51 protein-coding genes (1 of these 51 running past the window's edge) are annotated in these 57,097 nt (G+C 66.1%); 21 read left to right on the top strand and 30 right to left on the bottom strand.

Annotation, left to right across the window (positions count from 1 at the left end):
* Window positions 1-140 precede the first annotated feature (140 nt).
* A complete protein-coding gene (locus tag J4O73_RS17660; protein ID WP_426219394.1) occupies window positions 141-1,601 on the top strand; it encodes a DUF2252 domain-containing protein in 1,461 nt (486 codons plus the stop codon).
* A 36-nt stretch (window positions 1,602-1,637) separates the two neighbouring features.
* Here J4O73_RS17660 and J4O73_RS17655 read toward each other — a convergent pair whose 3' ends face one another.
* The 3 genes from J4O73_RS17655 to J4O73_RS17645 all read right to left on the bottom strand — a co-directional run bounded on the left by J4O73_RS17655 (window position 1,638) and on the right by J4O73_RS17645 (window position 8,094).
* A complete protein-coding gene (locus J4O73_RS17655; RefSeq protein ID WP_426219393.1) occupies window positions 1,638-3,323 on the bottom strand; it encodes a methyl-accepting chemotaxis protein in 1,686 nt (561 codons plus the stop codon).
* A gap of 174 nt (window positions 3,324-3,497) precedes the next feature.
* Window positions 3,498-6,365 carry a PAS domain S-box protein gene (locus J4O73_RS17650; protein ID WP_426219391.1) on the bottom strand — a complete coding sequence of 956 codons (2,868 nt, stop codon included), beginning with the start codon at window positions 6,363-6,365 and terminating at the stop codon, window positions 3,498-3,500.
* A gap of 484 nt (window positions 6,366-6,849) precedes the next feature.
* Window positions 6,850-8,094, bottom strand: coding sequence for an MFS transporter (locus J4O73_RS17645; protein ID WP_426219390.1), 1,245 nt, complete (start codon window positions 8,092-8,094; stop codon window positions 6,850-6,852).
* 226 nt (window positions 8,095-8,320) lie between these two features.
* Between J4O73_RS17645 and J4O73_RS17640 the strand changes: the two genes are divergently transcribed.
* The 4 genes from J4O73_RS17640 (at window position 8,321) to J4O73_RS17625 (ending at window position 13,332) form a co-directional block, all read left to right on the top strand.
* Window positions 8,321-8,857: a c-type cytochrome, methanol metabolism-related gene (locus J4O73_RS17640; protein ID WP_426219388.1), complete on the top strand. Its 537-nt coding sequence runs from the start codon at window positions 8,321-8,323 to the stop codon at window positions 8,855-8,857.
* Between the two features lie 184 nt (window positions 8,858-9,041).
* A complete protein-coding gene (locus tag J4O73_RS17635; RefSeq protein WP_426219386.1) occupies window positions 9,042-9,794 on the top strand; it encodes a YfdX family protein in 753 nt (250 codons plus the stop codon).
* A 449-nt stretch (window positions 9,795-10,243) separates the two neighbouring features.
* Window positions 10,244-10,510: a hypothetical protein gene (locus J4O73_RS17630; protein WP_426219384.1), complete on the top strand. Its 267-nt coding sequence runs from the start codon at window positions 10,244-10,246 to the stop codon at window positions 10,508-10,510.
* A gap of 404 nt (window positions 10,511-10,914) precedes the next feature.
* Window positions 10,915-13,332, top strand: coding sequence for a PAS domain S-box protein (locus J4O73_RS17625; RefSeq protein WP_426219383.1), 2,418 nt, complete (start codon window positions 10,915-10,917; stop codon window positions 13,330-13,332).
* Between the two features lie 42 nt (window positions 13,333-13,374).
* Here J4O73_RS17625 and cynS read toward each other — a convergent pair whose 3' ends face one another.
* Complete coding sequence (gene cynS / locus J4O73_RS17620) at window positions 13,375-13,863, bottom strand: cyanase (RefSeq protein ID WP_426219381.1); 489 nt, start codon at window positions 13,861-13,863, stop codon at window positions 13,375-13,377.
* Between the two features lie 162 nt (window positions 13,864-14,025).
* On the opposite strand from cynS, the gene J4O73_RS17615 reads away from it, so the two are divergent.
* The 7 genes from J4O73_RS17615 to mnhG all read left to right on the top strand — a co-directional run bounded on the left by J4O73_RS17615 (window position 14,026) and on the right by mnhG (window position 22,140).
* Window positions 14,026-15,915: a sigma 54-interacting transcriptional regulator gene (locus J4O73_RS17615; protein ID WP_426219380.1), complete on the top strand. Its 1,890-nt coding sequence runs from the start codon at window positions 14,026-14,028 to the stop codon at window positions 15,913-15,915.
* A 206-nt stretch (window positions 15,916-16,121) separates the two neighbouring features.
* Complete coding sequence (locus J4O73_RS17610; protein ID WP_426219421.1) at window positions 16,122-19,061, top strand: monovalent cation/H+ antiporter subunit A; 2,940 nt, start codon at window positions 16,122-16,124, stop codon at window positions 19,059-19,061.
* Complete coding sequence (locus J4O73_RS17605; RefSeq protein ID WP_426219378.1) at window positions 19,061-19,429, top strand: Na+/H+ antiporter subunit C; 369 nt, start codon at window positions 19,061-19,063, stop codon at window positions 19,427-19,429. Before J4O73_RS17610 ends, J4O73_RS17605 begins: the two co-directional genes overlap by 1 nt.
* Window positions 19,426-21,036, top strand: coding sequence for a monovalent cation/H+ antiporter subunit D (locus J4O73_RS17600; protein ID WP_426219376.1), 1,611 nt, complete (start codon window positions 19,426-19,428; stop codon window positions 21,034-21,036). Before J4O73_RS17605 ends, J4O73_RS17600 begins: the two co-directional genes overlap by 4 nt.
* Window positions 21,033-21,521 (top strand): Na+/H+ antiporter subunit E, encoded by a 489-nt coding sequence (locus J4O73_RS17595; protein ID WP_426219375.1) that lies wholly within the window; start codon window positions 21,033-21,035, stop codon window positions 21,519-21,521. Before J4O73_RS17600 ends, J4O73_RS17595 begins: the two co-directional genes overlap by 4 nt.
* Entirely contained in the window at window positions 21,518-21,802 is a 285-nt protein-coding gene (locus tag J4O73_RS17590; RefSeq protein WP_426219374.1) for a K+/H+ antiporter subunit F, read from the top strand. Before J4O73_RS17595 ends, J4O73_RS17590 begins: the two co-directional genes overlap by 4 nt.
* Window positions 21,799-22,140, top strand: coding sequence for a monovalent cation/H(+) antiporter subunit G (gene mnhG / locus J4O73_RS17585; protein WP_426219372.1), 342 nt, complete (start codon window positions 21,799-21,801; stop codon window positions 22,138-22,140). Before J4O73_RS17590 ends, mnhG begins: the two co-directional genes overlap by 4 nt.
* A gap of 5 nt (window positions 22,141-22,145) precedes the next feature.
* Here mnhG and J4O73_RS17580 read toward each other — a convergent pair whose 3' ends face one another.
* The 5 genes from J4O73_RS17580 to J4O73_RS17560 all read right to left on the bottom strand — a co-directional run bounded on the left by J4O73_RS17580 (window position 22,146) and on the right by J4O73_RS17560 (window position 24,931).
* Entirely contained in the window at window positions 22,146-22,406 is a 261-nt protein-coding gene (locus tag J4O73_RS17580) for a hypothetical protein (protein WP_426219371.1), read from the bottom strand.
* 80 nt (window positions 22,407-22,486) lie between these two features.
* Window positions 22,487-22,744 (bottom strand): hypothetical protein, encoded by a 258-nt coding sequence (locus J4O73_RS17575; RefSeq protein ID WP_426219369.1) that lies wholly within the window; start codon window positions 22,742-22,744, stop codon window positions 22,487-22,489.
* 182 nt (window positions 22,745-22,926) lie between these two features.
* Window positions 22,927-23,703, bottom strand: a complete 777-nt coding sequence (locus J4O73_RS17570; protein ID WP_426219367.1) for a pirin family protein — start codon at window positions 23,701-23,703, stop codon at window positions 22,927-22,929.
* 81 nt (window positions 23,704-23,784) lie between these two features.
* Window positions 23,785-24,639, bottom strand: coding sequence for a nickel/cobalt efflux transporter (locus J4O73_RS17565; protein WP_426219365.1), 855 nt, complete (start codon window positions 24,637-24,639; stop codon window positions 23,785-23,787).
* Window positions 24,640-24,652: 13 nt separating this feature from the next.
* Entirely contained in the window at window positions 24,653-24,931 is a 279-nt protein-coding gene (locus tag J4O73_RS17560; RefSeq protein WP_426219364.1) for a metal/formaldehyde-sensitive transcriptional repressor, read from the bottom strand.
* Between the two features lie 28 nt (window positions 24,932-24,959).
* On the opposite strand from J4O73_RS17560, the gene J4O73_RS17555 reads away from it, so the two are divergent.
* Window positions 24,960-25,184 carry a DUF1289 domain-containing protein gene (locus J4O73_RS17555; protein ID WP_426219362.1) on the top strand — a complete coding sequence of 75 codons (225 nt, stop codon included), beginning with the start codon at window positions 24,960-24,962 and terminating at the stop codon, window positions 25,182-25,184.
* Between the two features lie 7 nt (window positions 25,185-25,191).
* Here the strand turns inward: J4O73_RS17555 and J4O73_RS17550 are convergent, their stop codons facing one another.
* On the bottom strand, window positions 25,192-25,977 hold the full coding sequence (locus J4O73_RS17550) for an FCD domain-containing protein (protein ID WP_426219360.1): 786 nt from the start codon (window positions 25,975-25,977) through the stop codon (window positions 25,192-25,194).
* Between the two features lie 225 nt (window positions 25,978-26,202).
* Between J4O73_RS17550 and J4O73_RS17545 the strand changes: the two genes are divergently transcribed.
* Complete coding sequence (locus tag J4O73_RS17545; protein ID WP_426219358.1) at window positions 26,203-27,891, top strand: L-lactate permease; 1,689 nt, start codon at window positions 26,203-26,205, stop codon at window positions 27,889-27,891.
* A 75-nt stretch (window positions 27,892-27,966) separates the two neighbouring features.
* Entirely contained in the window at window positions 27,967-29,112 is a 1,146-nt protein-coding gene (locus tag J4O73_RS17540) for an alpha-hydroxy acid oxidase (RefSeq protein WP_426219356.1), read from the top strand.
* Here the strand turns inward: J4O73_RS17540 and J4O73_RS17535 are convergent.
* The 5 genes from J4O73_RS17535 to murI form a co-directional block, all read right to left on the bottom strand.
* Complete coding sequence (locus tag J4O73_RS17535; RefSeq protein WP_426219354.1) at window positions 29,084-29,545, bottom strand: GNAT family N-acetyltransferase; 462 nt, start codon at window positions 29,543-29,545, stop codon at window positions 29,084-29,086. The genes J4O73_RS17540 and J4O73_RS17535 overlap by 29 nt on opposite strands.
* Window positions 29,542-30,288 carry a WbqC family protein gene (locus tag J4O73_RS17530; RefSeq protein ID WP_426219352.1) on the bottom strand — a complete coding sequence of 249 codons (747 nt, stop codon included), beginning with the start codon at window positions 30,286-30,288 and terminating at the stop codon, window positions 29,542-29,544. The genes J4O73_RS17535 and J4O73_RS17530 overlap by 4 nt, the downstream gene beginning before the upstream one ends.
* Window positions 30,289-30,295: 7 nt before the next feature.
* On the bottom strand, window positions 30,296-31,438 hold the full coding sequence (locus tag J4O73_RS17525; RefSeq protein WP_426219419.1) for a DegT/DnrJ/EryC1/StrS family aminotransferase: 1,143 nt from the start codon (window positions 31,436-31,438) through the stop codon (window positions 30,296-30,298).
* A gap of 131 nt (window positions 31,439-31,569) precedes the next feature.
* Window positions 31,570-33,720 carry a tetratricopeptide repeat protein gene (locus J4O73_RS17520; protein WP_426219350.1) on the bottom strand — a complete coding sequence of 717 codons (2,151 nt, stop codon included), beginning with the start codon at window positions 33,718-33,720 and terminating at the stop codon, window positions 31,570-31,572.
* Between the two features lie 75 nt (window positions 33,721-33,795).
* Window positions 33,796-34,665 carry a glutamate racemase gene (murI, locus tag J4O73_RS17515; RefSeq protein ID WP_426219417.1) on the bottom strand — a complete coding sequence of 290 codons (870 nt, stop codon included), beginning with the start codon at window positions 34,663-34,665 and terminating at the stop codon, window positions 33,796-33,798.
* Window positions 34,666-34,914: 249 nt separating this feature from the next.
* On the opposite strand from murI, the gene egtB reads away from it, so the two are divergent.
* Both egtB and egtD read left to right on the top strand, forming a co-directional pair.
* Window positions 34,915-36,186, top strand: a complete 1,272-nt coding sequence (egtB, locus tag J4O73_RS17510; protein ID WP_426219348.1) for an ergothioneine biosynthesis protein EgtB — start codon at window positions 34,915-34,917, stop codon at window positions 36,184-36,186.
* A gap of 59 nt (window positions 36,187-36,245) precedes the next feature.
* Window positions 36,246-37,205, top strand: coding sequence for an L-histidine N(alpha)-methyltransferase (egtD, locus tag J4O73_RS17505; protein WP_426219347.1), 960 nt, complete (start codon window positions 36,246-36,248; stop codon window positions 37,203-37,205).
* A 2-nt stretch (window positions 37,206-37,207) separates the two neighbouring features.
* On the opposite strand, the gene J4O73_RS17500 is transcribed toward egtD, so the two are convergent.
* The 4 genes from J4O73_RS17500 to clpS all read right to left on the bottom strand — a co-directional run bounded on the left by J4O73_RS17500 (window position 37,208) and on the right by clpS (window position 41,812).
* The gene (locus J4O73_RS17500; protein ID WP_426219345.1) at window positions 37,208-38,503 is read right to left on the bottom strand and encodes a flavin monoamine oxidase family protein; all 1,296 of its coding nucleotides are present in this window, start codon (window positions 38,501-38,503) and stop codon (window positions 37,208-37,210) included.
* Window positions 38,504-38,545: 42 nt separating this feature from the next.
* On the bottom strand, window positions 38,546-38,815 hold the full coding sequence (locus J4O73_RS17495; RefSeq protein WP_426219343.1) for a hypothetical protein: 270 nt from the start codon (window positions 38,813-38,815) through the stop codon (window positions 38,546-38,548).
* 91 nt (window positions 38,816-38,906) lie between these two features.
* A complete protein-coding gene (clpA, locus tag J4O73_RS17490) occupies window positions 38,907-41,387 on the bottom strand; it encodes an ATP-dependent Clp protease ATP-binding subunit ClpA (RefSeq protein WP_426219341.1) in 2,481 nt (826 codons plus the stop codon).
* A gap of 38 nt (window positions 41,388-41,425) precedes the next feature.
* The gene (gene clpS / locus J4O73_RS17485) at window positions 41,426-41,812 is read right to left on the bottom strand and encodes an ATP-dependent Clp protease adapter ClpS (RefSeq protein ID WP_378974750.1); all 387 of its coding nucleotides are present in this window, start codon (window positions 41,810-41,812) and stop codon (window positions 41,426-41,428) included.
* A 536-nt stretch (window positions 41,813-42,348) separates the two neighbouring features.
* Between clpS and J4O73_RS17480 the strand changes: the two genes are divergently transcribed.
* Window positions 42,349-43,827 (top strand): D-alanyl-D-alanine carboxypeptidase, encoded by a 1,479-nt coding sequence (locus J4O73_RS17480; protein ID WP_426219339.1) that lies wholly within the window; start codon window positions 42,349-42,351, stop codon window positions 43,825-43,827.
* Between the two features lie 143 nt (window positions 43,828-43,970).
* Here J4O73_RS17480 and J4O73_RS17475 read toward each other — a convergent pair whose 3' ends face one another.
* Genes J4O73_RS17475 through J4O73_RS17465 form a run of 3 tightly spaced genes read right to left on the bottom strand, consistent with a single transcriptional unit; the run spans window position 43,971 to window position 46,062 of the window.
* Window positions 43,971-44,681: a DnaJ domain-containing protein gene (locus tag J4O73_RS17475; protein ID WP_426219337.1), complete on the bottom strand. Its 711-nt coding sequence runs from the start codon at window positions 44,679-44,681 to the stop codon at window positions 43,971-43,973.
* The gene (locus tag J4O73_RS17470; RefSeq protein ID WP_426219335.1) at window positions 44,681-44,926 is read right to left on the bottom strand and encodes a hypothetical protein; all 246 of its coding nucleotides are present in this window, start codon (window positions 44,924-44,926) and stop codon (window positions 44,681-44,683) included. Before J4O73_RS17470 ends, J4O73_RS17475 begins: the two co-directional genes overlap by 1 nt.
* Window positions 44,923-46,062, bottom strand: coding sequence for a S1C family serine protease (locus J4O73_RS17465; protein ID WP_426219333.1), 1,140 nt, complete (start codon window positions 46,060-46,062; stop codon window positions 44,923-44,925). Before J4O73_RS17465 ends, J4O73_RS17470 begins: the two co-directional genes overlap by 4 nt.
* A 398-nt stretch (window positions 46,063-46,460) precedes the next feature.
* On the opposite strand from J4O73_RS17465, the gene J4O73_RS17460 reads away from it, so the two are divergent.
* A complete protein-coding gene (locus tag J4O73_RS17460; RefSeq protein ID WP_147909957.1) occupies window positions 46,461-46,676 on the top strand; it encodes a hypothetical protein in 216 nt (71 codons plus the stop codon).
* 50 nt (window positions 46,677-46,726) lie between these two features.
* On the opposite strand, the gene J4O73_RS17455 is transcribed toward J4O73_RS17460, so the two are convergent.
* The 4 genes from J4O73_RS17455 to J4O73_RS17440 all read right to left on the bottom strand — a co-directional run bounded on the left by J4O73_RS17455 (window position 46,727) and on the right by J4O73_RS17440 (window position 52,782).
* On the bottom strand, window positions 46,727-50,164 hold the full coding sequence (locus tag J4O73_RS17455; protein ID WP_426219330.1) for an SbcC/MukB-like Walker B domain-containing protein: 3,438 nt from the start codon (window positions 50,162-50,164) through the stop codon (window positions 46,727-46,729).
* A 149-nt stretch (window positions 50,165-50,313) separates the two neighbouring features.
* On the bottom strand, window positions 50,314-50,937 hold the full coding sequence (locus J4O73_RS17450) for a DUF4194 domain-containing protein (RefSeq protein WP_378974733.1): 624 nt from the start codon (window positions 50,935-50,937) through the stop codon (window positions 50,314-50,316).
* On the bottom strand, window positions 50,930-52,312 hold the full coding sequence (locus J4O73_RS17445) for a Wadjet anti-phage system protein JetA family protein (RefSeq protein WP_426219328.1): 1,383 nt from the start codon (window positions 52,310-52,312) through the stop codon (window positions 50,930-50,932). Before J4O73_RS17445 ends, J4O73_RS17450 begins: the two co-directional genes overlap by 8 nt.
* 50 nt (window positions 52,313-52,362) lie before the next feature.
* Window positions 52,363-52,782, bottom strand: coding sequence for an FKBP-type peptidyl-prolyl cis-trans isomerase (locus J4O73_RS17440; RefSeq protein ID WP_426219326.1), 420 nt, complete (start codon window positions 52,780-52,782; stop codon window positions 52,363-52,365).
* A gap of 223 nt (window positions 52,783-53,005) precedes the next feature.
* Between J4O73_RS17440 and J4O73_RS17435 the strand changes: the two genes are divergently transcribed.
* The gene (locus tag J4O73_RS17435; protein WP_426219324.1) at window positions 53,006-53,230 is read left to right on the top strand and encodes a hypothetical protein; all 225 of its coding nucleotides are present in this window, start codon (window positions 53,006-53,008) and stop codon (window positions 53,228-53,230) included.
* 50 nt (window positions 53,231-53,280) lie between these two features.
* Here J4O73_RS17435 and coaBC read toward each other — a convergent pair whose 3' ends face one another.
* The 4 genes from coaBC to J4O73_RS17415 form a co-directional block, all read right to left on the bottom strand.
* Window positions 53,281-54,555, bottom strand: coding sequence for a bifunctional phosphopantothenoylcysteine decarboxylase/phosphopantothenate--cysteine ligase CoaBC (gene coaBC, locus J4O73_RS17430; protein ID WP_426219323.1), 1,275 nt, complete (start codon window positions 54,553-54,555; stop codon window positions 53,281-53,283).
* Between the two features lie 46 nt (window positions 54,556-54,601).
* The gene (locus J4O73_RS17425; RefSeq protein ID WP_426219321.1) at window positions 54,602-55,324 is read right to left on the bottom strand and encodes a di-trans,poly-cis-decaprenylcistransferase; all 723 of its coding nucleotides are present in this window, start codon (window positions 55,322-55,324) and stop codon (window positions 54,602-54,604) included.
* A gap of 77 nt (window positions 55,325-55,401) precedes the next feature.
* On the bottom strand, window positions 55,402-55,794 hold the full coding sequence (locus tag J4O73_RS17420) for a transcriptional regulator (protein ID WP_426219320.1): 393 nt from the start codon (window positions 55,792-55,794) through the stop codon (window positions 55,402-55,404).
* Complete coding sequence (locus tag J4O73_RS17415) at window positions 55,781-56,398, bottom strand: hypothetical protein (protein WP_426219318.1); 618 nt, start codon at window positions 56,396-56,398, stop codon at window positions 55,781-55,783. The genes J4O73_RS17420 and J4O73_RS17415 overlap by 14 nt, the downstream gene beginning before the upstream one ends.
* Before the next feature lie 174 nt (window positions 56,399-56,572).
* Between J4O73_RS17415 and uvrB the strand changes: the two genes are divergently transcribed.
* Window positions 56,573-57,097: the 5' end (the start) of an excinuclease ABC subunit UvrB gene (gene uvrB, locus J4O73_RS17410; RefSeq protein WP_426219316.1), read on the top strand. Its footprint extends 2,151 nt past the window's final position; only the first 525 of its 2,676 coding nucleotides appear in the window; it begins with the start codon at window positions 56,573-56,575; the stop codon falls past the right edge of the window.

The raw sequence follows: 57,097 nt of genomic DNA, 5'->3' as shown, positions 1-57,097 counted from the left end.
GTGAGGGGCGGCCGCCGCACGAGCGGGCAATATACGTCGGACCGATGCTTTTAATCCTCAGCCCGGGCGCTAGCTTGCTTGGAGGCAAGCGGACATAGTCAGTGGAACGATCACCTCTCGCAACGGAAACCAAGGCGTCGATGGACGAGCGGCTCGAGGGTGTGATCCGGGCTGCGGAAGAGGCGGTCCTCACGCCCCTCGCCGACTTTCCGCGCATCGACCTTCGTTCAGGCGTGGAGCCGTGGGACAAGCGTCGCACGGCCGGGAAAGTCCTTCGAACGGAAATCCCGCACGCGGCCCACGCGCCCCTCGCCAATGCCTCCGACCGCCCGGACCCGGTGGCACTCATCGAGGCGGCCCACGAGGGGCGGCAAGCCCATCTCATCCCCCTGCGTGTCGCCCGCATGGCCTCCTCGCCCTTCGCCTTCCTCCGCGGGGCCGCGCAGGTCATGGCTTGGGACCTTGCCCAGGGCCCTCGAACCGCCATCGACGTGGTGATGAACGGGGATGCGCATATCTCGAATTTCGGCCTCTTCGGCTCACCGCAGGGAGACGTGGTGCTGGACCTCAACGACTTCGATGAGGTCACGGTGGGGCCGTGGGAATGGGACCTCAAGCGCCTCTGCGCCAGCATCGAGGTCGCCGCACGGGACGCCGACTTGCCCACCGCGGAACGCAGGGACGCGGTCCTGAGCGCGGCAGCGGGCTATCAACTCACGATGGACGACCTTGCGCCTCGCGGATCGCTCGATGTCTGGCAGCGCGCGTCGCGGGCTGACCACCTCGACTTTGCCGGGGTGGAGATCGATGCGCGCTCTCAAGCCGTCGTCGCGAAGGCCGTCGAGAAGGCGCGGCGGAAGAACAACAGAAGCTTGCTCGATCGGGTCGGCGAACGCCGGATCGACGGGGGCTGGCGCTTCAAGGAGGAGCCGCCGATCCTCCTGCGCGTCGATGACGCCACACGCGAGGCGGTCACCACCGGCCTGGAGCGCTATGCCGAGACCCTGCCGCGTGAACGGCGTTTCATGCTCAGCCGCTATCAGGTGGTCGATGTCGCCCACCGCGTCGTCGGCGTCGGCAGTGTCGGAACGCGGGCCTACGTCGCGCTATTGTGCGGCAACTCGGATCAGGATGCACTCTTCCTCCAGGTCAAGGAAGCGGTGCGCCCGGCCCACGCGCCCTACCTGCGCGGCATGCCCGAGCCCTATGCCAGCCACGAGGGAGAGCGGGTCATCTACGGCCAGCGTCTCCTTCAGGCGGTGGGAGATCCTCTGCTGGGTTGGACCAAGATCGACGGACGGCCGTTTTACGTGCGGCAGATGAAGAACATGAAGGGTGAAATTCCGATCTCCCGCATGACCGGCCAATCCTTGCTCTATTTCTCACACGCTTATGGAGCGCTCCTGGCCAAGGCCCATGCCAGAACCGGCGATGCGGCAGCGATCGCGGGATACTGCGGGCACGAAGGCCGCATCGATCTCCGCGAGGCTCTCGCCGATTGGGCCGCCGCCTACGGCGATCGGAATTCGAAAGACTTCGAGACCTTCCGGTCGGCCATCGCGTCAGGCAGGATCGAAGCCGCGGACGATCCGCATCTCTAGCGCGGCTTGGGTGACTGTGGTTCCGCTGAACCGTCGTCAGGCCGCCCGAACCGTAGAGAGGAAGCGCGCGACTTCCGACGTCAGGTGTTCGGACTGACGCGAGAGTTCGGACGCCGCCCCCAGCACTTGGCTCGCCGCGGCTCCGGTTTCCTCCGCTGCCCCGGCGACACCGGCAATGTTACTGGTCACCTCGCCCGTCCCCGCTGCCGCCTGGGCGATGTTCCGCACGATCTCCTGCGTCGCCGCGCCTTGCTGCTCGACCGACGCGGCAATCGAGATGGCTACGGCGTTGATCTCGCGGATGCGTCCCGTAATCCCACCGATCGAGGCGACGGCTTGTCCGGTCGAGGCCTGGATTTGCAGGATCTGCCCGGAGATCTCGTTCGTCGCCTTCGCGGTCTGTTCGGCCAGGGCCTTCACCTCGGTCGCGACGACGGCAAAACCCTTCCCCGCCGCCCCGGCCCGCGCCGCCTCGATCGTCGCATTCAGCGCGAGAAGGTTCGTTTGCCCCGCGATCGTGGAGATCAGGCCAACGACGTCGCCGATGCGGGCGACAGCGGCGCTGAGTTCGTGGACCAGGGCGCCCGCCTGATCGGCTTCGGACACCGCCTGCCGGGCGAGGTCGGCCGAGCCGTCGACCTGTCGGCCGATTTCCTGCACCGATGAGCCAAGCTCCTCGGCCGCGGCCGCGATGGTGTTGACGGTAGAAGCGGCTTCCTCGGCGGCGGCGGCCACCGTGGAGGATTGCGCGGCGGTCTCCGCTGCAGTGCTGCTCATCGAACCAGCAGTCGCCTGGAGCTCCGTGGCCGAGGACGACACCATGCCGATGACGCCGCCGACCGCCGCCTCGAACCCATCGGCCATCTCACGCATGGCGCGCTTGCGCTGCTCCTCGGCGCTGGCGCGGGCCAGCGCCGTCTCTTCTTCGAGTTGACGCGTGCGGATGAGATTCTGCCGGAACACCTGAACGGTCTCGGACATGGCGCCGATCTCGTCGCCGCGACCGGTGTAGGGAATGTCCGAGCGGGTATCGCCGCCCGCGAGCGTGCGCATCGACGCCGTCATGCGCTCGATCGGGCGGGACACACCCAGGAAGCTGAACGCCATCGCCCCGGCAGCGATGCAGATGGCCAAGCCCAGCATCATCAGGATGCTGCGCTCGGCCGAGGCCTGCTCGGACCGCGTGGCGGCGTCCGCCTGTTTACCGGCGGCAATGTTGATATCGACGATCGCATTCGCTGCGGCGGAAACGGCGAGGTAATTCGCGTTCATCGGCCCGCGGAAGAACGCCATCGCTTCTTCGTATTTCTCGGGCGGGAAAGACCGCAGCCGTTCACCATCCGCGCGCAGTACATCGAGCTTCGTCTTCAACGCATCATAGGCTTTCTGCTCCTCCGGCGAGGCGACGAGCGGAGCATAGGCAGTCACCTTCTTATCGCGCTCGGCCGAGAACTCCGTGATCTTGTCTCCGCTCTGCTTTTTGCCCGCCTCATTCTCGGCGGTCATGTAGCGGAATTGCCAAAGACGCGTCCGCAAGATCAATGCGTTGATCCCGTGGGCCTCCGAAATCGAGGGGATCGTGTTGTCTAGAAGATGATCGGTAGCCAGTGAGATATTGCCAATTTTCCAGTAGGCTATGGCGCCCTGCAAAATTGATACAAGCAACATCGAACAAAAGAGTAGTCCGAGCGCGGACCTAATTTTTAAAGAAAATTTACGCATGGTCCCGCTCCAAGATAGTCCGGAGAGGGAACACCAGTGATCTTAAAGGACGATAAAATTCGTGGTTAAAGGCTGGATCGTGTCACTGGGGTCAGGCGCAGTGACAATCCTTTGCTGAGCGATCGCGAGTCCGGCAAGGTCTGAGCTGATGGTGCTGAAGACCGAATGACTCGGTCAGGCGAGCGGGATGGTCAGCGACGCCGCCATTCCCTCGGGCCGATAATCCAACACGACCTCCCCCCCGAGTTCCCGTGCCAGCCCGTCTTGGATCAGGCGAGTGCCGAACCCCCTCCGCTCCGGCGGCATCACGGGCGGCCCATTGCCTTCGGTCCAGGTCAGGACAAGCCTTCGGAATAGTCCGCACTGCTCGACGCGCCATGCCAGGGTAAGAGTTCCGTCGGGCACGGAGAGGGCGCCGTGCTTGACAGCATTGGTGGCCAGTTCGTGTATGATGAGACTGATCGGGACGGCTTGAGCAGCCTGCAACGCGACGGACGGCCCGCCGAGGCTTAGTCGCTCATCGAGGCTGAAGGCATCGAGTTCGGCGGTGAGCAGTTCAGGCAGATTTGCGCCATTCCAGCTGGCGCGAAGCAAGATCTCGTTGGTTCGAGCCAGGGTTGTCAGCCGCGCGAGGATCCGTGACTTGTAGGCGGTGACGTCGTCTCCCGCCCGGTCGCTCAGACGCATGATCGCCTGCACCGTGGCGAACAGGTTCTTCACGCGGTGGTTGAGTTCGCCCATCATCAGGTGAAGCCGCTCTTCCGCCTGCTTCAGGCCCGTGATCTCGCGCGAAATCGCGAGCAAGCGTTCCGGGCGTCCGTCGGCGGACAACACGGGCGTCACGCACACGTCCCACCATTTCGGCGTGCCTCTCATGGTCGGGCAGAAGGCGACGAACCTCTCCCGCGAACCGCATTTGGCAGCAGCGATGGCGCGCTCGATATCCGAGCGAGCTGCCTCGGGCCAGAATTCGACCCAAGGCCCACCGCGTACCCTATCGAGTTCATCGATCTCCATGGCGCAAAGGCCGAGACCATTGATGAACTGGATCCGTCCTTCCAGGTCGAGAACCTTGATGCAATCGGAGCTGCTTTCGACCACGCTGCGGGTGAAACTCTCGCCCACCTGCAGAAGGTGCTCCGCCTCTTTGCGTGCTGTGCAGTCCTTGATGCTCGATAGGAAGTAAGACGGCCTTCCCTGTTCGTTACGCACGAGGGAGACCGCGAGATACGCCCAGATGATGCGGCCATCCTTGCGGATGTAGCGCTTCTCCAGATCGTAGTGAGGAATGCGGCCCGCGATCAGGTCTCGCACCTGCGCCGTGTCGGCCGCCACGTCGTCGGGGTGCGTGATCTCCTGAAAGGTCTTGCCGATCAGTTCGCTGCGATCGTACCCCACGATCCCGCAGAACTGATCGTTGACCGCGCTGAAGCGGCAACCGAGCGTCACGTCGGCGATGCCGATCGGCGCCCGTTCGAACAGCGTGCGGAACCGCGCTTCGCTCGCCGCGAGGGCTTCCTCGACGCCCTTGCGGTCGGTGATGTCGGTATGCGTGCCAACGGCTCTCAAGGGCCGGTCGCTGGAATCCCGCTCCACGATCTTGCCGCGTGTCAGAACCCAGATCCAGCGGCGGTCCTTATGCCAGAGCCTGTGCTCGGCTTGGTAGAAGGGACTGGCACCCCGGCGGTGTTCGTCCAAGGCGGCCAGAACGGCGTCCTTGTCCTCTGGATGGACGAGGCGTTCCCAGGAGGAAAAATGCTCCTTGAGCTCTCCGGAGCGGTAGCCGAGCATGTCGAGCCATCGCTGGCTGAACCAGACGGTCCCGCTGACGATATCCCAATCCCAGATACCGTCATTGGCGCCCTCCAGCGCGAAGGCGAGCCGTGACTTTTCCGCGTTGAGACGCGCCTCGCGCTCCCGAAGGTTGGCCGAAGCCGCGTCGAGGGCATCGCCGATCTGTCGAAGCTCATCGAAGAGTCCCGATGGACGGATGACCGCTTCGCCCCGCCCCAATGCAGCCGTGGCCGACCGGAACTGATCGAGCGGCCTCTTGAGGATGTCGGCCAGCATGAATGTCAGGACCGCAGCGACGAGAGACAGGGGAATGCCCCGCGCCAGCACGTCGCGTCTGAGATCGGCGGCCGGGGCGAGAGCCACCGACTGGTCCTGCCGCACCAAAACCGACCACCCGAGCCCATGGAAGCCGCGATAGCCCCGCGTCGGTAGCATCGCGGAAAGGAAGGTGTGCCCGTCCTGACGGAGGATACTTTGGGCAGCGCCGTTCGCCGGTGGCAAAACCGATCCGGACAGGGGCTTGCCTAACTCGCCGAGAGGGCCAAGGAGCACGGTTCCGTCGCGAGACAGGATCATCACCTCCGCATCGGCAAGCTCGGGTTGAAGGGAGGAGCGAAGGCTTTCCTCGATCGTCGAGGCCCATTTCGCAGAGAAATGCACGCCCAGGACGCCGACGGTCTGACCCGCTGCGTCCTTCACGGGCGTGGCGAGATCGAGCAGGCGTAGGGCTTCCTTCCGTTGGCCTCCACGTGCTTCCGCAAGGAGACGGCCTTCGTGCATATCTCCGGCGTACGAGGTCTTGGACCCCTCGGCGAACCAGGATCGATCGCTGACATCCCGGCCGACCAGAAGTCCTTGGGTCGCCGCGCGTACGATGCCCCTCCGATCCGCATAGCCGACCCAGACGAAATCGTTGTGGCTGGCGAGCGTGCGATCGAGGACCGTCATGCGTTCCTGATCGGATCCGTCGATCAATTTCGAGGCGTCCAGGGCTGCGGTCACTTCGAGATCGCGCCACCGATCATACAACCCCCGGTCGAGGGTGGCTGCGACAAGCGTCGCGTGACGGACAAGCGAAATGCCTATCTGCCGCGACATCCGAACCCGCTCGGTCTCGCCGATGATTCCGGCCAGAGCGAGGGTCGCTGCCAAGCCTATCGCCAGAACGGCGAGGGCCAGCGTTTGCCGCATCGGCAGAGCGAGCTTCGCGCGCGCTCCCCCGGAATTCCAGGCCTGGATCGACTTCACGACCGCCCCACTGCTTCAGCGAGCCAACCGACTGACGAAGCGGAGAGGGTGGGACATCACACCGTATGGGCCACGTCGCACTCACGCTTCTGCAGCAACGTCTACGCGAGTTGATAAGATTTTCAAACATTTTTAGAGAAGGTATAAAGCGCCCCTCTTCTAATTCCTATCATTCAAAGCCTGTTGAGCTTGCAACAGCCCCAAACTGATCAGATTTATATCATTTGCAATAAAGGTACATCTTGTAGTCACGTCTAGATCCGTATGCGTCCAAGTTGAGCCGGCCCCGTCGACGGATTCCCGGCCGTCATTGCGAGCGCAGCGAAGCAATCCAGGGGGGCGCACCGTTCTGAAGCGTCCCGCTGCCCTGGATTGCTTCGCTACCGCTCGCAAAGACGGAGGCACGTGAGCCAACTTGATCAAAGACGGCGCTAGCCCTGCGTTTTGCATCCCGGAAATAAGGCGTCGCTTGTATCGGGAGCGATCACGTGGCTGCTGAGCTCCGTCGATCGAGCGACACCGAGATCGCCCAGATCGCAAGGCCGCCGAGCGCCAGGGCCACGCCAACCCATCCGGTTGCGGGGAGGCCGAAACCGGCGGCGAGCGCCATGCCCGCGAGCCAGGGGCCGAGGGCGTTGGCCACGTTGAAGGCCGAATGATTGAGCGCGGCAGCAAGGGTCTGCGCATCTTCCGCGACGTCCATGAGGCGCGTCTGCAGGATGGTCGCGAGCCCGCAACCGCAGCCAATGAGGAACACCGTCGGCGTCAGCGTCCACAGGTTGGCCGACGCGAAGGGATAGAGCGCGAGGGTCGCCGCGCTCCACACAAGGGTCGCTCCGGCAGCGGGCATCTGGGCACGGTCGGCCGCCCAGGCGCAGACGAGATTGCCGATGGTCATGCCGAGCCCGAACACGGCCAGGACGGCCGGGATGGCCGCGGGAGACGCGTGGGTCACTTCCAGCAACGTGGAGGCGAGGTAGGTGTAGACCGAGAACAGTCCGCCGAAGCCGATCGCCCCGGTGGCCAGGGTCAGCCAGACCTGTCCGCGTTTTAGGGCCCCGAGTTCGCGCAGGGGGCTCGCCCCCTCCGCCGGTTCTCCAAGCGGCGCATGAACGCGCACGAGGACGGCGGTGAGCAGTGCGAGCAAAGCCACGAGGCCGAAGCTCCAGCGCCACCCCACGAATTGGCCGATGCCGTTGGCGAGCGGCACCCCCACGACCGTGGCGATGGTCAATCCCAGAAGCACGCGCGAGACGGCCTGCGAGCGCCGCTCCCGCGGAACGAGCGAGGCTGCCACCAAAGCGGCGACCCCGAAATAGGCGCCGTGGGGCACGCCCGCGAGAAAGCGGAAAGCCAGCATCCACCCGTAGGTCGGCGCCAGGGCCGAGAGGCCATTGCCGACCGCGAACAGGCACATGAGGCCGATAAGGAGCGTCCGCCGAGCGACCTTCGCCGCCAGCACTGCGATCACCGGCGCACCGACGACGACCCCCAGCGCATAGGCGCTGATCACATGCCCGGCGGTCGGTGCATCGAGGCCGAGATCGGGCGCGAAGTCCGGTAGCAGGCTCATCGCTGCGAACTCTGTGGTGCCGATGGCGAATCCGCCCATGGCGAGGGCCAGGAGCACCAAAGTTGGGTTGCTCCCGGGCGCGGCCTTCGACGGCGCAGCCGTTGCCGCAACCTCCGCGTCGAGCGGGGTCGTGTTGGGAAGGTCGACAAGGGTCATCAAGCAGCTCTGGACGTTCAGTGCCGGTCACCGTGCGGTGTCTCAGCCTTCATAGCGAAGGCGCGGCGCTTGTTTCGGCAGAGCTGACCCGCGTTTGCGAGGGGGCTGATCCGGACCGCGACTCAACGTGACGGCTTCGCGAGAACGTGAAAGCCGTCCCGGAGCGCTATCGCGATCGATGAAAGTTGTCCCACGTCGGCGATGGGCCGACAGGGAGGAGTCGATCATGCGTCATGCCATCAGCATTGTCATCGCTCTCACGGCCTGCGCACTCACTGCGGAAACCACCCTCGCAGCCACCACTCCCGATCTGAAGAGCGAGGGGCCTACTCAGCCCGCTAAACTCCAGGACGGGCAATATACCGATAAGAATGGCGATCCGACTTACCACATCACCAATGGCGGCAAGACAGTCGATTGGTACACGATGTCAGGTTACGTCCGGTACAATTCCAACTGCATTGTTTGCCATGGGCCGGATGGCATGGGCTCGACCTACGCGCCATCCCTCGTCGATGCCCTCAAGGGAATGGACTACGCGCATTTCGCCGGCATCGTCGTGGGCGGCAAGAAGGACGTGAACGCCTCACAGGAACTAGTCATGCCCGCTTTCGGCGATAACCGGAACGTCATGTGCTACATGCCTGACATCTACACCTACCTGCGAGCCCGGTCCGATGGCGCGCTCGGCCGCAACCGGCCATCCGACCACGAGCCCAAGCCCGCCGCCTTCACCAAGGCGGAGGATGCCTGCATGAAATGAAGCGGCGACCCCGCCGAGGGGATCGACGGGGCAGAGGGCGCATTACAGCGTTTTAATCGTTCGGACATGCGACCAACAGTCTCCAGATCAATTATCTGAACACGGAATGAATTTGGCCGAAACAAAACGACGCCTTTCATCCCGCAGATATAATGGAGATAGGAAGATGTCTTATCGGAAATCCATGACTGCGGCTCTCGTTCTGACCACTGCGCTTTGTGGCACCGCTTTCGGCGCAGAGCAGATGACGCAGCACCAGACCAACTCTTCGCAGACCGCCATCGATCGGGATGTCGGCAAGCTTTCGAAGGACGGCGCGCAGGGCTTCCGGGATCTCCAGATGACCCGGCTCGCCATCTTCGAGGCCAATCCGGCCCAGGCCAAGGATATGATCGCCAAAGCGCAGGCCGCCTTCTCCAAGGTGAAGACGGACGAAACGGTGTTCACAAAAGCGGAAGCCGACTTGAAGACCCCCGCCGACCTCGCGAACAAGACAAAGCCTCAGGCGGCCACCACCGATGCCAAGCCGACATCCAAGGAACAGGTCGCGTGGGTGCCTGTCGATGCACAGCTGACCCTGGGTGACGACTTCGTTGCCACGCCCGCGAAGGCATCGGCAGTCACCGAGGCGAATTCCAAACTCGCTCACGGCGACCAGAAGGGGGCTCTGGAAAAGTTGAAGCTCGCCCATGTCGACGTCAATTTCACGATGGCCGTCCTGCCGCTTAACAGGACGGTCGCGGATATCGACCAGGCATCCTCGCTGATCGGGCAGGGCAAGTATTATGAGGCGAACGCGGTCCTGAAGTCGGCGCAGGACGGAATGCGCTTTGATGTGATCGACGCGGTGGCCGTCCCGCAAGCCACGGCTTCGACGACCGGAACCGCGCCTGCGCAGACGACCGGCAGCACGACGAGCGCTAAACCCGCCAAGTGATCAGGGGCCATGGTGCTGGCGCGCGGACTCGATGCGCCAGCCCATCAGGATCCTGCGAGATGTGAATAGGAAGCGTGATGGCCGGAGGCTGCCCCTCCGGCCGATGCCGCCACAGTCGCCGCGATCCAATCCCCCTCGCTCGTTCCGGTGAGCTGACAGTCGCGCGCCAGCGCTCGTTCCTGTCTACGCCAGAGCCAGAGCCGAAGCTTGTGGACCCACCGAACCATGAGCTGCCTCCCCGGTGTCGTCGCCGAGTGTGCCGTTTGTCTCCGGCTCGCGCAACGCTCCGACCCGGACGGAAGCTCGGGCAGAACCAGACAAGCTTTAATCCCAGCCGCCGGGTGTGCGGAAGCACGCTGCTCCGGAAAGATTGCCCCTATATTGGGATCACGCAAGAGGGAATAGGCCGAAACATTCGGACTGTATTGCGTAAGGAGTATGCAAAGACCATGAAGACCCGCATCGCCGCCGTCGTCACCGCTCTCGTCCTTGGCGCCGCTCCGATCTCGTCCGCCATGGCCACTGATCGTTCCGCCTGGACGGGGCTCACCCCTTACGACGTCGAGACCACCGGCTCGCTTTCTGGCCCCTTCGGCGCAGGCTTCGACCGGAATCCCGCGACCTGCCCGATGAGTTCGGCTGCCGAAGGCAACGCCAATCAGCAGAACTTCCCCGTGAAGCAATACGGCCAAACCAGCGGCGGCAACCGCTGCTAAGCCGAGAGGAAGACAATCATGCTGAAGTTCTTTTCATACGCCATGGCGACTGTCTTCGCCGGAAGCCTCGTCATGACCGCCATCGGTTCGGCGGGAGTTCTGATCGGCCTATAACGACCTGATGACAGTGTCGGTCTCCGACACGGTCGTAGCGGCGAGGCGCGAGCCTCGCCGTTTTCATTGATGGACCCCTGTTCGTAGAATTGACGACGCGATCGGCTTGCATTCTGCAGCGTAAGCTTGGCAGGCGACGCGTTCTCCCCCCCTTTCGATCCACCGCACCGGCCCGAACCGGGGTTTGCCGTCGACGGACACGCCACCGGAGCGGGAATTCGTATCCCGCGTAACCTCGGACGTTGCCCCATCTTGGCTCCCTGTTTATCGACGCCAGCGAAGAGGGGACCATGGACGCCGAGATCGAACGGCTCAGGCAGCGCGAGCGGGAGCTCGAGGCGCGCATCGCGACGCTGGAAGCCGAGCGGGCGAGCGGCCTGCGGCGTCCGGAGGCCGGGCAACACACCTCAGCCGCATCGCCGGACCTTCTATTCACGGCAGCGGAGAAAACCCGCATGCCGCAGATCATCACCGACCCCAACCTGCCGGACAACCCGATCGTCTTCGCGAACCGAGCGTTCCAGGCCTTGTGCGGCTACGACGCGTCGGAATTGCTGGGCCGCAATTGCCGTTTCCTGCAGGGGCCCGGCACCGACCCGGCCGACGTGGCGAAAGTCCGTGATGCCGTCGCCGGGCGACGCGACGTCGTTGTCGAGCTCGTGAACTATCATCGCGACGGCACGCCGTTTCGCAATGAATTATACATAAGCCCGGTCTTCGACGCACAGGGCGCCCTTCGCTACTTCTTCGCGAGCCAGCTCGACGTCACCCGCTTCCGCACTGCCGAGGGCGTCTTGGCCGAGAGCGAGTCCCGCTACCGCGCCCTGTTCGATGCCGTCGATAGCGGCTTCTGTATCGTCGAGTTGCGCTTCGACGCCGTGGGGCGGGCAGTGGATTACCGCTTCATCGAGGTGAACCCGGCCTTCGCGACGCAGTCCGGCCTCACGAACGTTGCCGGGAAATGGGTGAGCGACGTGGTGCCCAAGCTCGAACCCTTCTGGCTCGAGACCTATGGGGATGTGGCGCGAACGGGGACTCCGATCCGCTTCGAGAGCGGCGCCATCTCGATGGGTCGCTGGTTTGATGTGCATGCCCTGCGGGTCGGCGAGCCCGAGTTGCACCGGGTCGCCATCCTGTTCAACGACATCACGGATCGCCGCCGGCTGGAACGGCACCTCGAAGACGCGGCCCAGCAACGTACCGACGAACGGGACATGGTGTGGCGGGCGAGCCGCGACCTTTTCGTGGTGTGCGGTCTCGATGGTTATTTTCGAAAGGCCAACGCGGCCTGGACGGAGATGCTGGGCTGGTCTCTCGACGAGGTCATCGGCCAGCGTTTCGATGCCCTGGTGCATCCGGAGGATCGCGGCACGGCCGCGCAAGCTTTCGAAACAATCAGTGTGGGCGAAGCCGTCGACGATGTCGACGTGCGGCTTCTCGCGAAGGACGGGTCCTATCGCTGGATGTCGTGGAACGGCTTTCCGACCGGCGATCATTTCTACGCGGCGGGGCGCGACATCACCGAGCGCAGGGCGCTGGAAGAGCAACTCCGCCAATCGCAGAAGCTGGAAGCCGTCGGCCAACTGACGGGCGGCGTGGCGCATGACTTCAACAACCTGCTGACCGTCATCAAATCCTCGACCGATTTGCTGAAGCGGCCGGGCCTCGCGGAGGAACGTCGCCAACGCTATGTCGGGGCGATCTCCGACACGGTCGAGAGGGCGGCCAAGCTCACGGGCCAGTTGCTCGCCTTCGCCCGCCGACAGGCCCTTCGGCCCGAGACCTTCGCGGTGGATCGTGCGGTGGCGTCGGTGGCCGACATGGTGCGCACGCTGACCGGCGCACGGGTGAACATCACCCTCGATCTCCCCGGCGAAGAACAGCCCAATCTGCATGTGAATGCCGATCCGAGCCAGTTCGATACGGCGCTCGTCAATCTCGTCGTAAACGCGCGCGATGCCATGTCTGGGGAGGGGAACCTCCGTATCCGCCTCTATCGGGCGATGAGCATTCCCGCCGTGAGGGCGCATCCGCGGCAGCGCGGCGATTTCGTTGCGGTCGCGATCTCGGACACGGGCGCGGGCATCCCGCCCGAGAATCTGGAACGCATCTTCGAGCCGTTTTTCACTACGAAGGGTGTGGGTCAGGGCACGGGTCTGGGTCTCAGCCAAGTTTTCGGCTTCGCCAAGCAATCGGGCGGCGAAATCATCGTGGAGAGCGAGGTCGGGAAGGGCACGACGTTCACCCTGTTCCTTCCTCGCGTCAGCGATGCGGAGGTGAGCGATCCCACATCAGAACCCGAGCCGCTGGCTGAGGGGCACGGCACCTGCGTTCTGGTGGTTGAAGACAATCTCGACGTCGGCGCCTTCGCCGAGCAGGCGCTCAGCGAACTCGGCTACTCCACCGTGTGGGCAACGGATGCGGGCAAAGCCCTTGCCGAGCTGGAACGGGTGCCCTTCCGCTTCGAGGTCGTATTCTCGGATGTGGTGATGCCGGGCATGAACGGCGTGGAACTGGCGGACGAGATCCGGCGTCGGAGGCCAGAACTCCCGGTGGTCCTCACCTCCGGTTACAGCGACGTGCTGGCAGCCCATGGCACGCACGGTTTCGACCTGCTGCGCAAACCTTATTCGGTCGCGGATCTGTCGCGTATCCTCCGGCGCGCCGTGCAGGATGCGAAAGCGCGGGCCACGCAGCGGGGTTCGTAGAATTCGGCCGATACGCATCGTCGCGCATCGGCCGGAAAACGATTAGCCTTCCTTGAATCCGTATTCCGGTGTGTCCTCGTCGTTGCCGTAATACTTGTACGGCAGGAACTTACCGGACATGCTGAGCTTGACGCGATCGCCCTTGTTATTGGCTTCGCGGGCCATCTCCATGTTGAAATCGATGGCCGACATGATACCGTCCCCGAACTCTTCCTGGATCAGCTCCTTGAAGGTCGTTCCGTAGACCATCACCAATTCGTAGAACCGATAGATCAGCGGATCGGTCGGCGGCATGGACGGGATCGAACCGCGATAGGGCGGCTCGTTGATCATGCGCTCCTCCGCTTTGGTCAGGCCGAACAGTTCAGCGGCACGCTTGGCCTGTGCCTTGGGCAGCTTCATCTGACCCATGCAAGCGGCGGTGATCAGGAACGGCGACAGACCGCCGATCTCCTCATGGATGTACTTCCAGCTCCAGCCCTTCTCGCGCTTGATGTCGAGAAGCTTCTCGGTGAGGTCTTCGCGCTTCATCGGCCTTCCTTCAGAAAACGCCCGGTCTGCCGGGGCAGGACGCCTGAGGAGCCGCAATCGGCGTGCCAGAACTTATCCGACAATAAACACGATATCTCACAACAAGTTAACCTTGCGACACTTGGTAACGACATTTCGTAGAAGACGAGATATCGTAGCCACATGACGATATCTCGTAACCGGCCAGTGGGCGATCTCGGCGTCGTATTCGAGGAGGCTCCGGAACCGATGCTTGTCATAGACCCGGCCGAGAACCGGATTCTGGCCGCGAACCCGACCGCCGCGCGGATACTCGGCATCCCCCGAGATGACTTGTGTGGATCCCGCCCGAGCGATCTTTTTCCAGGCCAGCTCGCCGCGCTCACCGTCTTCACGCAGGCCGCCCTAGCCAAGGGGCGATGGTGGACGCAGGCCCTCGTCCCCCGGCACGCGGAAGGCAAGACCTTGCGAGTCGAGACGGAGGGGTACCGGCTATCCGGCTCATCCCAGCGCCTCCTCTTGACGCTCATCGATCTCGAGGAAAGGCAGCGGCGGCAGGTCGATGGCGAGGCCGATGCCTATATGCGCGCGGGCCTCCCAGAGTGGCAGCGCATGGAGCGAATCTTCCGCGATATCGAGCGCGGCAACCAGTTGATTCTGCGCGCGGCCGGGGAGGGCATCTACGGGGTGAACGCCGAAGGGATCACCACTTTCGTCAACCCAGCCGCGGAACGCATGCTCGGCTGGAAGGCAAGCGACTTGGTCGGCAAGGACATGCACGCCAGCGTCCACCACACCCATGCGGATGGATCGCATTACCCGCATCGCCACTGCCCGATCTACGCGGCCTTCCGCGATGGGGTGGTCCACAAGGTGGATGACGAGGTCTTCTGGCGCGCCGACGGCACGGCCTTTCCGGTGGAGTACACATCGACGCCGATCCGCGACCGGGGCCAATTGCTCGGGGCGGTGATCGTGTTCCGCGATATCAGCCAGCGCCGCGAGGACGAGGCGAAGCTGAGGAGCGCACTCGCCGAGGTCGGCCTCCTGCGCGAGCGGCTCGAACAAGAGAACGCCTATCTCAAGGAAGAAATCCGGGCCGCCCGGCACCACGAGGGCATCATCGGCGCCTCACCGGCGACGGAAGCGACCTTGCGCCAGGTCGATCTCGTCGCAGGCACGGACGCGACGGTGCTGATCACCGGTGAATCCGGCACCGGCAAGGAGTTGATCGCGCGGGCGATCCATGAGGCGAGCCGACGGAGCGGCCGTCCGCTGATCCGCGTGAATTGCGCCGCCATTCCGCGCGACCTGTTCGAGAGCGAGTTTTTCGGCCACGCCAAGGGCGCCTTCACCGGCGCCATCCGCGATCGGATCGGGCGGTTCGAACTGGCCGACGGCGGCACGCTGTTCCTCGATGAAGTCGGGGAGATCCCCGTCGATCTCCAGAGCAAGCTCCTGCGCGTGCTTCAAGAGCGCGTCTTCGAGCGCATCGGCGAGGCGAAGACGCGGGCAGTCGATGTCCGCTTGGTGACAGCCACCAATCGCGACCTCGGCGCGGAGGTCCGCCGCGGGCGCTTCCGTGAAGATCTGTACTTTCGCCTCAACGTGTTCCCGATTCAGGTCCGCCCCTTGCGCGAGAGACCGGAGGACATCGCGCCCATCGCCCAGCATTTCCTGCAGGCTGCCGCGCGTCGGCTCCGGGTGCCGGAGCCACGCCTGACCGAGGGCGATGTCCGCCGTCTGTGCCGCTATCCCTGGCCGGGAAACGTCCGCGAGTTGGAGAATGCCATCGAGCGGGCGGTGATCCTTTCGACGCGGGGCCGCCTTCGTCTCGATCTGCCGGAGACGGAAACCGGGCTACGGACAGGGCCGGTCGCGACGGGCGTTGCACCCGCCGCGCGTCCGCCGAACGAGAACGAGCGGCGCGCCCGCGACCGGGCGGAGATCGAGGCGGCCTTGGCACTGACCGGTGGCCGCGTGTTCGGGCCGGGCGGCGCGGCGGAACTCCTGGGCGTGAAGCCGACGACGCTCGCATCCCGGATCAAAGCTCACGGCATCGTCCGCTCCTGAGCGACGAACCGGGTGATCCCGCGCACGGAAGTGTGATCGCGGGACGCAAAGCGACTCGTCATTCGGGGCGAACAGACTTAGTTCGTTGAGACGAGCGGAGTCCGGGCAGCGAGTCGCCCCAGAGGCAAAGCCTCCGCGTGTCTCACGCGGTGGTCCCCTGGCGGTGAATCCGTGCGGCTGCGCGAGCGCGTTCCAGCCCCGTGTCCATGCCGCCAGAATTTCTCCTCGTCACGGCTGCGATCCTGCCCTTCCTGGGCAGCATCGCTGCAATCTGTCTGCCGAGCGAGGCGCGTAGCGCGGCAGCTGGCGTCGCGGGTTTCGTCACGCTGGCGGGCCTCGCCTGCATCGTGCTGTTGTATCCGCTGGCCACGGGTCCTGAGCCCGTCACCTTCGCCCTCGACTGGCTCCCGAGTCTCGGCGTGCGCCTCGTCCTTCGCCTCGATGGCTTGGCCTGGATCTTTTCGGTGCTGGTCCTCGGGATCGGCGCGCTCGTCGTGCTCTACGCGCAATATTACATGGCCAAGGCCGATCCGGTGCCTCGGCTGTTCTGCTACCTGCTCGCCTTCGTCGGGGCGATGCTTGGGATCGTGCTGTCAGGCAACCTGATTCAGCTGGTCGTCTTCTGGGAATTGACGAGCGTCGTTTCCTTCTTGCTGATCGGCTATTGGTCCGACAATGCCGCCGCTCGCGATGGTGCGCGAATGGCGGTGACGATCACGGCGGCGGGCGGTTTGTGCCTGCTCGTCGGCATGGTGATGCTCGGTCAGATCGCGGGCAGCTACGAGCTCGATGCGGTTCTGGCGGCGGGGGAGGCGATCCACGCGAGCCCGCTCTACGTGCCGACCCTCGTGCTGATCCTGCTCGGGGCGCTGACGAAATCGGCGCAATTCCCGTTTCACATCTGGCTGCCGCGCGCCATGGCGGCGCCGACGCCGATCAGCGCCTACCTGCATTCCGCGACGATGGTGAAGGCGGGCATCTTCCTGATGATCCGCCTCTGGCCCGTCCTGTCGGGCACGGAGAGCTGGTACTGGATCGTCGGCTCTGCAGGCATGATCACGATGCTGGTCGGGGCATGGAGCGCGATCTTCCAGCACGACCTAAAGGGGCTGCTCGCCTATTCGACCATCAGCCATCTCGGGTTGATCACCCTGTTGCTCGGCCTCGATTCACCGCTGGCGGTCGTGGCCGCGATCTTCCACACGGTAAACCACGCGACCTTCAAGGCGTCGCTCTTCATGGCCGCCGGGATCATCGACCACGAGACCGGCACACGGGACATGCGGCGCCTCAGCGGTCTGTGGCGGGCCATGCCCTACACCGGTACCCTCGCAATCATAGCAGCGGCGGCAATGGCGGGCGTTCCCCTGTTGAACGGCTTCCTGTCGAAGGAAATGTTCCTGGCGGAGGCGGTCGACAACACGGGTGACCATGCCCTCAACCTCGCGCTCCCCGTCCTCGCGACCGTGGCGAGCGCCTTTACGGTGCTCTACTCCCTGCGCTTCATCCGGCAGACCTTCTTCGGCCCGCCGCCGCATGATCTGCCCCATGTCCCACACGAGCCGGTGCGCTGGATGCGCATTCCGATCGAGGCGCTCGTGTTGGCCTGCATCGCCATCGGTCTCGTGCCCAACCTCACGATCGGCCCCGTACTGGCGGGAGCGGCGAGGGCGGTGCTCGGCGACCGGACCCCTGACTACGATCTCGCGATCTGGCACGGCTTCAACGCGCCGCTGGCGATGAGCGTGCTGGCGCTTGCGGGAGGTGCCGCCCTTTACGTGGCGTTCGGCAGGCGGATCAACGCCAATCCCCGTGGCGGCCCGTGGCTTCCGGACCGGCTCGATGGCGGCTGGCTCTTCGAACAGACGATGACGCGCATCGTCCTCGGCGCCCGCTGGCTCGAGGGGCGGCTCGGATCGGAGCGCCTTCAGCCGCAATTGCGGATCCTGTTTCTCGCGGCACTGCTCGGCGCGGCCGTCACCGGGCTCAACCGCGGCCTGAATCTTTTCGAGAAGGGCAAACTGACGGAGTTCGACCCCGCTTTCGGCTTGCTTTGGCTGGTCGGCGCCGCCTCCGCCATCGGCGCGGCCGAGCGGGCGAAGTACCATCGACTGTCGGCGGTGATCCTGCTCGGCGGAGCCGGGCTCACGAGCGCCGTGAGCTTCCTCTGGCTGTCGGCGCCTGATCTCGCGGTGACACAGATCCTGATTGAGATCGTCACCACGGTTTTGCTGCTGCTCGGGCTTCGCTGGCTACCGAAGCGCGACGAGGCCATCCCGACACCTGCTTCCGAGCGGGCGCAGGCGCGCCGCCGCCGTTCGATCGATCTCTGCATCGCGCTCGGCGTCGGGATCGGGCTTGCGGGACTGTCTTATGCGGTGATGACCCGGCCCCCGGTCGAGGGCATCAGCCGGTGGTTCGTGGAGGAAGCCTACCCGCAGGCGGGCGGGCGCAACGTCGTCAACGTCCTGCTCGTGGATTTCCGCGCCTTCGACACGTTGGGCGAGATCTGCGTGCTCGGCGTGGTCGGGCTTACGGTCTTCGCGCTTCTGCGACGGTTCCGGCCCGCTCCCGACAGCCAGGAACGTCCGGCCCAGCAGATCCGGCACGATGCCTATGATCGCGACCAAGAGGGGCGCGAGCCGGGCCAGACCGCTGCGGATGCCCTGCTGGTACCACGCGTCGTCATCACGTGGCTGTTCCCCTTCGTCGTGCTGCTGGCCCTGCACTTGTTCCTGCGCGGGCACGATCTTCCCGGCGGCGGCTTCGCGGCGGGCATCACGCTCACCATCGCCTTCATGCTGCAATACATGGCGCGCGGTGCCGAATGGGTGGAGGAGCGTCTGCGCCTCCAGCCGATCTCGTGGATCGGCGTCGGGCTTCTGGTGTCGGTGCTGGCCGGGGCCATGTCGTGGTTGTTCTCGCATCCTTTTCTCACAGCGGCCTTCGCCTATTGGGAGGTGCCGATCATCGGAAAGGTGCCGCTCGCCTCCGCGCTCATCTTCGACCTGGGGATCATGATCCTCGTGGTCGGCGCGAGCGTGCTGATGCTCGTCGCCCTGGCGCACCAATCCCGGCGGAGGACCCGCGCCGCTGAAGCGGAGGCGGAACGCGCCGAGCGCGAGGCCGAGGGGAAGATCGCCTGATGGAACTCGTCCTGTCCCTGGGCATCGGAGTCCTCGCTGCCGCGGGCGTCTGGCTGATCTTGCGTCCGCGCACCTTTCAGGTGGTCCTCGGCCTGTCGCTCCTGAGCTACGCGGTGAACCTCTTCATCTTCGCCATGGGGCGACTCACCGTCGGTGCGCCGCCTGTCCTCAATGCAGCGCCCAACGTCGTGTCCGTCGATGATCCGGTGCCCCAGGCCCTGGTCCTGACCGCCGTCGTCATCAGCTTCGCTCTCACCGCCCTGTTCCTCGTGGTGCTGCTGGCCGCACGCGGCGTCACCGGCTGCGATCACGTCGACGGGCGCGAGCCGCATGAGGCCGAACCCCATGCCGGGAACCCGCATCCATGAACCCGGTCCCGACGAACCTCGCCATCGACAGCGTCTGGAGCGACCACATCGTCGTGCTTCCGATCGTGCTGCCCATCGTCGTGGCGGGCGCGATGTTCCTGATCGATGAACGCCGCCGCACCCTGAAGGCGGCCCTGTCCGTCGCCACCGTTCTGGCGCTCGTGGGCATCGCGTTTTTCCTGGTCGGTTGGGTGATGGAGGCGCCGCGCGTCTATCGCCTCGGCAATTGGGCGGCGCCCTACGGCATCGTGCTGGTGGCGGACCGGCTCTCTGCAATGATGCTGGCCCTCTCCAGCGTGCTGGGACTCTGCGCCCTGGTCTTCTCCTTCGCCCGGTGGGGCAGGGCCGGACCCCGCTTCCACGGCCTGTTCCTGCTGCTGCTGATGGGCGTGAACGGCGCCTTCCTGACGGGCGATCTGTTCAACCTCTTCGTATTCTTCGAGGTGATGCTCGCAGCCTCCTACGGGCTCGTGCTCCACGGCTCGGGTGAGACGCGGATCCGCGCGGGGCTTGGCTATATCGCCGTGAACCTCGTGGCGTCGCTGTTCTTCCTCGTCGGCGTCAGCATGATCTACGGGACGATGGGGACGCTCAACATGGCAGACCTCGCCCGTCGGCTCGCCGGTGCAGGCTCCGATGCGGGCGACCTCGCCCTGTTCGAGATCGGCAGCGCGATCCTCGGCCTCGCGTTCCTCATCAAGTGCAGCGCGTGGCCGCTGGGATTCTGGCTCCCGACGACCTATGCCGCCGCGAGCGCGCCAGCCGCCGCCATTCTCGCCATCCTCAGCAAGGTCGGCGTGTATGTGGTGGTACGGCTGAGCCTGCTCGTCTTCGGCGAGGGGCTGTCGCAAGGCTTCGGGCAGGCCTGCCTGTTCGGCGCTGGGCTCGCGACCATCGCTTTCGGCACGATCGGCCTCGTCGCGGCTCGCGATCTCACTCGCGCCGCAGGCTACGCGGTGATGGTCTCGTCCGGCACGATCCTGGCGGCTCTCGGAACGGGCAGCGACGCCGCGCTGGCCGGGGCGCTCTACTACCTGTTTGGCTCCACACTTGCGGCCGGGGCACTCTTCCTTCTGGCCGAGGTGCTTCAGCGCGGGCGAGATCCGGAAGATCGAGCCGTTCCCGTCTTCGCGGACGAGTACAGCGATCCCTTCGATGACGAGGATGCCGTCGAGATCGGACGGGTGATCCCAGCGGGCGTCGCGATCCTTGGCGTCGGCTTCCTCCTCTGCACGCTGATGCTGGCCGGTGTTCCGCCGTTGGCTGGCTTCGTGGGCAAGCTCGCGATCTTCGTCGGGCTGTCGGCCGGGACGCCCTCGGCGACGGGCTGGTGGCTCATCGCGGCCCTCACGCTGTCGAGTCTCGGCACGCTGATCCCGCTGGTGCGGCTCGGCATCCAGAACCTTTGGATCGAGCATGACGCCGAACCGCCGAAGCTGACGCGGTCCGAGTTCGCGGCGATCTCGGGGCTGATGGTGACGTGCCTCGCCCTGTCCCTCTGGGGTGGTTCGGCGCTGGCCTATGCGGATGCCACGGTCGGCTGGCTGACGCAGCCACAGGATTACGTTCGCGCCGTGCTGGGCGACCAGGGGAGGCCTGCCACGTGAGCCGGATCCTGCCCCATCCATTCCTGTCCGTTGCCCTCGTCATCACGTGGCTGCTTCTGAATGAGCCGCCGACCCCCGGTAGCCTGATCCTAGCGCTCGCCGTCGGCCTCCTGGTGCCCTTCGTCATGCGCGTCATCGAAGCGCGTCCCGTCCGCGTGCGCGCGCCGGGTGTCGCGGTGAAACTCCTTGGCGTGTTCCTGATCGACATGGTGCGCTCGAATATCGATGTCGCCCGGATCATCCTGGGTTTGAGACGCGGCGAGCGGCGAACCGGCTTCGTGGCGATCCCCCTCGATCTACGCGAGCCCTTCGCCCTCGCGATCCTGTCGATCATCCTGACGGCTACGCCCGGCACCCTCTGGGTGCAGTACGATTCCGATACGCGCCGACTGCTCCTCCACGTCCTCGACTTCACGGGTAGCGAGGAATGGATACGCCGGGTCAAGGACCGCTACGAACGGCCGCTGAGGGAGATCTTCGAATGAGCGCCGCAACGGTTCTCGATTGGGGGCTCGGCCTCGCGCAGGCGATGCTCGTTCTCGCCATGGCCTTCGCTGCGTGGCGGATGCTGCGCGGGCCGCGTGCGCAGGACCGGGTGCTCGGGCTCGATACGTTCTATCTGAACGGCATGCTGGCCATCGTCGTTCACGGGATGCGGACCGGGAGCGGTCTGTATTTCGAGGCCGCCTTCATCATCGGCATGCTTGGCTTCACCGCCTCGGTGGCGCTCGCCAAGTTCCTGATGCAGGGCGAGGTCATCCGATGACCCCGGCAAACGTACCCCTCTGGGCGGCCTACCTCGTCGTCCTGTTGGCGCTGGCGGGGGCAGGGCTCTCGCTGACCGGGGCCTTCGGGCTCATCCGGCTCAAGAGCTTCTACGAGCGGGTCCATGCGCCGACGCTGGGCGCGACGCTCGGTATGGCCCTCATCATGGCCTCTTCGGTTCTGCTCCTGTCGATGACTGAGGGTCATCTGGTGATACAGGAGATGCTGATCGGCGTGTTCCTCACGGTGACGACACCGGTCACACTCATCCTGCTCGCGCGAGCCGCCGCCCATCGGGACCGGCATGAGAACAACCCGGACGCCCCGCCAAAGATGTAAACGCCTCAGCAACCGTTGCAGATACTGTCGAGAACGGAATCCAGTCGCTCCTGCCGCTCGGTGCGTGAGTTCGGGTCGATACTGGGTGCGGCGTTGCGGCCGGGCGGAACGGTCTGGCCCACGGATGACCGATAGGGCGCGTTGACCGTGGTCTCAGGGCCACCGCCCGTTCCGGTATAGCCAGCGGCCATGCCCACCGCTGGGCTGGCGATGACGCCGACCAACGCGAGGGCGACGTAACGGGCGAAGCTTCCAGAACGCTGCATCGTGAAACCCTCCGCGCTGGCTCGTGAGTCGGGATAAAAAAGGGCTGGGCGCGGCCCCCTCGCCGCGCCCGGAAGCGGCCTCAGCAGCCGTATCCGCCCGAGGTCTGACCGTACTGCTTCACCGGACGGGTCTGCTGATTGGCATTACCCTCGGACGCCGAACTCATCGGGCAGGCGTCATAGAAGGGCGTATCGTGCACGCCGAGTGGGGCGGTGAGCGGAGCATCGTAGGGCGCGAAACCGGTATAGCGAGCGCCGTAATCATAGGCCGAAGCCGTCGAGATCGAGGCGGCGCCCATGACGAGGGCGGTAACGACAGCGGCAATACGGGTCTTCATCGTCATCTCTGCCCCTTTAGACTGCGCTCGAACCGTCGATGCGCTGGATGTCTGAACAACAGCAGCACTGTTCTGACGTTCCTGATCGCTTGTGCTCTCGCGCACATCTGAGATTTTGCTGACTTCAGGCCTATATGGGAGATAATGAGCAGTGGAATTTTGCATTCAGGATGCGGATCTTATCAGCGGGGGTGGGCCATCGCGGCCATCCGCTGAACGGTCTCGCCATCGCCGATCGTGCCGCCGCGATGGATCTCGGCTTCGGGATCGATGACGAAGGCGATGACCAGTGACTCTTGGCTTGCGCGGATCGTGGCGGCCTCGCCGGATGAACACAGACCGGTCTCGCCCTCGCCGAAGCGTGTTCCCTCGGCCTCGATGCCACCTTCGAACACGAAGAAGTAGGTGTCGCACCGGAACTCCTTTGGCAGGGCGACCTCTTCGCCGGCTTTCAGGCGGATGTCGTGGCAGGTCACGCGGTTGCGGACACGAAAGGGAGCGACGCTGCCGGGCGGCCCGAAGAGGAGGCGCCACGTCCCATCCTCATAGGCAGGGAGGGGACCGAACTGGATGCCGGGCTCGAGGTCCGGCGCGTGCGGGCGCACGAAGATCTGGAGCATCCGCAGGGGTGGATCGCTCTCGAGAACCCGCTCCTCATGCTGGAAGCCCCGTCCAGCGTTCATCACCATGAGATGGCCCGCGTCCACGACGAGATGCTCGCCGTTCGGATCGTCGTGGCGCATGCAGCCTGCCGGGACCCAGGAAATGATCTCGTCCTGGACATGCTCATGAAGCTTGATGTGCGTGCCCGGCGCCAGGAAGGATTCCATGATGGCCGCCAGGGGTCCGAGGCCGTGATCGGCGTGGCCCGGCTTGAGATGGCCGGGCAGATAGGCCCTGGCGATGAAGCCACCGCTCTCGATGGCATTCTCGGTAACCCGCGCCGCCTTTTCGATCATCGGAAACACTCCCAGCGTGAACTTCGCCAGGGGCAGAACGTGCGCGGCCTCGGCCGGTGCCCTCCTTCGCAGGGCTCTGCGTTACGAAGGCGGCATGACCGCCGAGAGAGTCTTGTGGGCGCTCTCGCCGTTCCGGATGCCCTCCCATCCGAGCCAACCGGTATAGAGGCCGACCAACACGATAAGGGCGGATGAGGCGTAGGGCGCCCGCCGGGCGAAGGTGCCGAAGCCCGACCAGCGCGTGGCGACATGCTTGACGCTGAGCGCCGCCAGCACGCCCGCGGATACCATGGTCAGGGCGAGCCCGATGCTGAAGCACAGGACCAGCGCGAAGCCGAGGCTGAACTGCTTCAGTTGAATACAGAGCAGCAGAACGGTGATCGCGGCGGGGCAGGGGATCAGGCCCCCCGTCAGGCCGAACATCACGATCTCGCCCGTTGTGACGCTGCGCCCCGAGAAGCGCCGCCGGATGTCGTCGGCATGGGCGCGGGCGTGGGCATCGTCCTCGTCGCCGAGATCGAGATGCGCGTGATCGTGCGCGTGATCATCGTCATGGTGATGGTGATGATGATGATGATCGTGGTGGTGATGATGCTGCTCGCGCCAAGTTTGCCATGCCATCCAGGCGGCGATGGATACGATCAGGACGGCGGAGGCCAATTGAAAATACGGCTCGGCACCTTCGCCGAGCGACTGACCGAAATACTGGCCGGCCAACGCGATCACCCACACGACGGCCGTGTGTGAGAGCGTCGCGGCGAGCCCGAGCAGGACCGCCTGGGTCACGGTGCCCCGAACGGCGATGATGAAGGCGGCCATCATCGTCTTGGAATGGCCGGGCTCCAGCCCGTGCAACACGCCGAGCAGGATCGCGGTCGGCACGAACAGCCACGCATGCGCGGTGCCCTGCTGAAGCAGTTCGGGCAGCGAGGTCATCACGGATTCCCCATCATTTCAGATAGGTCCGCACGACATCGATGAGATCGGCCGCACCCTTGGCTCGCTCGGCATCCGGCTCGCTGTCCGGGTTCACGACGTGGTGACGGATGTGATCTTCCATCAGTTCGGCGGTCAGCCCGTTGATCGCCCCGCGCATGGAAGCGACCAGCATCAGCACGTCCGCGCAGCCGAGTTCGGCCTCAAGCGCCCTCTCGACCGCCTCCGCCTGACCCTTGATCCGGCGAACACGCGCCAGGAGCTTGGTCTTTTCCTTGATCGTGTGCGCCATCGGGGGGGGGGCTTTCAGGAAAGCGAAGATGTATAGGGGGGTACCCTATCTCGTGTCGAGAGCCATGCCCAAAGACAATCCCTGCGTTTCCGTCTGCGAGTTCGACGGCAGGACCGGCTGGTGTGTCGCCTGCGGTCGCACGATCCCGGAGGCGCGGGCATGGCGGAAGATGACGCCGTTCCGGCGCACTGCCCTCACTCGGGAGCTGCCGCGGCGAATCGAGCAGCTGAAACGAAAGCCTGCGAAGGGTTGAGACGCGGCTACCGCTCGCCCTTGTGACGCGCGGTCAGGCCGCCATGGTTGAGGCGGCGAAGCGAGACCTGAAGCCGTGCCTGGGCTGCCTTCACCTCGTTGAGTGCCCGATGGGTGTAGTGGATATGCGCCTCGGCCGCCTCTGCCGCCCGATCTGCATCACCGGCCATCACGCTCTCGTAGATCTCGCGATGTTGTGCCCTTAACTGGTCGCGGGTCTCGGGACGCTCGAACAGCGTCTCACGATTCTCGATCACGCCCTGACGGAGCATGCCCGACAGCGCACGCATCGTGTGCAGCACCACGAGGTTGTGGCTCGCCTCGTAGACCGCGATGTGCAGGTCGACATCCGCCTCCGCCTCCTCGCGGTGGATACCCTCCTCATGGGCGCGGTCGATGCGCTCCATGCAGGCGGTCAGCCTGTCGCGATCCACGGCGTTGGCTCTCAGGGCGGCGAGGCGCGCCGCCATCCGCTCGGTCGTAGCGCGAAATTCGAGGTAATCGTCCACCACCTCGGCGTGCGAGGCGATCAGGGCGATGAGCGGGTCCGAGATTTCCCGCCCAAGAGGAGCCACCGAGCGGCCCGCCGGCGTCGAGACGATGAGCCCGTCATCCTCCAGGATCTTGATGCCCTGCCGCAGGGTCGGACGGGATACGTTCAACTGCTGGGCGAGGTCGCGCTCCGGCGCCAGCAAGTCGCCGGGGCTCAACGTCCCTTCCGCAATCAGATCCTTGAGATGACGCGCCGTGCTTTCGGCGACGCTCGCACCCTTGATCGGGTCCTGCTCCATCATCCGCCCCCGCCCCCGGACGCTGCCCGGAGATGCCCATTCGCATACAACGGACAATTGATATTTCCAATTGACGAGTTTGGTCAAACCATTTTACCAGGCGTTCGGCGCCGGTCCAAGTCGGCGACCAATTTCAAGATCCCGACAGGGGAAGTCGCCTCGATACCTACGCGAACGCTGGAATACGGCGCGGAGGGGCGAGGACGTGGCACAGGGAGAGCCGCCGCCGTGACGTGGAACCAAGTATACGATCCGTTATCGAACGCCTTCGGGTCGACGGCACTCGCGGCCTTGCCGATCGTGGTCCTTCTCGGAGGCATCGGCCTCCTGCACATGAAGGCGCACACAGCGGCGCTGCTCGGCCTCGTCACCGCGCTGTTGGTGGCAGTGATCGGCTTCGGCATGCCCGCGCAGATGGCGGGCGCAACGGCCGCCTACGGCGCAGCCTTCGGCCTGCTGCCGATCGGCTGGATCATTCTGAACGTCATCTTCCTCTATCGGCTGACCGAGCAGACCGGGCAGTTCGACATCCTGCGGGACTCGATCGCGGGCATTACTCCGGACCGGCGCCTGCAGCTCCTGTTCATCGCCTTTTCCTTCGGCGCCTTCTTCGAGGGTGCGGCGGGATTCGGCACGCCGGTCGCGGTCACCGCCGCGATGTTGATGGGCCTCGGCTTCACGCCGCTCGCCGCCGCCGGCCTTTCGCTCATCGCCAACACCGCGCCGGTGGCGTACGGCGCGCTCGGCGCCCCGGTCATCGCACTTTCGGCCGTCACCGGGCTCGACCTTATCGAGCTCTCGGCCATGATCGGCCGTCAGTTGCCGTTCTTCTCCGTCATCGTGCCGTTCTGGCTGATTTGGGCCTTCGCCGGGCGCAAGGGCATGTGGGAAGTGTGGCCCGCGCTGCTCGTGGCCGGCGTGTCCTTCGCGGTGCCGCAGTATCTCGTGTCGAACTTCCATGGCCCGTGGCTCGTGGACGTCATCGCGGCTATCTGCTCCATGGCGGCGCTGGCCGGTTTCCTTCGCTTCTGGAAGCCCGCCCGCATCTGGACCTCCACCGATACCGACGCCCCGGCCGCCGGTCCGGCGCCCGTCGTCGCGCCCGTCGCTGCGGGCCGCACCCACAGTGCCGGAGCGGTGTTTCGCGCTTGGCTTCCGTGGCTGATTCTGTCGGTCTTCGTCTTCGCCTGGGGTACGCCGCAATTCCGCGCGTGGCTCGACTCGGTGTACATTTACAACCTGAACGTCCCGTACCTGCACAACCTCGTCTTCAAGGTGCCGCCGGTCGTCGCCAAGGCTCATGCCGAGGCTGCGGTCTACAAGTTCAATATTCTCTCGGCCACGGGCTCGGGCATCCTGTTGTCGGCCATCGTGGGTGGGCTGATCCTCGGCTTCAATCCACTCAAGCTGATCAAGGAATATTTCCGGACGGCCTATATCGTCCGGTATTCATTGATCACCATCTCGGCGATGTTGGCGCTGGGCTACGTCACCCGCTACTCGGGCACCGACGCGACCCTCGGCCTCGCCTTTGCGCAGACCGGTTGGATCTACCCGTTCTTCGGCGCGATGCTCGGCTGGCTCGGCGTGGCGCTGACCGGATCGGATACGGCGTCGAACGTGCTGTTCGGCGGACTGCAGAAGATCACGGCGGAGCAGCTCGGCCTGTCGCCGGTTCTCATGGCGGCCTCGAACTCATCGGGCGGCGTGATGGGCAAGATGATCGACGCCCAGTCCATCGTCGTCGCATCCACCGCGACTCAGTGGTACGGCGGCGAGTCGAAGATCCTGCGCTACGTGTTCTTCCACTCGATCGCGCTGGCCTGCCTCGTCGGCCTGCTGGTGATGCTCCAGGCCTACGTGCCGCCCTTCACCTCCCTGGTGCCGCCGACGGTCGTCCCGGCCGTGGTGCACTGATCCAGAACCGAGGGGGCGCTTCAAGCGCCCCCTTTCCCGTCCCAAGCGATCGCCAGCGCCTGCGGAGTTGATGTGATGCGCCTTTCGCAATGCCATTCGTTTCACGATTTCCGCCGCATGGCGAAAAGCCGTCTTCCGGGGCCGATCTTCGATTACATCGATGGCGCCGCCGACGATGAAGTCACCTATCGGCGCAACACCTCGTCCTTCGACTCGTGCAGCCTCGTCCCGAACGTCCTGCGCGGTGTCGGCGATGTGGACATGTCGGTGACGGTGATGGGCCAGAAGCTGGCCATGCCGGTCTATTGCTCGCCGACTGCCCTTCAGCGCCTGTTCCATCATCAGGGCGAGCGCGCCGTGGCGGCGGCGGCGGGCAAGTTCGGCACGATGTTCGGCGTGTCGTCACTGGGGACGGTCAGCCTGGAGGAGGCGCGGCGTATCAGCGGCGGCCCGCAGGTCTACCAGTTCTATTTCCACAAGGATCGCGGCCTCAACCGCGAGATGATGGCCCGCGCCAAGCAGGCTGGCATCCAAGTCATGATGCTGACCGTCGACAGCATCACGGGCGGCAACCGCGAGCGCGACAAGCGCACCGGCTTCTCAATTCCCTTCCGGCTGACGCTGGGCGGCATGTTCCAGTTCGCCATCAAACCGGCCTGGGCGCTCAATTATTTGACGCATGAGAGCTTCAAGCTGCCCCAGCTCGACAATCATGTCGACATGGGGGGCGGATCCCTGTCGATCAGCCGCTACTTCACCGAGATGTTAGACCCTGCCCTGTCTTGGGACGATGTCGGCGCCATGGTGCAGGAATGGGGCGGGCAGTTCTGCCTCAAGGGCGTGATGTCGGTGGAGGATGCCAAGCACGCCGCCGACATCGGCTGCACCGGCATCGTGCTGTCGAACCACGGCGGGCGCCAGCTCGACGGCTCGACCACCGGCTTCGACATGCTGGCGGACATCGTGGATGCGGTGGGCGACCGGATCGATGTCATCATGGATGGCGGCGTCCAACGCGGCACCCATGTGCTCAAGGCCTTGTCCCTCGGGGCGAAGGCGGTCGGCCTCGGTCGCTACTACCTGTTCCCCCTCGCGGCGGCCGGGCAGCCGGGCGTCGAGCGCGCCCTTGAACTGATGCGCAACGAGATCGAGCGGGACATGAAGCTCATGGGCTGCCACTCGATCAAGGATCTCAGCCGCAGCAACCTGCGTCTCGTCTGAGGTCGAGCCGGAGGGTGAGGGTGTCGCCATCCTCGCCCATCGGCACGAATCCGACGCTGCGATAGAGCGTGAGCGCAGGCGCCCGGCGATCGACCTGTAGCGTCATCGCCTCGGCGCACCGCCTCGCATGGGCGATGGCATCCGCGACGAGGTGACGGCCGATGCCCTGTCGGGCAGCCTCGGGCAGCACGCTCACATTGCTCACGAAGGCATCGCCCCCGTCAGAGCAGTAGATTGCGACCAGCCCCACCAGCCGGTCCCCTTGCCATGCTTCGAAACGCTCGGCACGACGGGCGAGCTTGTCGGCGTAGGTGGGGATCGCGACGCGTTCGTTGAGGGGCGGTATGAAGCTCTTCGAGCAGGCTTCGAGATGGTAGGCGATCGCATCCGCGTCCGACAGGTTGCGACTGAAGCGCAAACCGGCGGCGCTCATGCGGCTTCTGGCAGCGAGGGCTGGCCTGCAGGTGCCGCTTCGTCGGCCGTGAGAAGGTCGTAGTCAGGAAGACGAGCGCGGGTGCCGTCCCGGCCGTTGAACATCAGCACGTCGATGATCGACAGCCAGGGCACGAACGGCTTGTCGAATTGCCGGTAGTCTTGCGGCCGGGCCTTGAGGAAGCGCAGCGCGATCCCGCCTGCGGCAAAAGCCTCGGGATCATAGAGCGCAGTGCCGCCGATCGGGTTCACATACGTCGTAGCCGAAAGCCTCGTGCAGAGGTCGATGACACGATCCTGCCGACGCAGTTCGGTACGGCCCTCCAGGGCCGAGGCGGTAAGGATCGGCGTCTCGATGCGGAGATGCGCACAGGTCCGCGTAAGGCCCTCGCGAAGGTGCAGGAAAAGGGTGTCGGCGCGGTGGTGCAGCACCGTCTCGATCAGGGGCATGGTCTCGGCAAGAAAGGGAGCCCGGCGATAGGCCTGAGCGATCTGTGCGCAGAGCTTGGACGGGGTGAACTCCGCCGCAACCTGCCGCTCGCCGATATCGAGGTCATCCGCTCCGCGAGCGATGGGTAGGGTGAAGGTGATCGGCTCGCCATCCCGCAGGAAGCGGTTACGATTGATCCAGCCCTTCTTCGTATACTTCACCGTATCGTAGATCACGAAGCAATCGACCGCCGCGATCAGCTGGAAATAGCCGATATACGGAAACAGATAGGGCTGCATGATCCCGACGCGCATGGCGGAGTCAGACGCTCAAGGGGTCGGCGATGCGGGCGATGATCCGCGCGACCACCTCGGGTTCGAGGTCGGGGTAGATCGGCAAGCAGAGAATCCGGTCGGCGGCACTGGCGGCCACCGGCAACCCGGCGCGATCCGCGCTCGGCAGGCCCGCATACATCGAGTGGTCCGAGATCAGCGGATGGAAGTAGCGGCGGGTATGCACGCCTTCCCGCTTCAAGATTTCCCACAGCGCGTCGCGGGCGACCGGATAATCGGGCCCGACGAGAATGGGGAAATACGAATAGTTCGCCCGCACCTCGCCCGCGGGATCGAGGCAGGCGATGCCTGGAATGCCCGCGAGGCCCGCACGATAGGTGGCATCGACGGCGCCCCGCCGGTCGATGCAGCCATCGATGTAGCGAAGTTGCAGCAGGCCGAGGGCAGCGTTGAACTCGCTCATCTTCCCATTCAGGCCAACTTCGATGACCGTCGTTTCGCCATCGTGGCCGAAGTTCTTGAGCTTATCGATCTGCACTTTGCGCGCCGCATCGGGGCAGATGATCGCGCCGCCCTCGAAGGTGTTGAACACCTTCGTCGCATGGAAACTCAGCACCGAAAGGTCACCGTGGCGCAAAATAGATCCGCCCGCATCGCGCACACCGAAGGCATGCGCCGCGTCGTACACGACCACTAGCCCATGCCGCTCCGCAACCTCGGCAATGCCCGCGACATCGCACGGATGGCCGTAGCAATGCACCGGAAGGATCGCTCGGGTGCGGGGCGTCACGGCCCGCTCGACCGCAGCCGGATCGAGATTGAGATGGATCGGATCGATATCGGCGAAGACCGGCGTGAGCCCACTCCACATCAACGCGTGTGACGTCGCGACGAAGGAGTAGGGGGTGGTGATGACTTCGCCCGAGGACAGGCCCATCGCCCGTAGCGCCATGATGAGGGCGGTGGTGGCGTTGTTGAAGACGGCCACGTGCGGCACGCCTAGATACTCGGCGAGACGCAGTTCGAACTCGTGATGGCAAGGGCCGCAATTGGTGAGAACCTTGCGGTCCCAGATCTCCCGCAGCATCGGCTCGAATTCGGCGTAGGGCGGGAGAAACGGCTTCGTGACGTAGACCGGGCCCGTCGGAGGCGGCGAAAAGGGTTCGCGCAAAACGGCCGGGTCGCGGGCGGCGGCGGCAAGCCGCTCGGCCAGGGCGTCGTCGAGAAGCGGGGAGGGCGCGGCCACCCCCTCGCGATGACCTTTCCGGCGCGGAGCCTTGGTTGACGGCTCCTTCGACTGCCTCACCTTTGCGCGCATAGTTCACCTGCCGCCCAGCGGGTCCACATGGCCCTGAACGCCTTCCCGACCTCGTTGGCGAGGCGGGCATGATCGGTGAGGGGGCTGGCGAGCATCCGCTCGCGCAGCCCACGGCGCATCTCGGTGAGGCGCGCGCAGTCCGTGGCGAGGGCCACGGCCATCTCGACATAGGCGTCCTGCGTGGTCGCGATCAGCTCATCGAGCCCTACTGCGGAGAGAATGACCGCGCCGGACCTCTCTGGGGCGGTGAGGCCGCGCAGTGTCACGAGGGGCACGCCCATGCTGATCGTGTCGCAACTCGTCGTGCCACCGTTATAGGGGAACGGATCGAGAGCGATATCGACGTTGTAGTAGAGTTCGAAGTAGCCGCTCGTCACGCGCGGCTGAAGGATCAGGCGGTCGAGGGCGATACCCGCGCGGCTCAGGCGCTCATCGATCTGCTGACGAACCTCGGGCGTGTCGGCATCGCCCACCACCATGAACAGCCGAGACTCCGGCACGGCGGCCAGGATGCGGCTCCAGACGCCGAGCGCGATGTCGCTCACCTTCTCGAAGCGGTTCAGCACGCCGAAGGTGATGTAGCCGTTATCCTCGCAGGGCGGACGCTCGCGTGCGGGCGGCTGATCGTCGGCGAGCCGGTAAGTCGCCGAGACGCGAGGCAGGCGCCACAAAGTCTCGGTGTGAAGGGCGTCGCCCTCCTCACCATCCTGAACCGTGTCGGTCAGGCGATAATCGATCGCGGTCAGGCCCGTCGTGGCCGGATGCCCCATCCAGGTCACCTGGATCGGCGCGGGCTTGCGGGCGAAGACGAGGAGCCGGTGCAAGGCGCTGTGGCCGGAAAGATCGACGAGGATGTCGATCGTATCAGCCTCGATCTTATTCGCCGCCGCATCGTCCGAGAGGCCGGAAATGTTGGACCACTGGTCGAAGTGGTTCCGAAGCCGGAGCGACAGACCATCCTCCGCCGCCCGTGTCATGTAGGCGTGCGTCTCGAACTGGGTCCGGTCGAACTCTTCGAGGAAGGGTTCGAGGAAGCGAGCCACCGCATGGGCGCAGAGATCGCCGGAGACGAACCCGATCTTGAGCCTACGGTTGGGGTCGCGGTCACGGATGAAGGGGCGCTTGCGCAGCAGCGGTTCCGCAAAGCGAAGACCGAAGGCTTTAGCGTCGGCAAAGTAGTCCTCGGCCGGGATGTCGCCCGCGTAGAGCTTGGAGAAGAGCCGGTTCGAATGGGCATCGATATCGCGCGGGGTGATCGCGATGGCACGATCCATCGCCGCGATGGCCTCGTGCAGCCGTCCGAGGCTCTTCAGGATCTGCCCGCGATTAACGTGGGCGCCTCCGCAATTCGGATCCAACTCCACGGCCTTGTCGGCGTGGCGCATCGCATCCGCGTAACGGGACTGGCGGTGAAAATAGCCCGCCATATTCGAATGGCCGACGGCATTGTCGGGGTCGAGTTCGAGGGATTTCTCGAGCGCCGAACGGGCGCCGTCCTCATTGTTCATCAAGGTGAGCAGGGCGCCGAGCCCCGCGAAATAAAGCGCGCGATCGGGCGTGCGGTAGATGGCGATACTCATCAGATCGAAGGCCAGTTGCAGCCGGTTCGTCCGGGCCGCAACAGCGCCTGCGAGGAAAGTAGCATCGGGATGGGTGTCATCGAGGGCGATGGCGAGATCGAGGTAAGTCTCGGACGTCGCGAAATCCTGCACGTCGTAACAGGCTCGGCCATAGGCAACGGCTCGGTCCACCAGCACGGCGACGGCCTTCGCCGAGGCGGTGTCGAGGCCTGCGGCGCGGAACCGCTCCGCGAGAGCCTTCGCCTCGGCAATCCGGTGGCTCTCGAGGAGCGCACCGATGAGCGCGAGCCAATGCGCGGGATTCGATTGCGAGCCCTTGAGTGCGGCAGCAAAATGGGGGATCGCCGCCGTAGGACCTTCCGCGCGGCTGACGAGCAGTCCGAGTTCGTAGCGCGCCCCGGCATTGTCGGGGGCGATGTCGAGGACGCGGCCGATATTCCGGCGCGCCTTATCCAGACGCCCGGCCTCGCGATGCGCTACGGCTTTAGAAAGGAAACGCTCGGCGGCCCCCGGTGCCCGGTCCCGACCGGCCAGTCCGCCGCCATGTTCGAGCATGTGTCGCCCCTCCCACTGTCCAGAGGGTGCGGGCGCCTTCCTAAAACACCGTTAAGATTTTCGACGCGCGAAGCTCTACTGCATAGGCAGCGGCATCGCTTCCACGGCAACTTCATTGACGCCGCGCTGAGCGAGGCTGTCGCGCAGCGGGCCGGTCAGGCAGGTTCCGGCGGTGAAGGCGGCGAGGACGCCGTGCGGCTCCGTCCGTGCCCCCGGCCCGAGCAACTGTACCACCCGCCGGGCAATGGCGGGTGCCGGATCGATCCAACTCACGGGCCAGGGGGCGAGGGCCCGCAGGCGCGGAAGCAACAGGGGGTAATGTGTGCAGGAGAGGCACACGACATCCGTCCGTCGCCCATCCTCGGTGGTGACGAAGCAGGACGCGACCTCGGCGGCCAGGGTCGCGTCATCGACCGGGCTGCCCGCCATCTCGGCCTCCGCGAAGGTCGCGAGATTGCGCGATCCGACCAGCGTCACGGAGCATGACGAGGCGTAGGTGGCGATCAGGTCGCGTGTGTAGGAGCGGGCCACCGTGCCGGGTGTCGCCAACAAGGTGATGAGACCCGACCGCGTGGTGGCAGCGGCAGGCTTGATCGGCGGCACGACACCGACGAATGGCGTCGAGAAGCGCTGGCGCAGGGCAGGCAGCACGAGGGTGGATGCCGTGTTGCAGGCGATGACCACGAGATCGGGCCGGTGCGCCGCGATGAGCTGGCCCATCACATCGAGCACGCGTGCGACCAGGGCGGCTTCCGACAGGCGGCCATAGGGGAAGGCGGCATCGTCGGCCGCGTAGACATACCGGGCATCGGGACGGGCCCGGCGCACCGCTTCGAGCACGGTGAGACCACCGAGGCCGGAATCGAACAGCAGGATCGTCGGCTCCGGTGCCGAGACAACCGGGGCGAAGGACAGACCGGCGCCAGCCATCAGGTCGATCCGCATCGCAACGCTCACCTCTCCCCTCTGAACGGATAACGAGCTTCCCGGGGGTTGGTTAAGGCCGCCTCAAAGCGGCAACAGAAAGGCTCGCTATCCCATCAATCCACCGGACACCGGAACGGCTCCAACGAGCGTGGCTGTACACAATCGACGCGTGCCGGTTGCTGCGCCTGCGCCGAAGACTATCTGCCTCGCAACGCCTCAGGGCGAGAAAACTCTCCTTCGGGTTCCGGCCGAGAGGGAAGGATCTGCATGGCTGCCACCGCCGCACTCTCCACGGACGACAGGCAGGACGCACCGCGCCCGGCCTTTCCGCCCCCGCCCGTCACGGCGAGGCCGATCGACCGGCAGGCTTGGATCGACGCTTATCGCGTCGTGCGCGCGGAGACGGAGCGCCGGGCCGCGCCGCTCTCCCCCGAGGATCAGCAGATCCAGTCGATGGAGGATGCGAGCCCGACCAAGTGGCACCGGGCGCATGTGACGTGGTTCTTCGAGCAGTTCCTGCTCGCAGAGCATCTGCCCGGCTACGCGATCCACGATCCGCGCCTGCATTACCTGTTCAATTCGTATTACGTCGCCGCCGGCCCGCGCCAGCCGCGCACGCAACGCGGGCTCATCACCCGGCCGACCTGCGCGGAGGTGGCGACCTATCGCGCCCATGTCGACCGCGCCGTCGAAGCCCTGCTCGGGCAGGCCTCCGAAAAGGCGCTGGCGGACATCCTCCCGATCCTTGAGATCGGTCTGTTCCACGAACAACAGCACCAAGAGCTGCTCTGGACCGATATTCTGCACGCCTTCGCGCAGAACCCGCTCGATCCTGTCTACGACGAGGGTTGGCGCTTCCCGGCGGCTTCGACGGAGGTGGGGAGCGTGACGCTCGACAAGGCCATCACCGCCATCGGCCACGAGGGCGAGGGCTTCTCCTACGACAATGAATCGCCGCGTCACGACAGCCTGATCCTGCCGGTACGAATCGACCGGGCGCTGGTGCGCAACCGCGACTGGCTCGCCTTCATGGAAGATGGTGGCTATGGGCGGCAGGACCTGTGGCTGAACGACGGGTGGTACGCCGCTCAGGGACAGGGTTGGGAGGCTCCGGGCTACTGGCGGCGGCATGACGGGCAATGGCTGCAGGCGAGCCTCGCCGGGCCGAAGCCGGTCGATCCCGACGCGCCCGTCACCCATGTGAGCTACTACGAGGCCGACGCCTATGCCCGCTGGGCGGGCCGGGTCCTTCCGACAGAGTTCGAGTGGGAAGTAGCCGCCCGCAACGGCGACCTGCCCGATGCCTATGGCCTGGTCTGGCAATGGACCCGTAGCGCGTACCTCGCCTATCCCGGCTACCGGCCTCTGCCGGGCGCTCTGGGTGAGTACAACGGCAAGTTCATGTCGAACCAATTCGTGTTGCGCGGCTCGTCGGTGGCGACCCCGGAGGGCCACGCGCGCTCGACCTATCGCAACTTCTTCTACCCCCATCAGCGTTGGCAATTCACCGGGCTGCGTCTGGCCGAGCCGCTGTCCTGAAGGATGCGCCGCCCGACGCGGCGACGCATCGCTTTCCTGTTCGAAGACCGGAGTCCGCCGTGACCGTCAACCCGACCTTCCCCGAGGCCGTCGCGGCCGATCCGATCTTCCTCGCGGATGTCCGCGCGGGCCTGTCGAAGCCACTTAAGACGCTGTCGCCGAAGTACTTCTACGATGCAGCGGGCTCGGAGCTGTTCGAGCAGATCACGGCCCTGCCGGAATACTACCCGACGCGAACCGAGGTCGGCATCCTCGATGCACGTGGGCCCGAGATCGCAAACGTCCTGCCGAAGCAAGCCGCCTTGGTGGAGTTCGGCAGCGGCTCGACCGCCAAGCTCCGGCGGCTACTGCGCCATCTTCCCGACCTCGCCGCCTATGTGCCCGTGGACGTCTCCGGCGAGTTCCTGGCTGATCAAGCCAAGACACTTCGACACGATTTCCCCGATCTCGCCGTCGAGCCGGTGGTCGCGGATTTCACGAAGCCTTTCCCCCTGCCCGAGACGACCGGGATGGCGCCGCGTGCCGGCTTCTTCCCCGGCTCGACCGTCGGCAACTTCGAACCGGCCGAAGCAGAAGCCCTGCTCGACAGCTTCGGCGAGATCCTCGGTCCCGATGCGCTGTTGATCCTCGGTGTTGACTTGGTGAAGGACAAGGACCGCCTGGAAGCAGCCTATGACGACGCCGCCGGTGTCACGGCAGCGTTCAATATGAACCTCTTGAAGCGGATCAATCACGAACTCGGTGGAGATTTCGATCTCGACGCCTTCGAGCATCGCGCAGTGTTCAACACGCAGGCCTCGCGGATCGAGATGCACCTCGTCTCGCGCAAGGACCAAACCGTACGCATCGGCGGTGACAGCTTCGCATTCCGCCAGGGCGAAACGATCCATACCGAGAACAGCTACAAATACACGCTCGAAACCTTCCGCGCCCTGGCCGCCCGCGCGGGTTGGCAGACAGTCACTGCCTGGACCGACGCGGACGCCCTGTTCAGTGTCCACGTCCTGCGCCGGGACTGAATTCAGGCCGGAAGCCGCTTGAGCAAGACTTTTGCGGCGCGCTCTCCATCCAGGGTCGCGCCGCCCACCGTCATGGCCCTCGGCCCAGCGAGGGCCTCGCCCGCGAGATAGATGCGTTCGCCGATCGGCGCCTGAAGGGCGTCGCGCGCGTCCCCATGGCCGGGCAGGGCGATGGAGTAGGATCCGCGAGCGAACGGATCCGTCCACCACCCCGCAAGCCGACCACCCGTCACTGCGCCGCTCGCCTGTGCTCCCAGCAAGACGGCAAGTCGCTCGGTTGCGAGCGAAACCGCTGCAGCTTCGCCCGCGCGACACAGATCGCGCGCCATGTCGCCGCCGAGATTGGCGATGGCGACGGGATGCCCGAATGGGCCCATCTCCAGGTAGATCGTCGGTCCGTCTCGCACGACGGAGACGGCGTCGCCGATGGCCTTAGGATCGACCTTGGCCCGGTCGAGCCGCAGAGCAACCTTGGTGTAGGCCCCCATTGTCAGGCCACTGAGCGCCCCCTGCGTGGGAGAGGGCAGGGCGGGCGTGAAAACGAGTGCGCCACTCTTCAAGACGCCGACCGGCACAGTGACAATGGCCGCTGCCGCGTCGAGGATGCCGCCTTGGAGGTGCAGGCGTACGCCCGGGCCCGACCAATCGATACGCTGAACCGCAGAATTCAGCCGCACCGGAAGATGCGCGTAATGGTGGACCATGAGGTCGCCATAGCCGTCGACCCAGAGGTCGCTTCCAGACCAGAGCCGGTCGTAGTCCATAGCTGATACCCGAGCGGGATCCTCGCCGAGGGACAATCGGCTGAGGCCCGACACGGCCGCTTGGACCTCCGGGGCAGCGAGGCGAACCTCATCGGCGAGGGACGCGTCCTCGCCTTTCGGCGCGATCAGCGAATCGAGCCCGGTGAAGCCCGCCCGTCGCCGCTTGCGTTCCTCTTCCGTCGCGGGCCGACCGTCGATGAAGAGATTGCGCGCCCAGCCCTCCTGATCGCTGAGCCTTACGCCCCTCTCGCGCGCGATCGCGGACCAGGGATTGCGTTCGGCCCAGTGAATGTACTGGGCCCCGGCATCGAACGCCGCCTCCGGGCCGAGGGAGTGATCGGTATGGGCACGCCCGCCGATGCGGTTCCGAGCTTCCAAGAGGACGAACGGATGACCCGCCCGGCGGAACGTTTCGGCCGCCGCAAGACCCGCTGCCCCGGCGCCGACAATGGCAACCGGGCCGGACGCAGCCCTGGCCGGAAATGGCATGGCAGTGAAGAGACCAGCGGCGAGGGCCGCGCGGCGCGTTAACATGGTCCCGGCTCCCGCCTCAGCGGCAGCGCCGGGCCAAGCGCGTCAGTGCCGCTTCTCCATCATCGCCTTGACCTGCATGAGCTGGTCCCAGACCTGACCCGGCGACGTTCCCATGAATTCAAAACCGGCGGTGATGCACCAGTAGATGCCGAAGCAGATCAACGGCACGAGCACCCACGCGAGCATTTCCTCGCCGCGACGACGACGGCGCCGCCGGATGCGGCGCATTTCGCGGCCGGACGGCTTCTGCTTCGGAGCAGGGGCCGTCTGCGTCAAGGAGGTAAGGGGGCCTTCCCGCAGGTCTTCAGTCATCGGGCGCCTCCTCCCCGCGGCGCGATTGCGTCGCGGGGGTCATAGACTGGCTCATCGCCGACCGGAAGCCCAAGCCCCGGTCGGCAATTCATCAGGCCCGAACCAGAGGCACTTTAGGCACGGTCTTTACCCCGCCCCCGGAGCCACCACCGCCCTTGTCGTTCTTGGGCGTCTTCTTCCGCGTCACCGAACGGGGCTTGGCGCGCTTGCGCTTCGTCGCGTTGGCGACATCCGCCTCAGGCTTCGGCATGGCCGGACCCGCCGGGAACTCGAAGGCCAGCGAATCCTTCGCACCGGCCTTCGCTTCGGCATCCTCCGGCTTGCGGACCACGACGCGCACTGCGCCGCCGTCCTTCAGCTTTCCGAACAGCACTTCGTCGGCGAGCGGTGTCTTGATCGTGGACTGGATCAGGCGAGCCATGGGCCGTGCGCCCATCGCATCGTCGTAGCCGTGCTCCACCAGCCAATCGCGTGCCTCGTCCGACAGCTCGATGGTGACGTTGCGGTCGGCGAGCTGCGCTTCGAGCTGAAGCACGAACTTGTCCACCACCTTGGCCACGACCTCCTTCGGCAGGTGGCCGAAAGAGATGATCGCATCGAGACGGTTCCGGAATTCCGGCGCGAAGAGCCGGTTAATCGCCTCCACGTCGTCACCCGAGCGCTTGTTCTGCGTGAAGCCGTAGGCCGACTTCGCGAGATCGGACGCGCCTGCATTCGACGTCATGATGATGATGACGTTACGGAAATCGACCTGCTTGCCGTTGTGATCGGTCAGCTTCCCGTGGTCCATCACCTGCAGCAGGATGTTGAACAGGTCCGGGTGGGCCTTCTCGATCTCATCGAGCAGCAGCACGCAATGCGGGTGCTGGTCGATGCCGTCGGTCAGCAGGCCGCCCTGATCGAACCCGACATAGCCGGGGGGCGCACCGATCAAGCGCGAGACGGTGTGCCGCTCCATGTATTCCGACATGTCGAAGCGCAGCATCTCGACGCCGAGCGAAGCCGCAAGTTGCTTGGCCGCCTCGGTCTTGCCGACACCGGTCGGACCCGCGAACAGGTACGAACCGATCGGCTTATCCGGATCACGCAGGCCCGCGCGGGCCAGCTTGATCGCCGAAGTAAGGGCTTCGATCGCGCCGGTCTGACCGTAGACCACGCGCTTCAAGCTCTCGGTCAGGTTCTGGAGAACCACCGCGTCGTCCTTCGAGACGGTCTTCGGCGGGATGCGGGCCATCGTGGCGATGGTCGCCTCGATCTCCTTCACGCCGATGGTCCGCTTGCGGCGAGCCTCCGGCACGAGCATCTGCGAAGCGCCCGTCTCGTCGATCACGTCGATCGCCTTATCCGGCAGCTTGCGGTCGTTGATGTAGCGGGCCGACAGCTCCACCGCCGCCTTCACGGCATCGGTCGTGTACTTGAGCTTGTGGAACTCCTCGAAATACGGGCGCAGGCCCTTCACGATCTCGATCGCGTCCGGGATCGACGGCTCGTTGACGTCGATCTTCTGGAAGCGGCGCACCAGGGCGCGGTCCTTCTCGAAGTACTGGCGGTACTCCTTGTAGGTGGTCGAGCCGATGCAGCGCAGCGTCCCCGAAGCGAGGGCGGGCTTCAGCAGGTTCGAGGCATCCATGGCGCCGCCCGAGGTCGCACCGGCGCCGATCACCGTGTGGATCTCGTCGATGAACATGATGGCGTTCGGGTGCGCCTCGATCTCCTTCATCACCTGCTTGAGGCGCTCTTCGAAGTCGCCCCGATAGCGGGTGCCCGCGAGCAACGTGCCCATGTCGAGGGAGAACACGGTCGCTTCGGCCAGAACCTCCGGCACCTCGTGCTGGATGATCTTGCGGGCAAGTCCCTCGGCGATTGCCGTCTTGCCGACGCCGGGGTCGCCCACCAGCAGCGGGTTGTTCTTCTGGCGGCGGCAGAGCACCTGGATCGTCCGCTCCACCTCGGCGTGGCGGCCGATCAGCGGGTCGATCTTACCCTCGCGGGCCTTCTTGTTGAGGTTGACGCAGTAGGCGTCGAGCGCATCGCCCTTCTTCTTCGTGCCGCGCGCCTCTCCGTCGTCGCTCGGACGCTCGGCCGGTCCCTCGTCCTCGGCGCCACGCACCGGCTTCGCGTCGCTGGCGCCGGGGCGCTTGGCGATACCGTGGCTGATGTAGTTCACCGCGTCGTAGCGGGTCATGTCCTGCTCCTGCAGGAAGTAGGCGGCATGGCTCTCGCGCTCGGCGAAGATCGCCACGAGTACGTTCGCGCCGGTCACTTCCTCGCGTCCGGAGGATTGGACGTGGATCACCGCCCGCTGGATCACCCGCTGGAAGCCCGCCGTGGGCTTCGCATCCTGCCGCCCGTCGCCGGTCAGGTTGGAGAGTTCGGTGTCGACATATTCGACGAGGCTGCGGCGCAGCGTGTCGATTTCGACATTGCAGGCCCGCATCACCGCGGCCGCATCCTGATCATCGACCAGGGCTAACAGGAGATGTTCGAGCGTCGCGTATTCGTGGCGGCGCTCTCCTGCCAGGGCGAGCGCCCGGTGAAGGGCTTGTTCTAGGCTGCGTGAGAAGCTTGGCAAAGCGGGCCTCTGTCCTTCGTGCCTACCGCGAGCGGCGCCTATTTCTTTTCCATAACGCACTGGAGAGGATGTTGGTGCTTGCGGGCAAAGTCCATGACCTGCGTCACCTTGGTCTCCGCGACCTCATAGGTGAACACCCCGCACTCACCGACGCCGTTCTGATGAACGTGCATCATGATCCGGTACGCGTCCTCGTGGCTCTTGTTGAAGAACCGCTCGACCACCAGCACCACGAATTCCATCGGGGTGTAGTCGTCGTTGAGCAGCAGCACACGGTAAAGGCTGGGCCGCTTCGTGCGCGGCTTGGTGCGGGTGATGATGGCGGTGTTCGAGCGGTCATCGCCCCCCGGCTCCCTTGAACCCGTGGCAGTGATCGCGAACGCCGTCCGCACTGGCTCCGTTCCCATATTTGGAACGCGTATCATATCCGTCGAACCGATCCCTTGAGGCTGGGCAGACCGTCCCCCGAAGCTGTCATGCGATCGGTGGAATCGGCGCTGTCCGACCGAACCTTCGTCGCTCCCCCCGCAATCTACAGACGGTGAGCCGACTTCGCCAGACGCCTGCGCGCTCGTGTCCGAACTTAGAACCGCCCGAGGCGATGGGCAGCTCGGAGCGGTGCGGAGACACACGAAGGCTGACGAGTAAAACCTCACGGTTCGCGCCGACGCCCGGCAGGCGAAAGGGTGAGGAATTGCGGCATCGGGCGGCCTCATTCGTCAGGCCGCCCCACGACTGCAGGGGCATGCGTGGATCGAACGGCGAAGGAGTGTGTGCGTCGCCTCCGCGAGCGTCAAGCGCCGATCAGGCCTGAGAGAAAAGCGTTCAATGTCAATCCGGTTAACCCGCCCGTAACCGCTCAACCTCATGGTTTCATCGATGTGGACGCACCGCGCCGACGGGCGTCCTTGCGAGGGGCGGAGGCCGGTGCGGAGCCGGCACGGTGAGGGCGTTCGGGCGCATGCGTATCGTTGGAGTTCCCCGCCTTACGGCGCGTGCAGTCCCGTCTGCACTGGTGGCCGTAGCGGTCATGAGCGCTTTCGTAACCCCCGCCGACGCGCGGCGAGGCCGCCATGGCAAGCATGCCGCCCATCACAGACATGTGTCCGGTGGCGGCTACAACCCGCCCTACGCGGCGATGGTCGTCGATGCCAAGACCGGCAAGACCCTCCACGCGGTGAACGAGGATGCGCTGCGCCATCCGGCCTCGATCACCAAGGTCATGACGCTCTACATGCTGTTCGAACAGATGGAGCGCGGCAAGTTCGCCCTCGATTCCGAATTGACGATCTCGGCCCACGCCGCCGCCCAGGCGCCCTCGAAGCTCGGCATCCGCCCCGGCCAGACGATTACCGTCGAGGACGCGATCAAGTCGATCGTGACGAAGTCCGCCAACGACGTCGCCTGCGCCATCGGTGAGAACATCGCCGGGTCCGAGGAGCGCTTTGCGGAGATGATGACGGCCAAGGCCCGTGCGCTCGGCATGAGCCGCACCCACTACGCCAACGCGTCCGGCCTGCCGGACCCCGAGCAGCTCACCACCGCCCGCGACCTGACGATCCTCGCCCGGGCGATTCAAGACCGCTTCCCGCGCTACTACCGCTATTTCCAGACCCGCTCTTTCGCCTTCCGTGGCCGGGTGATCGGCAACCACAACCGCCTGCTCGGCAATGTCGAAGGCGTGGACGGCATCAAGACCGGCTACACCCGCGATTCCGGCTTCAACCTGATGACGGCGGCGAAGTCCGACGGGCACCAGATCGTCGCCATCGTCCTCGGCGGCCGGTCCGGTGCCAGCCGTGACCAGATCATGGCCAACCTCGTGCGCAGCAACCTGCCGCGTGCTTATGCCGGTGCTCGGACCGCCGCGCCCGTGACCGAGGTGGCGAGCGCCCGCCCGGCGGTCGTGGCCGATGCGGTCTCGCGGACCCGCACGCAGGTCGCCTCGGCGGAAGAGGACGACGTGGAGACGACGAACTCCACCGGCGAACCTTTGGACATCTCCCCCGCCCGCACGACAACGCCTGGAAGCAGCCACCGCTCCGGCCTTCAGGCCCTGCCGAAGGCGGCTCAGGCCTATGCTGAGCAGGCCGTGCAGCCTTCCTTCCCGAGCAGCGGCAAGATCTCGGCCCGCGTCGGCTCGAACGAGCGCGATGAGCCGCCGAAGCCCCTGTCCGGCCCGAAGATGACGCCGACTGCCTGGGTGATTCAGCTCGGCGCGATGGACGACGAGGAGAAGGCGCGTTCGATGCTGTCGCAGGCTCGCGCGAAGGTCGGCGGCAGCCTGTCGAAAGCCGCCCCCTACACCGTGAAGGTCGAGCATGGCGGCGCCACGCTCTACCGCGCCCGCTTCTCCGGCTTCTCCGAGCAGGAGACGGCACAGGACGCTTGCCTCGCCCTGAAGCGCAGCGGCTTCAGCTGCTTCGCAACCCGCAGCTAGTTTCTCTGCGGAAACGCCCTTTCAAGACATTTCGCTTACCATCCTGACATCGCACCCGGCCGAAACCGCCGGGTGCCCCGCACACGGCGGCTTCTCGTACGGAGCCGCCGATCATCGACGCAACCTGGCAACGCGCGTGGAGTTCAGCGATGTCGGTTCAGCAAACGATCCCGGGCCGCGTTGAGCTGCGCCGCCCCCTCGGCACTTCCCCCCTGGTCGGGGTGGGCGCGCTTCATCAGCGTCCGGTGGGCCGTCCGGATCTGCTCAGTGGTCGCCCCGCTCTCAAGCCCCAGGATCTGGTACGCCTCCTCCTGCGCCATCGCCCCTGGCTTCGCCGCACCGCGCGCCCACGCGTCTCGATCGCGCTCAGCGTCTACACGCCATCCGGGCGCCCGGCGGTCGAGATAAGCCTCTAGGACGACTGCGCCCTCCGGGTCCTCCGAACGGCAGAGGGCGAGCAATCCCGTAAGCGCGGGTAAGCCGAGGCCGTCGAGTGGAGCCCCTTTGAGAGGTCCCGCCCGCACCCGGCCTGCCGCGAAGCTGCCATCCGCCAAAATCGCCACGGCGATGAGGCGCGTGCGCACGCGCCGCGCTGCGCCGACACCGCCCCCCATCAGGCTGCGCAGGCGTCGACCCATGCCCTGCGGTCCCTCAAGGCTCCACAGACCGCCAATCCCGAGCAGTGCGGCTAACGGCAGGTTGCCGTGCAGGAGAAGGAACCCGGCCGCAGCCAAGGCGGCCCATCCGGCGAGGCGGTGACGGGGGAAGGCTGCGAAGACGGCCTTGAGGCCGCGCGGTTTCTTCGAAAGCCACCACAGACCGAAACAGGCGAGCAAACCAAGGAGAAGGAGCATCAGCGGTTCATGCCGTATTCGGCGCTGACCCGGCCACCGATCCGGACGGACAGGCCGTTGCCGAGATCACGGAAGCCGTCGGCCTTCGGCTTCCGGTTGGGCGTGGCGGGGCAGGGCGGCGTACCCGGCAGGCGAACGCCCTCCGGCAAATCCTCCGCGCAGAAACGCGGGCGCGGCTCCGGCTCGGCCGAAAGAACAGAGGCGGGAATCAGCAGCGTGAGCGCGAAGAGGGAAAGCCGCTTCATTGCCGGTTCTCCGCCACATCCGTCGTTCCGACGCGGACCTGCCGCAGGCGGCCGTCGCGCAGAATCCCGAGCTCGATCGTCGCGCCGATGCCGGCCTCGGCGATCGCGGCGGTCAGGTCGGCAAGGCGATGGACCTCACGGCTGCCCGCCGAGACGATGATGTCTCCAACCGTCCCGGTCTGCGCATCGACACCGCGGATGCCGGCCTGCGCAGCGGGCGAGCCGCGGAGCACCCGCAGCACCACCACGCCGTCGATCCCAAGGCGCGCGGCGGTAGCCTCTTGCCCGGCGATGATGCCGATGCCGGGATTGCGCACCCGGCCCGCCTTGATCAGTTCCGGCACGACCCGGTTCACCACATCGACGGGGATCGCGAAACCGATGCCCGCGCTGGCGCCCGAGGGCGAGACGATGGCGGTGTTCACCCCGATCAGCCGCCCGGCAGAATCGAGCAGAGGCCCGCCGGAATTGCCGGGATTGATCGCCGCATCCGTCTGGATCACGCCCGAGACCTCTCGCCCCTCGCTCGTCGGCATGCGGCGGCGCACGGCGCTGATCACGCCCGTGGTCAGGGTATGATCGAGCCCGAACGGATTGCCGATGGCGAAGGTCGATTGGCCGACCTTGAGATCCGCTGACGTCCCGATGGCGAGCGGCGGGGGCAGCCGCAGACTGCGCCCGAGTTGCAGCACCGCGAGGTCATAGGACGGCGCCATGCCGATCAGGGTGGCGGGCACGACTTCGCCGGAACTCAGCCGGACGGAGACTGAGCCGCCCGATTGCGCTGCCGCCTGCACCACGTGGGTGTTGGTGACGATGTGACCCGCACCGTCCCAGACGAAGCCCGTGCCGGTCTGCGTGCCGCCGTTGCCACTCTCGCCCTCGCTCTCGTTGTCGATATCCAGCAAGCCGCGATCTTGCGCCGCAGCCTGGGCGAAGACGTGGACGACGGACGGACTTGCCCGCTCGAACAGGGCGATCGTCGACTTCTCATTGTCGGCGAGATCGCCCCTCGCGGCGACGATGCGCGGTGTGCTGGCAGAGTACAGAAGCGGCGTAACGTAGGGCTGCACCACGGCAAGCCCCAGGAACAGCAGAACCAGCGCGAGCACGAGGCGTCGGGTGCGGTCCGGCACGGGGCTCTCCGGGACGATGGACTAGGGAACGGGGGCTTAGCGGGGCCTTAAGTGCGCGTTCAGGTTCGAAGCGTCAACAAGTCCCCATGCGCTGGGGTGGTCGGCAACAGCCGGAGTGACCATGTCAGGCTCACTAACGGAATGGTCATTTTTCGAGTCGAACAATCATCATAAGTGCAGCTCAGTGATCGAGCGTCGAATTCCAGTCGCGGCCGACTAAAGCCGCCACATCTCTGCCGCGAAGGCGGGGGCGACCGGAATTAGGGCGAGAACAGATCTCAAAGCTGCCGCACAGAAGCTTGTATTGGACGCCACCCTTCTAACGCTGACCCCTCTGGGTTTGCGGGGGATGGCGTGTGACCCGAAGACCGCGTTTCTCGAAGGAAGAGTACGAAGCCATGGAAACCGAAGCTCTCGAACGCCCGGCCGATCTGACCATCTGGCGTACGGCTCCCGCGAGCGCCCCGCTGGCGCAGCCCGAGCGGTACGGCACCCTGCGCGAGGCGATCGCCGCCGCTGCGGGCGCTCTGACCGACCCGGCCAAGCAGCCCTGGATCATCACCGAAGAGGGCGAGATCCTCTCCCCGAACTGGATCCGCACCTACCTGAACTGAACTTCGGGGATTGCGGGGACGGCGAAGCCGCCCAACCCGCCCCCTCCGGGCTATTCCGCGGCGTCCTGCTGCCGGAAGCCCTCGATCCCCCGGTGGTCGGGGTTGATCGCATGCAGCGCACGCCGCGCCGCTTCGAGCGGATGCTCGGATTCGATCCTCACAGCGGAAAGGTCCGGGCTCTTGTAGACCGTGACGATGGTGTCCATCACCTCCGTCAGGGTCGTACGCTTGTCCTCGGGCGCGGCGATCAGCAATTGCAGGCCCCAGGCACGGTACAGATCGACCAGCGCCTGAGAGTTGCGTACGTCGAGCTTCGAGAAAGCCTCGTCCAGCAGGCAGAGGCCGAGTCCCGGATGCTCGGCGCCCGGCCGGTCACCAGGGTAATAAGCGCTGGCCAAAGAGGCCGCGATGGCGACGTAGAACGGCGCCTGCGCCTCGCCGCCGGATCCGCGGAGGGCCCTGGCCGACATGGTGGTGCGGTTGCCCGCCTTATCCTTCATGCCGATCTCGTAGACGAAGTAGTTGCGGTAGTCGGCAAGCCGATTCGCATCCTCCTCGCCCGCGATGAGCGCGGTGATCTCGGCGAGCGCCGAAGCCATCGGCCCCTCCACCTCTCCCGTCAGGAGCGCTTGCGCCGCCTCCGGCGAACGCGCCGCCTCGACGGCCAGCGCATGGACGGCCGCATAACGCCGGTCGACCGCCGCCTCGAACGCATAGGTCTGACCGGTGAAGGACCGGGCCGACAGGCGTTCGTTGAGAGCTGCGAGCCTCGTATGCACACGCTCGAACCGGTCTGCGAGCCGGGCCAGCAGATCCTCCGTCATCAGGCGGCGCATCTCGGCTTCGGCCCGAGCCGCCTGATCGCGGTAGCGGCGCAGCTCGTGGCCCTCGACCGCCTCGTATTCCCGCCGCACCCAGGCGAAGCCTTCGATGGCCGGTACGTCACCGGCCCGGAGCGGATTTTCGATCCGCCATGTGGCGCAAGCTTCGGCCAATTCTCGCTCGGCCACCCGGCCATGGGAGCGGGCCGCGTCGGCCGCTTCCCGGGCGCGGTTGCGTTCCGACGCAGCGAGCGCGCCGGCGTTCTTGGGATCGAGCCCCGCGAGTGCCTTGCGCGCCGATACGACGACGGCCGGATCGAACACCTCCATCCGCGCGACGCGCACCCGCGCCGCATCGCCGCCGACGCAATTACGCAGCGCGCCCCGCCGTGCGGCGAAAGCCGCGCGGGCCGCCTCGCGCATGGTGCCGACCCGCGCGGTGAGGGCGGCCTCTTCGGCGAGCAGCCGGTCGAGCTTGGGTTCGAGATCCTCAGACAATTCGCGCAGATAGGCGACCCGCTCAGAATTTAGGGCGGCTATCTCCGCGTCGAGCCCACCCGTGTCGCGCTTCACGATCTCGGCGCGCTCGGTTTGCAAGGAGCGGCGGCGGCCTTCGATGCCGTCGAGCTCGCCGCGCAAGACATCGATGTCGTCGAGTCCGCGTTCGATCCGCGCGCGGATACCTGCGGCGGTGCGCGCGGCTTCGCGCAAAACCGCCGCCTCGCCGCGCAAACGCCGTGCCTCGGCGGTGGCGTTTTCGTGGACGCGGCGGCTCTCCGGCGTCGGACCGCGATGGCCGCGCGTCATCATCAGATCGACGCCGCGGGTCACCGAATAGGCCATGCCTGCGGTCGTGCGTCCGCTCGGCGCCACGGCGCGCGACAGCCGGGCAAGCTCGGCATCGTTGCGGGCAAGGTCGTAGCCGCCGATCCGCACACCGAGGAAGGCGCGGGCATGGGGATCGCTCGTCTCGATGAGCGACATGGCGCCGTCATCGTCATGGCGCGCCCGCTGCCGTGCCGTATCGGTCGTCTTCACGAGGATACAGCGGTAAAAGCGGTCGCGCCCTGCTTGCAGCACGGCGAAGGCGTCTTCCAACCGATCCGGATCGACGATCAACGCCTCGCGGGCGCGACCGAGCAGCGCCTCGATCGCCGGTCCCCAGGTCGGGTCCGTGATTTCGGCGCGCTCACAGATCGCGACGGCCTCGATGCCCTTGCGCTCCAACTCGGCGCGGAAGGCCAGGGTGTCGGAAGAAAGTCGCGCGCCCGTGCTTCCGCCGACGCGAGGCGCAGTCCGCTCGGCCTCGGCCTCGGCGCTACGTGCCTTCAGGGCGGCATCTTCCGCCGCGCGTTCCAGCGCTTCGTCGAAGGGTGCGAGACGGGCGAGGCCCTCGACCAACCCCGCCAGAGGACCGTCGGCGCGCAGGATCTCGTCCGGGGGTGTCTCCTTGCGCAGGCTCGCCCGCGCACAGGACTCCGCGAGCCTTGCCGCCTGCGGTGCGACCGGCCGCAGCACCGGCGCTACCGATTGCAGCCTCGCCATCTGCCCGACGAGGGAAACGAGGTCGGCCACGCGGGCCGCGAATTCCTTGCGGTCGCGCTCCAGCATCGACAGGCCGAGATCGGCGGCGGTGAGGCGCTCACCCATGGCCTGCCCGGCCTTCAGCGCCTTCTTCTCGGCGATCTCCCGATCGATGTCGCGCACGAAGCCGCGGCTGTCCGTGACGCGCTCCCGGGCGAGGCGCATCTCGTCGGCACCCTCGCGCAGTTTGCTGCGCACGGCGGTGAGGTCGAGGGTGCGGCGGCGCAGTTCCGCCACCGCCGCGCGCAACTCATGCTCTGCCGAGGCGATGACGGCCTCACCCCACGCCTCATACCGGTCGCGAAGGCGCTTGAGGCGCACCAGCCGCGCCTCCAATTCGCCGAGCGTGTCGAGCAGCGACTTCCACGTCGCGATGGACTGGCGCACCCGGTCGACATTCAACGGTTCGGGATCGAGCACGAAGGCGCGGACAAAGGCGCTGGTGTCGAAAATCGGCTTGAACGCCACGGCGTTGGCGAAGCTGCGCAGGAAGTGGCGCGGCTCCGGCGGGGGCGCGCCCTCACGCAGGGAGGCGAGGAGGTCGGCCGTGAACCGCTCGCCGGAGGTGCGGTACTCGGTGAAGCTCTCGGCCTGGGCCTTCAGGTCGGCCGCAATCACCGTCCAGGGCGCTGTATAGGTGCCCGCCTCATTGGATCGCGCATAATCCGCGATGGCGAACCGGTGACCGACCGCAATGAAGCGCGACAGCACCGTCTCCTTCGCCTCGTCCGCCCGCGCCGCCAGGGCGAGGCCCGCCGTGACGACCCGGCCCGAGGACGGGTTCTCGAAGGTAAGGGCGAGAATCGTCTCGCAGGCCTCCCGCGTCGGACGCCCGCCCTCGGCCGGGTCGCTGATCCAGCCCAGGCAATAGTCGCGCACCGTCCGTGCGCTGCGGCCCGAGGCCGAGGCGTTGAGGGCGAGGCGGCTCGCGTTGTTGCCCGCAAGCACGGTGCCCACGGCATCGAAGATGGTCGACTTCCCGGCTCCGGTCGGCCCGACGAGGGCCGCCGCGCCCCGGATCCTGATCTGCTCGCGGCGAATCAGGTACCAGTTGGAAATCGAGATGTCGGTCAGAAGGTACAAGGGATGCAATCCGCCCGCCGGCTTGGGGAGCCGGACCAGTTGGCCGGAGTCGAGCCCAGACGCAAGGGATGGCATTCGGGGGAACCACTCGACGATTTATGTCTGCGAGGCTTGGAGAAGCCCGTTGTCAGCAGGGGCTGGAGGGCACTTCAGCCCCGTGCATCCGCCCAGGAGCGCAAGCGCTCCATCCAGGCCTCGGACGCGATCACCGTCAGGCCGGGCAGAAGGGCCAGCGGCGTGACGCGCTCGATGCGGTCGCGCTCGCCGAGCTTCAGGCCACCGCGCCGGGCGAAGAGGCGCAGGATCTCCCCCAGGCGCCCCTCGTCCGGCGGATCGTTGCGGGCGGCGGTGCGGATCTTCTCGACGATCTCGTCCGTCGTACACTCCACGATGCCATCGGTCCCGACGCGGGCATCGCGCAAGCCCTCCTCGTAGAGGAGCCGAAGGGCGAGCAGCACCAGCGTCTCGTCCTTGCGAAGGCGCTCCCCCGCGATGTCGTAGCGGGGGGCGTCCGCTGCCGGGCTGAGCGAGACCATCTGGTCACGATGAGCCACGGTCAGGGCATAGCCGAGGCAGGCGAAGTAGTCGGTGAAGAACGGTGCGTAGTGCCGCGCGAGTTCGTAGGCCCGTCCGATTCCCGGCGTGTCGGCATAGACGACTTGCGCCTTCAGCATCACCTGAAGGGCCCGGATCAGTTCCTCCGCATCGGGTGCGCGGGAGCCGGGGGGAGGGGGTTCGTCGCCGTCGATGATGGCGCGGAAGGGCTCAAGCACGGGTCACCCCCCTGGCGCGACGCTCGACCACGAAGTCGGGGCAATCGAGCCAGCCATTGGCGAGGCGTTCGGTCAGATGCGTCACCGCGTAGGCGTCGGCAAGCTGGCCTTCGAACAGCAGGTCGATCTCGCGCAGGCGCTGGAACACCACGAAGTCATCGACATCGGTAATGGCGATGCTCGAACCGCGTAGGGGTTTCCCGCGCGCGAGCTTCGCCTCAACGAAATCCCGCATGCGTTCGGGCGTCACCGTCACCCGGCGGCGGAAATCGGCCTTGGCCGCCGCGAAGGCATCGACCGCCGGATCGATGTCGAGATCGGGCAATGCTTCGATGAAGATCTCCGAGCGACGAGCGCGGGGTGTTTGCAGATGGGCCTCCCCGAGGGGCGGACGCAGAAGCGACAGGTCGGCGGGGACATCCGGAGCCTCGTCAACCTCGCCGACCGCCTGAAGCAGGGCAGCGATGCGCTCGACGGTGCCGGGGTCGGGCGCCTCCGAATAGCGCAGGGTCGCGCCGATCCGGCGTTCGAGACGCACCACCACCGCATCGACCGCATCGAGATGACCGTCGACGCCCTCGAACACGGCGAGAATCTGGGCGAGATCGGCTCGCACCATCCGTTCGCCAGCCACGAGGTCGGGCGCGCGGCCTTCTCGCTCGGCTCCCTCGGCGAGGGCGCGGATGCCGAGGGCGTCGCCCAGGGCACGATGAGCGAGACGCACGACGCTCGCGCGGAAGCGGAACGGATTGAAGCGGGTATGGAGCGTCCGGTAATCGCGGATGAGGTGGCGCTCGACGAATTCCTCGAAGAACAGCCGGAACGAGGCGGCCCGGTCGGGCTCGCGGAGGATCCGCTCCTCGACCTTGCGCATGCCCGCCGCGAGACCCCGCACGTGCGAGAGAAAGCCATCTGCAGCGCGGGCGGCGTTGGCGAGCGATTCCGAGCGGTTGGCCGGATCGGCCAGGGCCGATTCCAAGCCGCCTAGGACATCGAGCACGGCGCCTCCGTAGGAGCGAGTCTCGCCCCGTTCCAGCCGCGAGAGCTCTTCGAGAAGGAGCCGCGCCTCCGGGTCGAACTCGACCACGGGCACGTAGCGTTCCCGGCGCTCGATCAGCCAGCCGGAATCGAGGAGGCGGCGATAGGGGATGGCCCGGCGCTCGACTGGGTCCGGCGGCACCGGTTCGTCGCCATGGACGTCCGGCTCGCTCCATCCGGCGGCGAAATCGCCGATCTCGGCCAGAAGTTCGGCCTTCCGGACCGGCTCGGCACCGAGCACCCTTCGGTGCAGATGAAGAAGCAGAGCCGCGTTGAACGCGCGGCTCGGCGAGGCCAGGGGCCTGAAGAGATCATCGGACAGCTGCGCGAACAGCATCGAAACTGGGAACCTACGCTCGCGCAGCCATCGGACTCACACCTTGTCGCTTACTTCGCGCCGAGAAGCTCGACGTCGAAGATCAGCGTGGAGTTCGGGGGAATGACACCGCCCGCACCACGGGCGCCGTAGCCCAGCTCCGGCGGGATGATCAGGGTGCGCTTGCCACCCGTCTTCATGGTCATCACGCCCTGGTCCCAACCCTGGATCACCTGGCCAGCGCCGATGGTGAAAGAGAAGGGCTGGTTGCGGTCGCGCGACGAGTCGAACTTCTTGCCCTTCTTGCCGCCCTCATCGAGCCAGCCCGTGTACTGAACGGTGACCTGCTGGCCAGCCTTCGGAGAGGGGCCGGTGCCGACCACCTCATCCTGGTACTTGAGCCCGGTGGGCGTGGTGACGGTTTCAGCGGCGTTAGCAGATGCGGTCATGGCGATCAGTGCGGCTCCGGCGATGAGGGACAGACGGGGCATGCAATCTCCCTGAGCCGGTTTCGAAGCACCGGCCTTCGGGGGCTTCTAGTGCCGGGGGATAGCGCGAGGCAATGCGGCCCGCGCATTCGTCGGCGTGCGGGTGTCGTTTACGTTCTGGGGATAACTCTTCGGTAAGGAATCCCTTCAGCCACCGTTCAACCGGCGGCAGGCAGCTTGGCCGTGCGCTCTTGACCGAGGGCGTTCGCACCGGATCACCGCCGCCATGCTCGCCTACCGGGCCTTTCCTGCCCTCGTCTCGACCGGCGCCACGCCGGAGCGGCAGCGGCCCCCAATCCTCGCGAGCATCGGCCCGGCGCTCGACACGGCTTTCGGCTTGGAGCACCCGGTGCTGTTTCCGGATGAGATCGCCGCCCTGGTCGTCAGGCTGACGGAAGCCCTCGACGCGCTGTCCACAGAGGACACTTTCGCCTTCCTCGAAGCGGCTTAGACCACGCAACTCGTCATTGCTTCGCACTCCCTCGCAGTGACGATTTGAGATCAAACGGCGGCTATCAGCTCCGCGAACCGCGCCACCAACCGACGCGCCACCTCGTCCTTGGCGGCGCGCGGCCAGGATTCGACGCCGCCATCACGGCCGATCAGATGCACCGTGTTCTCGGTGCCCCCCATCACCCCGCCCTCGGCGGAGACATCGTTGGCGACGATGAGGTCACATCCCTTCCGGGCGATCTTGGCGCGGGCGTGATCGAGCACGGAATCGGTCTCGGCCGCGAAGCCGACGACAAGACCGGGCCGCCCCTCGCCCCGTCTCGCGATGGTCGCGAGGATATCTGGGTTTTCCGCGAGCGCGAGAGGCGCGGGACCGGCCCCATCCTTCTTGATCTTCTTGGCGGACGCCTCGACCTCCGGGCGCCAATCGGCCACGGCAGCAGCGAAGATGGCGATGTCGGCGGGGAGCGCCGCCTCGACGGCAGATAGCATCTCGCGCGCGGTCTCGACATGGATCACGTCCACCCCCGCCGGATCGGCGAGGGAGACCGGACCGGAGACCAGCGTGACCGCCGCCCCGGCCTGCGCCGCCGCCGCCGCGATGGCGTGGCCCTGTCGGCCCGAAGAGCGATTGGCGATGTAGCGAACCGGATCGATCGGCTCATGCGTCGGCCCCGACGTGACGAGCACCCGTCGTCCGGCCAGCGGCTTCGCTTCCTGCGGGCCGGGGCGCCCGGCGAGAAAGCCGAGACCCGGCTTTTCGCCCGAGGCCTCGTTCAGCAGGGTCACGAGCGCGTCCGCGATCTCGGTCGGCTCCGCCATCCGGCCCGGCCCCGATTCCGGTTCGGCCATCGGCCCGGCATTCGGCCCGACGACGCGCACGCCATCACCCTTGAGGGTCGCGAGGTTCCGCTGTGTCGCCGGATGCGCCCACATCTTCACGTTCATCGCCGGGGCGATGAGGATCGGCAGGGTCGTCGCCAGCAGGATCGTACAGGCGAGGTCCGGGGCATGGCCGTTGGCCATGCGCGCCATCAGGTCGGCGGTGGCGGGGGCGACGACCACCGCATCCGCCTGCCGGGCGAGCTTGATATGGCCGATCTCGGCTTCGTTCGCCCGGTCGAACAGATCCGTATGTGCCCGCTCCCCCGCCAGGGCGGCGGCGGCAAGCGGTGTCACGAATTCCTGAGCGCCCGCCGTCAGCACCGGGCACACGCTCGCCCCGCGCTCGCGCAGGCGGCGAATGAGATCGAGAGACTTGTAGGCCGCGATTCCTCCACCGATGACGAGGAGGATGCGGCGGCGGGCGAGGGGCAGGCTCATCGGGAAAGCCTCTGCGCGTCCGCGTGCCAGCGTCAAGCGAGGCGGATCAGGCCGCCACCATCACCCGCGACGATTTCAACCCGCCGAAACGCCTGTCGCGCTGGGCGAAATCGGCCACGGCGAGGGCAAGGTCCTCCTCACCGAATTCCGGCCACATCCGGTCGGTGAAATGCAGTTCGGCGTAGGCTGCCTCCCAGAGCAGGAAGTCGGACAGGCGCTTCTCCCCGCCCGTGCGGATCAGCAGATCGACCTCGACCGGGGAGCCATGCATCTCACCCGCGACCATGGCGCCGAAGGACTCCCGGGTCGCCTCGCCGCCTTCGAGCCGCCGCGCAGCTTCGATGATGGCGTCGCGTGCGGAGTAATCGACGCAGATCCGCAGGTGCAGCCGGCGGCCCTCCGCCGTCGCGGCCTCGGCGGCGGCGATGGCCTCGGGAATGCCCGCAGGCAGACGGTCACGGCGGCCGACCACGCTGAGACGCGTGCCCGAACGCGCAAGGCGCTGGGTCTCGTTGCGGAGGTAAGTGCGCAGCAGTCGCATCAGCCCGCCGACCTCATCGGCCGGGCGCTGCCAGTTATCGGCGGAGAAGGCGTAGAGCGTCAGCGTGCCGATCCCGAGATCGGGACAGGCCTCCGCCGTCCGGCGGATGGCTTCGACGCCGCGCCGATGGCCCGCGAGACGGGGAAGCCCACGACCCGCCGCCCAGCGGCCATTGCCATCCATGATGATGGCGGCGTGCAGGGCGCGGGGCTCCGCTTCGCTTTGCATCGTAAAGTCTCCGGACGTGTCGGCGTTGGCAGAGTGCATCGGATGCCGGTTAATGGTTGCTGAGCGGTCGGGCGGTGTCAGGCCGGTTTCGTGACCGGTTTGAGGCCGCCGTTACGTCCTGTATCGGACGCGCGCTCGGCGGCTCTCGCCGCGTCGCGCACGACCTGCTCCAGAACGGCGAGGTAGCCCAGAAATCGCTCGCGACCACTATGGGTCAGGCGACAGATCGTTTGAGGGCGGTTCTGTGAGACGCCCTTTTCGAGATTCACGAAGTCCGCCTCGCTCAACACCGAAAGGTGTCGGCTGAGGTTACCGTCCGTGAGCCCGCACATGCGCTTCAAGTCGGGGAAGGGCAGGCCCTTGGGGTGGGCGGCGAGCGAGGTCAGCACGCTGAGGCGCGCCTTCTCGTGAATGATGCGGTCGAGACCATCATACGAGAAACGGCCCGTCGCGCGGTCAGCGATCGCCATCGCCACCCCCGCCCGTGCGTTGGACGACGATCGCCAGCGCCACTTGGCCTATCACGAAGGGCAGGCCCATCGTCCAGGGCGACAACGTGTGATCGGCCGCCGAGATGGCGATCACCAACAGCCCGGCTACGAGATACCACGCGCCGATGGCCTGCACGGCCCGCGGCAGAATCCGCGCCGAGGCGAAGAGGCCGAGCCCCACCAGCACCTGCCACAACCCCGGCAGGAGCCAGATCTGGTCCGGGGCGAAGCGGGCGATGACGAGGCCGAGGCAGGCCCCGGCGCCAGCCGATGGAAGGAAGACCTCGATGGCATTCAGTACCATCGCGTCGGCAAGGCCAGCATGGAGACGGCGGGTCCGCCTCAGGGCCTCGACGCCGATCAACGCGAAGGCGCTGAGGGCGGCGGCGACCCAGATCGCGAAGAACAGCCCGACGTGGTTGGCAGGATTGCCGAGCCAGAGGGCTTGTCCGGCCGCTGTCGTGAGGGCAACGCCACCCGTGGCAGCCAAGGTCGCGGAACCCAGGCCGCGAAAAGTCGTATCGCGGGCGATCTGGGTCCGAATCGCCACGATATCGGCCAGGGCCTTGTCGAGGTCCTGCACCTGCCGCCCCCTTCGCGTAGCAAATCTTGGGAAATGAAGTATCGCGCAGCCCGCCTGGTCGCAAGCGGTGGCGAAAACCGGAATTCGGGAATCACGTCGGGGATCGCCCCCGATGCGGTGCGAACGAGCACGCAGCGTCTTTCTCCGGGCCGCCCGGGAGCCCATATTACCCCCATGCCGACGCCGAAAAAGCCCCGCGCCGCTGCCGCTTCCAAGGCGGACAAGCCCGTCCTGCAACCGCTCGACAGCCATCTGGCCGAGCTGCTGAACCCGGCCCTCAACCGCACCCGGCCAAAATCGCCGGATCAGGGCGGCGCGAGGCCCGGCAAGCCGCCCGCGCGCAAGAAAGGCGGAGGGGGCTTCGCAGAAGCGCCACAGGCCGGCTTCACCGTGGGCGATGCCGCCGAGATCGACCCCAAGCTGGCACAGGCCCTCGGCCTCGCCGGGCCGGAGGACGGCCCCATGCCCGCGGGCACATCGGATCCAGAGCCCGTCGTCGATGGCGGGGCCTCAGCCACGGTCACCGCTCTGGAGCGGCTCCTCACGGAGGGCAACCCACTCTTCAAGAACGGCGAGACCTGGACCCCGCACCGGCCGGAGCGTCCGGCGAAGTCGGAGGGCGGCGTCAAGTTCGTCCTGAAATCGGAGTTCTCTCCGGCAGGGGACCAGCCGACCGCCATCGCCACGCTGGTGCAGGGC

Source organism: Methylobacterium sp. NFXW15 (assembly GCF_049887755.1).
Taxonomy (GTDB): Bacteria; Pseudomonadota; Alphaproteobacteria; order Rhizobiales; family Beijerinckiaceae; genus Methylobacterium.
Note: the sequence above shows the minus strand (reverse complement) of the source record. Positions and strands in the feature narration are given on the sequence as shown.

Coding starts and splice junctions, on each gene's coding strand:
- J4O73_RS17445 (WP_426219328.1), bottom strand. CDS start 52,312: ATGCTGTTCGCGCAGCTGTCCGATGATCTCTTCAGGCCCCTGGCCTCG.
- J4O73_RS17480 (WP_426219339.1), top strand. CDS start 42,349: ATGCGTATCGTTGGAGTTCCCCGCCTTACGGCGCGTGCAGTCCCGTCT.
- J4O73_RS17420 (WP_426219320.1), bottom strand. CDS start 55,794: ATGGCGATCGCTGACCGCGCGACGGGCCGTTTCTCGTATGATGGTCTC.
- J4O73_RS17475 (WP_426219337.1), bottom strand. CDS start 44,681: ATGCTCCTTCTCCTTGGTTTGCTCGCCTGTTTCGGTCTGTGGTGGCTT.
- J4O73_RS17460 (WP_147909957.1), top strand. CDS start 46,461: ATGGAAACCGAAGCTCTCGAACGCCCGGCCGATCTGACCATCTGGCGT.
- J4O73_RS17520 (WP_426219350.1), bottom strand. CDS start 33,720: ATGCTCGAACATGGCGGCGGACTGGCCGGTCGGGACCGGGCACCGGGG.
- J4O73_RS17470 (WP_426219335.1), bottom strand. CDS start 44,926: ATGAAGCGGCTTTCCCTCTTCGCGCTCACGCTGCTGATTCCCGCCTCT.
- mnhG (WP_426219372.1), top strand. CDS start 21,799: ATGACCCCGGCAAACGTACCCCTCTGGGCGGCCTACCTCGTCGTCCTG.
- J4O73_RS17535 (WP_426219354.1), bottom strand. CDS start 29,545: ATGAGCGCCGCCGGTTTGCGCTTCAGTCGCAACCTGTCGGACGCGGAT.
- J4O73_RS17610 (WP_426219421.1), top strand. CDS start 16,122: ATGCCGCCAGAATTTCTCCTCGTCACGGCTGCGATCCTGCCCTTCCTG.
- J4O73_RS17435 (WP_426219324.1), top strand. CDS start 53,006: ATGCTCGCCTACCGGGCCTTTCCTGCCCTCGTCTCGACCGGCGCCACG.
- J4O73_RS17640 (WP_426219388.1), top strand. CDS start 8,321: ATGCGTCATGCCATCAGCATTGTCATCGCTCTCACGGCCTGCGCACTC.
- J4O73_RS17575 (WP_426219369.1), bottom strand. CDS start 22,744: ATGAAGACCCGTATTGCCGCTGTCGTTACCGCCCTCGTCATGGGCGCC.
- J4O73_RS17530 (WP_426219352.1), bottom strand. CDS start 30,288: ATGCGCGTCGGGATCATGCAGCCCTATCTGTTTCCGTATATCGGCTAT.
- J4O73_RS17495 (WP_426219343.1), bottom strand. CDS start 38,815: ATGACTGAAGACCTGCGGGAAGGCCCCCTTACCTCCTTGACGCAGACG.
- coaBC (WP_426219323.1), bottom strand. CDS start 54,555: ATGAGCCTGCCCCTCGCCCGCCGCCGCATCCTCCTCGTCATCGGTGGA.
- J4O73_RS17540 (WP_426219356.1), top strand. CDS start 27,967: ATGCGCCTTTCGCAATGCCATTCGTTTCACGATTTCCGCCGCATGGCG.
- cynS (WP_426219381.1), bottom strand. CDS start 13,863: ATGAAGCGCGAAGACCTCACCGAGAAGCTTCTCGACATCAAGCGCGAG.
- J4O73_RS17590 (WP_426219374.1), top strand. CDS start 21,518: ATGAGCGCCGCAACGGTTCTCGATTGGGGGCTCGGCCTCGCGCAGGCG.
- J4O73_RS17625 (WP_426219383.1), top strand. CDS start 10,915: ATGGACGCCGAGATCGAACGGCTCAGGCAGCGCGAGCGGGAGCTCGAG.
- J4O73_RS17560 (WP_426219364.1), bottom strand. CDS start 24,931: ATGGCGCACACGATCAAGGAAAAGACCAAGCTCCTGGCGCGTGTTCGC.
- J4O73_RS17630 (WP_426219384.1), top strand. CDS start 10,244: ATGAAGACCCGCATCGCCGCCGTCGTCACCGCTCTCGTCCTTGGCGCC.
- J4O73_RS17555 (WP_426219362.1), top strand. CDS start 24,960: ATGTATAGGGGGGTACCCTATCTCGTGTCGAGAGCCATGCCCAAAGAC.
- J4O73_RS17645 (WP_426219390.1), bottom strand. CDS start 8,094: ATGACCCTTGTCGACCTTCCCAACACGACCCCGCTCGACGCGGAGGTT.
- J4O73_RS17635 (WP_426219386.1), top strand. CDS start 9,042: ATGACTGCGGCTCTCGTTCTGACCACTGCGCTTTGTGGCACCGCTTTC.
- J4O73_RS17425 (WP_426219321.1), bottom strand. CDS start 55,324: ATGCAAAGCGAAGCGGAGCCCCGCGCCCTGCACGCCGCCATCATCATG.
- J4O73_RS17550 (WP_426219360.1), bottom strand. CDS start 25,977: ATGATGGAGCAGGACCCGATCAAGGGTGCGAGCGTCGCCGAAAGCACG.
- J4O73_RS17660 (WP_426219394.1), top strand. CDS start 141: ATGGACGAGCGGCTCGAGGGTGTGATCCGGGCTGCGGAAGAGGCGGTC.
- egtB (WP_426219348.1), top strand. CDS start 34,915: ATGGCTGCCACCGCCGCACTCTCCACGGACGACAGGCAGGACGCACCG.
- J4O73_RS17500 (WP_426219345.1), bottom strand. CDS start 38,503: ATGTTAACGCGCCGCGCGGCCCTCGCCGCTGGTCTCTTCACTGCCATG.
- clpS (WP_378974750.1), bottom strand. CDS start 41,812: ATGATACGCGTTCCAAATATGGGAACGGAGCCAGTGCGGACGGCGTTC.
- J4O73_RS17580 (WP_426219371.1), bottom strand. CDS start 22,406: ATGCAGCGTTCTGGAAGCTTCGCCCGTTACGTCGCCCTCGCGTTGGTC.
- murI (WP_426219417.1), bottom strand. CDS start 34,665: ATGCGGATCGACCTGATGGCTGGCGCCGGTCTGTCCTTCGCCCCGGTT.
- J4O73_RS17655 (WP_426219393.1), bottom strand. CDS start 3,323: ATGCGTAAATTTTCTTTAAAAATTAGGTCCGCGCTCGGACTACTCTTT.
- J4O73_RS17600 (WP_426219376.1), top strand. CDS start 19,426: ATGAACCCGGTCCCGACGAACCTCGCCATCGACAGCGTCTGGAGCGAC.
- J4O73_RS17605 (WP_426219378.1), top strand. CDS start 19,061: ATGGAACTCGTCCTGTCCCTGGGCATCGGAGTCCTCGCTGCCGCGGGC.
- J4O73_RS17565 (WP_426219365.1), bottom strand. CDS start 24,639: ATGACCTCGCTGCCCGAACTGCTTCAGCAGGGCACCGCGCATGCGTGG.
- J4O73_RS17570 (WP_426219367.1), bottom strand. CDS start 23,703: ATGATCGAAAAGGCGGCGCGGGTTACCGAGAATGCCATCGAGAGCGGT.
- J4O73_RS17440 (WP_426219326.1), bottom strand. CDS start 52,782: ATGCCCCGTCTGTCCCTCATCGCCGGAGCCGCACTGATCGCCATGACC.
- J4O73_RS17615 (WP_426219380.1), top strand. CDS start 14,026: ATGACGATATCTCGTAACCGGCCAGTGGGCGATCTCGGCGTCGTATTC.